This is a genomic window from Amycolatopsis sp. NPDC101161 (assembly GCF_044768185.1).
In the GTDB taxonomy this organism is placed as follows: Bacteria; Actinomycetota; Actinomycetes; order Mycobacteriales; family Pseudonocardiaceae; genus Amycolatopsis.
The window spans coordinates 257,781-315,451 of sequence record NZ_JBIWPI010000008.1 but is presented as its reverse complement, the minus strand read 5'-3'; the positions used below and the strand labels follow the sequence as shown (position 1 = coordinate 315,451).

49 protein-coding genes (2 of these 49 cut by a window edge) are annotated in these 57,671 nt (G+C 71.8%); 39 read left to right on the top strand and 10 right to left on the bottom strand.

Going from position 1 to position 57,671, the window contains the following annotated elements; translation table 11 throughout:
• Positions 1 to 669, bottom strand: partial view of a dienelactone hydrolase family protein gene (locus tag ACIRSS_RS48025; RefSeq protein ID WP_400908540.1) — the 5' portion only. 225 nt of this gene lie to the left of the window's left edge; only the first 669 of its 894 coding nucleotides appear in the window; it begins with the start codon at positions 667 to 669; its stop codon lies off the left edge, out of view.
• 311 nt (positions 670 to 980) lie between these two features.
• Here ACIRSS_RS48025 and ACIRSS_RS48020 point away from each other — a divergent pair, with 311 nt between their 5' ends.
• Both ACIRSS_RS48020 and ACIRSS_RS48015 read left to right on the top strand, forming a co-directional pair.
• On the top strand, positions 981 to 1,796 hold the full coding sequence (locus tag ACIRSS_RS48020; protein ID WP_400908537.1) for a hypothetical protein: 816 nt from the start codon (positions 981 to 983) through the stop codon (positions 1,794 to 1,796).
• A gap of 218 nt (positions 1,797 to 2,014) precedes the next feature.
• A complete protein-coding gene (locus ACIRSS_RS48015) occupies positions 2,015 to 2,983 on the top strand; it encodes an FUSC family protein (RefSeq protein ID WP_400908535.1) in 969 nt (322 codons plus the stop codon).
• Here ACIRSS_RS48015 and ACIRSS_RS48010 read toward each other — a convergent pair.
• Positions 2,980 to 5,253 (bottom strand): FdhF/YdeP family oxidoreductase, encoded by a 2,274-nt coding sequence (locus ACIRSS_RS48010; protein ID WP_400908532.1) that lies wholly within the window; start codon positions 5,251 to 5,253, stop codon positions 2,980 to 2,982. The genes ACIRSS_RS48015 and ACIRSS_RS48010 overlap by 4 nt on opposite strands.
• A 291-nt stretch (positions 5,254 to 5,544) precedes the next feature.
• Here ACIRSS_RS48010 and dnaK point away from each other — a divergent pair, with 291 nt between their 5' ends.
• The 10 genes from dnaK (at position 5,545) to ACIRSS_RS47960 (ending at position 15,868) form a co-directional block, all read left to right on the top strand.
• On the top strand, positions 5,545 to 7,422 hold the full coding sequence (gene dnaK, locus ACIRSS_RS48005; RefSeq protein WP_400908529.1) for a molecular chaperone DnaK: 1,878 nt from the start codon (positions 5,545 to 5,547) through the stop codon (positions 7,420 to 7,422).
• A 5-nt stretch (positions 7,423 to 7,427) separates the two neighbouring features.
• On the top strand, positions 7,428 to 7,934 hold the full coding sequence (locus ACIRSS_RS48000) for a nucleotide exchange factor GrpE (RefSeq protein ID WP_400908526.1): 507 nt from the start codon (positions 7,428 to 7,430) through the stop codon (positions 7,932 to 7,934).
• Positions 7,934 to 8,866, top strand: a complete 933-nt coding sequence (locus tag ACIRSS_RS47995) for a DnaJ C-terminal domain-containing protein (RefSeq protein WP_400908523.1) — start codon at positions 7,934 to 7,936, stop codon at positions 8,864 to 8,866. The genes ACIRSS_RS48000 and ACIRSS_RS47995 overlap by 1 nt, the downstream gene beginning before the upstream one ends.
• The gene (locus ACIRSS_RS47990; RefSeq protein WP_400908521.1) at positions 8,866 to 9,069 is read left to right on the top strand and encodes a hypothetical protein; all 204 of its coding nucleotides are present in this window, start codon (positions 8,866 to 8,868) and stop codon (positions 9,067 to 9,069) included. Before ACIRSS_RS47995 ends, ACIRSS_RS47990 begins: the two co-directional genes overlap by 1 nt.
• Before the next feature lie 2 nt (positions 9,070 to 9,071).
• Complete coding sequence (gene clpB, locus ACIRSS_RS47985; RefSeq protein WP_400908833.1) at positions 9,072 to 11,702, top strand: ATP-dependent chaperone ClpB; 2,631 nt, start codon at positions 9,072 to 9,074, stop codon at positions 11,700 to 11,702.
• Positions 11,703 to 11,814: 112 nt separating this feature from the next.
• Positions 11,815 to 13,038, top strand: coding sequence for a PucR family transcriptional regulator (locus ACIRSS_RS47980; RefSeq protein WP_400908518.1), 1,224 nt, complete (start codon positions 11,815 to 11,817; stop codon positions 13,036 to 13,038).
• A gap of 45 nt (positions 13,039 to 13,083) precedes the next feature.
• Positions 13,084 to 13,428, top strand: a complete 345-nt coding sequence (locus tag ACIRSS_RS47975; RefSeq protein ID WP_400908515.1) for a hypothetical protein — start codon at positions 13,084 to 13,086, stop codon at positions 13,426 to 13,428.
• Entirely contained in the window at positions 13,428 to 14,231 is an 804-nt protein-coding gene (locus tag ACIRSS_RS47970; protein WP_400908512.1) for a Dyp-type peroxidase, read from the top strand. Before ACIRSS_RS47975 ends, ACIRSS_RS47970 begins: the two co-directional genes overlap by 1 nt.
• Positions 14,232 to 14,236: 5 nt before the next feature.
• Entirely contained in the window at positions 14,237 to 15,637 is a 1,401-nt protein-coding gene (locus ACIRSS_RS47965) for a glucose-6-phosphate dehydrogenase (protein ID WP_400908509.1), read from the top strand.
• A 33-nt stretch (positions 15,638 to 15,670) separates the two neighbouring features.
• The gene (locus ACIRSS_RS47960; RefSeq protein ID WP_400908506.1) at positions 15,671 to 15,868 is read left to right on the top strand and encodes a hypothetical protein; all 198 of its coding nucleotides are present in this window, start codon (positions 15,671 to 15,673) and stop codon (positions 15,866 to 15,868) included.
• A gap of 13 nt (positions 15,869 to 15,881) precedes the next feature.
• Here ACIRSS_RS47960 and ACIRSS_RS47955 read toward each other — a convergent pair whose 3' ends face one another.
• Positions 15,882 to 16,700: a YhjD/YihY/BrkB family envelope integrity protein gene (locus tag ACIRSS_RS47955; protein WP_400908504.1), complete on the bottom strand. Its 819-nt coding sequence runs from the start codon at positions 16,698 to 16,700 to the stop codon at positions 15,882 to 15,884.
• Between the two features lie 197 nt (positions 16,701 to 16,897).
• Here ACIRSS_RS47955 and ACIRSS_RS47950 point away from each other — a divergent pair, with 197 nt between their 5' ends.
• Genes ACIRSS_RS47950 through ACIRSS_RS47940 form a run of 3 tightly spaced genes read left to right on the top strand, consistent with a single transcriptional unit; the run spans position 16,898 to position 19,361 of the window.
• Entirely contained in the window at positions 16,898 to 17,905 is a 1,008-nt protein-coding gene (locus ACIRSS_RS47950) for a Dyp-type peroxidase (RefSeq protein WP_400908502.1), read from the top strand.
• On the top strand, positions 17,902 to 18,714 hold the full coding sequence (locus ACIRSS_RS47945) for a family 1 encapsulin nanocompartment shell protein (RefSeq protein WP_400908499.1): 813 nt from the start codon (positions 17,902 to 17,904) through the stop codon (positions 18,712 to 18,714). The genes ACIRSS_RS47950 and ACIRSS_RS47945 overlap by 4 nt, the downstream gene beginning before the upstream one ends.
• Before the next feature lie 20 nt (positions 18,715 to 18,734).
• The gene (locus ACIRSS_RS47940) at positions 18,735 to 19,361 is read left to right on the top strand and encodes a DUF1345 domain-containing protein (RefSeq protein ID WP_400908497.1); all 627 of its coding nucleotides are present in this window, start codon (positions 18,735 to 18,737) and stop codon (positions 19,359 to 19,361) included.
• Between the two features lie 23 nt (positions 19,362 to 19,384).
• Here the strand turns inward: ACIRSS_RS47940 and ACIRSS_RS47935 are convergent, their stop codons facing one another.
• Entirely contained in the window at positions 19,385 to 20,062 is a 678-nt protein-coding gene (locus ACIRSS_RS47935; protein ID WP_400908494.1) for a class I SAM-dependent methyltransferase, read from the bottom strand.
• 46 nt (positions 20,063 to 20,108) lie between these two features.
• On the opposite strand from ACIRSS_RS47935, the gene ACIRSS_RS47930 reads away from it, so the two are divergent.
• Complete coding sequence (locus tag ACIRSS_RS47930; protein WP_400908491.1) at positions 20,109 to 20,528, top strand: MarR family winged helix-turn-helix transcriptional regulator; 420 nt, start codon at positions 20,109 to 20,111, stop codon at positions 20,526 to 20,528.
• A gap of 86 nt (positions 20,529 to 20,614) precedes the next feature.
• Complete coding sequence (locus ACIRSS_RS47925) at positions 20,615 to 24,301, top strand: S8 family serine peptidase (protein WP_400908488.1); 3,687 nt, start codon at positions 20,615 to 20,617, stop codon at positions 24,299 to 24,301.
• Here ACIRSS_RS47925 and ACIRSS_RS47920 read toward each other — a convergent pair.
• Positions 24,288 to 25,322 (bottom strand): helix-turn-helix domain-containing protein, encoded by a 1,035-nt coding sequence (locus ACIRSS_RS47920; protein ID WP_400908485.1) that lies wholly within the window; start codon positions 25,320 to 25,322, stop codon positions 24,288 to 24,290. The two genes, ACIRSS_RS47925 and ACIRSS_RS47920, sit on opposite strands and share 14 nt — an antisense overlap.
• Positions 25,323 to 25,541: 219 nt before the next feature.
• On the opposite strand from ACIRSS_RS47920, the gene ACIRSS_RS47915 reads away from it, so the two are divergent.
• Positions 25,542 to 27,989 (top strand): glycoside hydrolase family 3 N-terminal domain-containing protein, encoded by a 2,448-nt coding sequence (locus tag ACIRSS_RS47915; RefSeq protein WP_400908483.1) that lies wholly within the window; start codon positions 25,542 to 25,544, stop codon positions 27,987 to 27,989.
• Positions 27,990 to 28,051: 62 nt separating this feature from the next.
• Here the strand turns inward: ACIRSS_RS47915 and ACIRSS_RS47910 are convergent, their stop codons facing one another.
• A complete protein-coding gene (locus ACIRSS_RS47910; protein WP_400908480.1) occupies positions 28,052 to 28,894 on the bottom strand; it encodes a TIGR03620 family F420-dependent LLM class oxidoreductase in 843 nt (280 codons plus the stop codon).
• 99 nt (positions 28,895 to 28,993) lie between these two features.
• Between ACIRSS_RS47910 and ACIRSS_RS47905 the strand changes: the two genes are divergently transcribed.
• Entirely contained in the window at positions 28,994 to 29,857 is an 864-nt protein-coding gene (locus tag ACIRSS_RS47905; RefSeq protein WP_400908478.1) for a LysR family transcriptional regulator, read from the top strand.
• Between the two features lie 67 nt (positions 29,858 to 29,924).
• Here ACIRSS_RS47905 and ACIRSS_RS47900 read toward each other — a convergent pair whose 3' ends face one another.
• A complete protein-coding gene (locus ACIRSS_RS47900; protein WP_400908476.1) occupies positions 29,925 to 30,332 on the bottom strand; it encodes a winged helix-turn-helix transcriptional regulator in 408 nt (135 codons plus the stop codon).
• Positions 30,333 to 30,486: 154 nt separating this feature from the next.
• Here ACIRSS_RS47900 and ACIRSS_RS47895 point away from each other — a divergent pair, with 154 nt between their 5' ends.
• Positions 30,487 to 31,437 carry an NADP-dependent oxidoreductase gene (locus ACIRSS_RS47895; RefSeq protein WP_400908830.1) on the top strand — a complete coding sequence of 317 codons (951 nt, stop codon included), beginning with the start codon at positions 30,487 to 30,489 and terminating at the stop codon, positions 31,435 to 31,437.
• A 30-nt stretch (positions 31,438 to 31,467) separates the two neighbouring features.
• On the opposite strand, the gene ACIRSS_RS47890 is transcribed toward ACIRSS_RS47895, so the two are convergent.
• Positions 31,468 to 32,040, bottom strand: a complete 573-nt coding sequence (locus ACIRSS_RS47890) for a PadR family transcriptional regulator (RefSeq protein ID WP_400908473.1) — start codon at positions 32,038 to 32,040, stop codon at positions 31,468 to 31,470.
• A gap of 101 nt (positions 32,041 to 32,141) precedes the next feature.
• On the opposite strand from ACIRSS_RS47890, the gene ACIRSS_RS47885 reads away from it, so the two are divergent.
• Genes ACIRSS_RS47885 through ACIRSS_RS47860 form a run of 6 tightly spaced genes read left to right on the top strand, consistent with a single transcriptional unit; the run spans position 32,142 to position 40,412 of the window.
• Complete coding sequence (locus tag ACIRSS_RS47885) at positions 32,142 to 33,695, top strand: class I adenylate-forming enzyme family protein (protein WP_400908470.1); 1,554 nt, start codon at positions 32,142 to 32,144, stop codon at positions 33,693 to 33,695.
• Between the two features lie 5 nt (positions 33,696 to 33,700).
• Complete coding sequence (locus tag ACIRSS_RS47880) at positions 33,701 to 36,133, top strand: xanthine dehydrogenase family protein molybdopterin-binding subunit (RefSeq protein ID WP_400908467.1); 2,433 nt, start codon at positions 33,701 to 33,703, stop codon at positions 36,131 to 36,133.
• A gap of 2 nt (positions 36,134 to 36,135) precedes the next feature.
• Positions 36,136 to 36,915 (top strand): enoyl-CoA hydratase/isomerase family protein, encoded by a 780-nt coding sequence (locus tag ACIRSS_RS47875; protein WP_400908464.1) that lies wholly within the window; start codon positions 36,136 to 36,138, stop codon positions 36,913 to 36,915.
• Positions 36,916 to 36,924: 9 nt separating this feature from the next.
• Positions 36,925 to 37,830 carry an FAD binding domain-containing protein gene (locus tag ACIRSS_RS47870; protein ID WP_400908462.1) on the top strand — a complete coding sequence of 302 codons (906 nt, stop codon included), beginning with the start codon at positions 36,925 to 36,927 and terminating at the stop codon, positions 37,828 to 37,830.
• A complete protein-coding gene (locus ACIRSS_RS47865; protein WP_400908460.1) occupies positions 37,827 to 39,050 on the top strand; it encodes a 2Fe-2S iron-sulfur cluster-binding protein in 1,224 nt (407 codons plus the stop codon). Before ACIRSS_RS47870 ends, ACIRSS_RS47865 begins: the two co-directional genes overlap by 4 nt.
• Positions 39,051 to 39,080: 30 nt before the next feature.
• On the top strand, positions 39,081 to 40,412 hold the full coding sequence (locus tag ACIRSS_RS47860) for an MFS transporter (protein ID WP_400908457.1): 1,332 nt from the start codon (positions 39,081 to 39,083) through the stop codon (positions 40,410 to 40,412).
• Positions 40,413 to 40,753: 341 nt separating this feature from the next.
• On the opposite strand, the gene ACIRSS_RS47855 is transcribed toward ACIRSS_RS47860, so the two are convergent.
• Together ACIRSS_RS47855 and ACIRSS_RS47850 are read right to left on the bottom strand one after the other, a co-directional pair.
• Positions 40,754 to 41,746, bottom strand: a complete 993-nt coding sequence (locus ACIRSS_RS47855; protein ID WP_400908455.1) for a R2-like ligand-binding oxidase — start codon at positions 41,744 to 41,746, stop codon at positions 40,754 to 40,756.
• A 112-nt stretch (positions 41,747 to 41,858) separates the two neighbouring features.
• On the bottom strand, positions 41,859 to 43,124 hold the full coding sequence (locus tag ACIRSS_RS47850; protein ID WP_400908452.1) for a sensor histidine kinase: 1,266 nt from the start codon (positions 43,122 to 43,124) through the stop codon (positions 41,859 to 41,861).
• 74 nt (positions 43,125 to 43,198) lie between these two features.
• Between ACIRSS_RS47850 and ACIRSS_RS47845 the strand changes: the two genes are divergently transcribed.
• From ACIRSS_RS47845 to ACIRSS_RS47785, 13 genes are all read left to right on the top strand, one after another.
• Entirely contained in the window at positions 43,199 to 43,870 is a 672-nt protein-coding gene (locus ACIRSS_RS47845; RefSeq protein ID WP_400908451.1) for a response regulator, read from the top strand.
• Positions 43,871 to 44,080: 210 nt separating this feature from the next.
• Positions 44,081 to 44,512: a hypothetical protein gene (locus ACIRSS_RS47840; RefSeq protein ID WP_400908448.1), complete on the top strand. Its 432-nt coding sequence runs from the start codon at positions 44,081 to 44,083 to the stop codon at positions 44,510 to 44,512.
• On the top strand, positions 44,509 to 45,327 hold the full coding sequence (locus ACIRSS_RS47835) for an MlaE family ABC transporter permease (protein ID WP_400908445.1): 819 nt from the start codon (positions 44,509 to 44,511) through the stop codon (positions 45,325 to 45,327). The genes ACIRSS_RS47840 and ACIRSS_RS47835 overlap by 4 nt, the downstream gene beginning before the upstream one ends.
• Positions 45,328 to 45,337: 10 nt before the next feature.
• Positions 45,338 to 46,177 (top strand): ABC transporter permease, encoded by an 840-nt coding sequence (locus tag ACIRSS_RS47830; protein WP_230862874.1) that lies wholly within the window; start codon positions 45,338 to 45,340, stop codon positions 46,175 to 46,177.
• A gap of 16 nt (positions 46,178 to 46,193) precedes the next feature.
• Entirely contained in the window at positions 46,194 to 47,000 is an 807-nt protein-coding gene (locus ACIRSS_RS47825) for an ABC transporter ATP-binding protein (RefSeq protein WP_400908442.1), read from the top strand.
• Between the two features lie 4 nt (positions 47,001 to 47,004).
• On the top strand, positions 47,005 to 48,234 hold the full coding sequence (locus ACIRSS_RS47820; protein ID WP_400908439.1) for an MlaD family protein: 1,230 nt from the start codon (positions 47,005 to 47,007) through the stop codon (positions 48,232 to 48,234).
• Entirely contained in the window at positions 48,231 to 49,595 is a 1,365-nt protein-coding gene (locus tag ACIRSS_RS47815) for an MlaD family protein (RefSeq protein WP_400908436.1), read from the top strand. Before ACIRSS_RS47820 ends, ACIRSS_RS47815 begins: the two co-directional genes overlap by 4 nt.
• Positions 49,595 to 50,881, top strand: coding sequence for an MlaD family protein (locus ACIRSS_RS47810; protein WP_400908434.1), 1,287 nt, complete (start codon positions 49,595 to 49,597; stop codon positions 50,879 to 50,881). Before ACIRSS_RS47815 ends, ACIRSS_RS47810 begins: the two co-directional genes overlap by 1 nt.
• Positions 50,878 to 52,212: an MlaD family protein gene (locus tag ACIRSS_RS47805; protein ID WP_400908432.1), complete on the top strand. Its 1,335-nt coding sequence runs from the start codon at positions 50,878 to 50,880 to the stop codon at positions 52,210 to 52,212. Before ACIRSS_RS47810 ends, ACIRSS_RS47805 begins: the two co-directional genes overlap by 4 nt.
• Positions 52,209 to 53,471 (top strand): MlaD family protein, encoded by a 1,263-nt coding sequence (locus tag ACIRSS_RS47800; RefSeq protein WP_400908429.1) that lies wholly within the window; start codon positions 52,209 to 52,211, stop codon positions 53,469 to 53,471. Before ACIRSS_RS47805 ends, ACIRSS_RS47800 begins: the two co-directional genes overlap by 4 nt.
• A gap of 12 nt (positions 53,472 to 53,483) precedes the next feature.
• Positions 53,484 to 54,782 (top strand): MlaD family protein, encoded by a 1,299-nt coding sequence (locus ACIRSS_RS47795; protein ID WP_400908426.1) that lies wholly within the window; start codon positions 53,484 to 53,486, stop codon positions 54,780 to 54,782.
• The gene (locus ACIRSS_RS47790) at positions 54,779 to 57,040 is read left to right on the top strand and encodes an MMPL family transporter (RefSeq protein WP_400908423.1); all 2,262 of its coding nucleotides are present in this window, start codon (positions 54,779 to 54,781) and stop codon (positions 57,038 to 57,040) included. Before ACIRSS_RS47795 ends, ACIRSS_RS47790 begins: the two co-directional genes overlap by 4 nt.
• Positions 57,037 to 57,671: the 5' portion of a peptidyl-prolyl cis-trans isomerase gene (locus ACIRSS_RS47785; protein WP_400908421.1), read on the top strand. 598 nt of this gene lie beyond the right edge of the window; the window shows 635 of its 1,233 coding nt (coding positions 1–635); its start codon is at positions 57,037 to 57,039; its stop codon lies off the right edge, out of view. The genes ACIRSS_RS47790 and ACIRSS_RS47785 overlap by 4 nt, the downstream gene beginning before the upstream one ends.

Below are 57,671 nucleotides of genomic sequence, written 5' to 3'. Positions count from 1 at the left end.
GCGCGAGAACACCCCGTCCGGGGCGATCAGGTCGTTCTGGGCGCTCACGACGAAAGTCGGCACCTGGACGTCGGAAAACGTCGTGTTCGGGCTCCAGCCGGCGAGCGGGATCGCCGCCTTCAGCGTGGGCGCCTTCCGCGCGGCGATCAGCGTCCCGCCGCCGCCCATCGAGTGCCCCATCACGGCCAGCCGGTTGCGGTCCACGCGCCCCTTGGCCTGACTCGAATCGGTGACGTAGCGCAGCGCCGCGAGCAGCTCTTCCGAGCGGGCGTCCGGGTAGTCCCACACGCTGTTCGTGCCGATCGTGATGACGACGAAACCCTGCGAGGCGAGTCGTGGGCCGTACCAGGCGATCGCGGCTTCGGTTTCGAGGAAACCCGGCGCGACCGCGACGGCGCCGAACGTGCCCTGGCTGGTGTCGGTCGGGAAGTAGATCGTTCCGCCACCGAAGCCCGCGCCGGCGCCGACCTTTTCGGTGTCGACCGCGAAGGGGCCGTGCTCCGCTTCGACGGAGGCTTGGGTGGGGGCCGGTCCCCGCGCGAACGGGTTGTCGCCGGCGAGGTCCGGCGACGCCGCCGCCGCGCTCGCGCCGGTTGCGCCCGAAGTACCGAGCAGAACAGCGCCCAGCGCGCCGGCAACCCATGACTTCCATCGTGCTTTCCGCGACATTGCGAACGTCCTCTCGGCAATCCTGCCCGTCGACCACGGGAGGCCCAGGTATAGCGATCGGCCGGGCTGCCGCGCGTCGGAAGAATTACGTATTCGCGATCGGCCGGAGCGGAGGAACGGGGAACGCGGGCGGGGAACTGTGTGCCGGGTGATGAACGGATCCGCGATTTCAGTGACGAGCGTGCGAATCGCCGGCGACCTCGGCCGGGTAACAGCTGGTTTGCCCGGGCGGGCCCGGTGCGCCCTTCGGGTTAACTGGATCGTGACAGCTCGGCGCGTGCGGGGTAAGAGAGGACGCGGATGCTGGCCGCATGACCGAAGCCGAGGCACAGCCGAAGACCGTCAGGCGAGCGAGGACCTCGATGAGCCGTGAGCTGGTCGAGCTCGCGGCCCTGTTCATCGCGACCGGGGTCGCCGATCTGTTCGTCAGCACGTTGTCGCACAACCGCGTGGGGCCGGTCGTGCTGTTCGCGCTGGGCGGGCTCCTGATCGCCACCGCCGCGTGGCGCCGGTGGTGGACGCACCGCCCGCTACCGGCCCCGGCGCGCGGCACCACGGGCGAACACCCGCCGCGGACCGGGGTGGCGTGGCGGGTGCGCGCCACCGTGCGTGACGTGCCGGGAAGCTTGGCGGGGGTGACAGCCGCACTGGCGGCGCACCGCTACGACATCGTCTCGCTGCAGGTGCTGGCGGTACCGGACGGCGTGGTGGACGAGTTCCTCGTCCGCGCGCCGGCCGGCGCGACCGCGGCGGACATCGCCACGGTCACCGAGCTCGGCGGCGGCCGGGACGTGCACGTCGTACCCGCGGACGTGCACGAGTTCGTCGACCTGCCGACCCGCGTGCTGACGATGGCGGCCGCGCCGGAACCGGATCTGGACCAGCTGCTGCTGGCGGTACTGGGCGATTGCGAAATCGCGCCGAAGCCCGCGGGGCGCCGCGGAAAGGGGGCCGCTGAAGGCATCGACGGAACGAAGCTGCGGCTGGCCGGCCCCGGCGGTGGCCTGGTGGTGACCCGGGCGCTGCTGCCGTTCACCCCGGCGGAGTTCGCCAGGGCCAAGGCGGTCCTCGACCTCCACCGCCGCCTCGCCGGGTCGCCGGACCAAGTCCCGGCGTCCGACGCGTAGTGCGCGCCCGGCTGTCGAAACACAACGAAGATTGGCACATCCGACAATCTTCTGTTCGGACGCAAAGGTATTCCCTCTGGCAGAATCGTCGGCAGTTTCGAAACGACTTCTGATCCACGATCGGAGACCTTCCCGTGCGGGTAGCCCGGCCGTCGGCGCGTCGGCCGGCCGGGGGCCGCCTGGCGGGAAACGACTGGTTCCACGCGTGCCGCGTTGCCGTGGGCCTGCTGGTCCCGGGGCTGGCGCTGCTGTCGGCGGGGCGTCCCGAGCTGATCATCTTCGCGGCATTCGGTTCGTTCACCGGCATGTACGGACGGGCCGAAGCGCGCGGGCTCCGCCTCCGGCACCAACTGCAGGCGGGCGGGATCCTGCTGACCGGCGTCGCCGCCGGGGTTCTGCTGTCCGGCTGTCACGCCCGGCCGTGGGTTCTGGTGGCGGCCGAAGCCGGTTTCGCGTTCGCTGCGGCGCCGCTGACGAACCGGCTCGGCCTCACCCCGCGCGGGCCGTTCTTCGGGATTTTCGCGCTCGGCGCGATCGCGATGGTCCCGGCCGGGCAGGTGGCGCCCTGGGCGGGGTTGTCGGTCTGCGTGGTGACGATCGCGTTCTGCGTCGTCATCGGATTCGCCGGGGCGGCGCGAACCCCGGCCGCGGTCTTACCTCGGACCGCCTGCGGGTCGGGGCTGTGCGCTCGAGATCGGCGACGGTCTTGTGCCCTGGTCCACGCACTGCGCTACGCGCTGGCGATCTCGGCCGCCGGCTCGCTCGGTCTGCTGCTGGGCGTCGAGCACGCGAACTGGGCCATGGCCTCCGCCGCGGTGCCCCTGGCCGCCGACGCACGAAACCGGCTCCATCCGGCGATCCGCAGCGTCCTGCACCGCAGCCTGCACCGGGTGCTGGGCACGCTCGCCGGCCTCGGCGTCACGGCGGTGCTGCTCCTGCCGGACCTCGGCGAGACGCCGCTCGCGCTGGTGGTGATCGCGTTGCTGTTCCCGACGGAGCTGTTCATGTCCCGCCACTACGGACTGGCCCTCGGCTTCTTCACCCCGCTCATCATGGTGATGACCGAGTTCGCCGCGCCGGCCGAGCCGATGACGCTGCTCACCGACCGCGTGCTCGACACGGTGCTCGGTGTGTCCGCCGGCATAGCGGCGGCGATCATCGTGCGCGGCCCTTGCCGCGACGGCTAGGAGCCGTCCGAGGCTCGCACCGTGACCTTGAGGTGCTTCATGATCGGCTGGTCGCTTTGGGTGCTGTAGTCGCCGATGGCGCACAGGACGTTCATCTCGGGCATGTAGCCGGCCGCGCACCCGCGCGGGATGTCGTACGGAACCACCTTGTACCGGCGCAGGCAACGCGTGCTGCCGTCCTTGGCGGTGCTCGTGATGTCCACCTCGTCGAACTCGCCGAGGCCGCGGTCGCGCATGTCGGCGGCGTTCATGAAGATCAGCGTGCGCAGGTTCTTGATCCCGCGGTAGCGGTCGTTGTCCGAGTAGATCGTGGTGTTCCACTGGTCGTGGGAGCGCATCGTCCCCAGCGCGAGGGTGCCCTCGGCGGGAACGACGTCGGGCAGACCGGTCGCGGAGAACTCCGCACGACCCGAAGGCGTCTCGAAGACCAGTTCGCGGGCCGGCTGGCGGATGCGGAACCCCAGCGGCAGCCGGACCCGCCGGTTGAAGTCCTCGAAGCCGTCGAGAACCCGGGCCATGGTGTCGCGGATCCGGTCGTAGTCTTCGACGTAGCTTTCCCACGGCGTGGTGCTGTGCGGCAGGGCGGCGCGGGCCATCCCGGCGATGATCGCCGGTTCGGAGAGCAGGTGCGGGGAGGCGGGCGCCTTCATCCCGGTGGACAGGTGGACCATGCTCATCGCGTCCTCGACGGACGTCGACTGCACCCCGCCGGCCTGGTGGTCCTTCTCGGTCCGGCCGAGGCAGGGCAGGATCAGCGCCTGCCTGCCGTGGACGAGGTGGCTGCGGTTGAGCTTGGTGCTGACCTGCACGGTCAGTTCGCACTTCCGCAGACCGGCTGCGGTGTAAGGGGTGTCGGGCGCAGCGAGGGCGAAGTTGCCGCCCATGCCGACGAACACGGTCACCTCGCCGCGGTGCATGGCCTCGATCGTGCCGACGGTGTCGAGGCCGTCGGCCCGGGGCGGGGTGATGCCGCAGACCTCGCCGAGCCGGTCCAGGAAGGACGCCGAAGGGCGGTGGTCGATGCCGCAGGTCCGGTTGCCCTGGACGTTGCTGTGCCCGCGCACCGGCGACGGCCCGGCGCCCTCCCGGCCAAGATTTCCCCGCAGCAGCAACAGGTTGACGATCTCGCGGACCGTGTCGACGCCGTGCTCGTGCTGGGTGACGCCCAGGCACCAGCTGATGATGCTCCGGTCGGCCTCGCGGTAGACCCGGGCCGCGGCCCGCATGGCGGCCTCGTCGACGCCCGACTGGCGCTCGAGGTCCGCCCACGGCGTGGTTTCGCAGAGGGAGCGGTATTCGGCGAAGCCGGTGGTGTGGCGCTCGATGAACTCCGTGTCGAGGGCTTTCGGGTCGGTGCGCGCCAGCTCCAGGATCGCCTTGGCCATGCCCCGGAGCAGGGCCAGGTCACCGCCGATGCGCGGCTGCAGGTTCATGGTGCCGGTGCGGGTGGCGCGGAACGTGGCCATCTTCGCGAACTCGTGCGGGATGATCGTCCGGGTCGCGGCCGCTTCGACGAGCGGGTTGACGTGCACGATCTGCGCGCCGCGGCGGTAGGCCTCCGCCAGCGAGGTGAGCATGCGCGGCGCGTTGGACGCGGCGTTGACGCCCAGGATGAACAGCGCGTCGGTGAGCTCCCAGTCCTTGAGGTCGACGGTGCCCTTCCCGGTTCCCAACGCCGCTTGCAACGCCCGCCCGCTCGCTTCGTGGCACATGTTCGAGCAGTCGGGGAGGTTGTTCGTGCCCAGTTCCCGGGCCATCAACTGGTACAGGAACGTCGCTTCGTTGCCCAGGCGGCCCGAGGTGTAGAACGCCGCCCGGCCCGGATCGTCCAATTCCCGCAAGGTGCGGCCGATGAGGGCGAAGGCGTCGGGCCAGGGGATCGGGACGTAGCGGTCGCTGTCCGCGTCGTACCGCATGGGCTCGGTGAGCCTGCCCTGCCTTTCGAGGTCCGCGTCATTCCACCGCGCCAATTCGCTGACCGTGTGCGCGGCGAAGAATTCGCGGCCGACTCGTTTGCGCGTCATTTCCCAGGCGACGTGTTTGATGCCGTTTTCGCAAATGTCGAGGTGCAGGCCCTTGGTGTCGTCGGGCCACGCGCACCCCGGGCAGTCGAACCCGCCGTTTTCGTGGTTCATCCGCATGATCGCGCGCGGCCCGTCCACGAGTTCGCCCTCGCGGACCAGGAACTCCGTGACGCTCTTCGCCGCGCCCCACCCCGCGGCCGGGTGGTGGTACGGCTTGAACTCCGGTGCGTTGCCCTGCTCGTCCATCGCCTGCTCCCGCGCTGTCGCACCCTGGGGTGCGGTCCATCCGATCACGAATCCCGGCCGGTGTCGATGAAAACACACATTCGTGTGGCGCGGCCCCATCGGGAGCCGGGGTTTCGCGGTTTGCGTGCGCCGGCTGTGGGGCTCCACAAAGTTCTTTGTCGCCGTCAACAATGGCCCAGCACGCGTTTCGGTGCCGCCCGTTCCGCCTTGACACCACCAATGGCGTCCAGTAGACCGATCGGCGAATCGGATCTCTTCCGAAAACTCGCTGAATCGTCCGGAGGGACCGCCATGGCGAAAGCAGTGGGCATCGACCTGGGTACGACCAATTCGGTGATCGCGGTGATGGAGGGCGGCCAGCCGACGGTGGTCGCCAACGCCGACGGCGCGCGCACGACGCCGTCGGTGGTCGCCTACACCGACTCCGGCGAGCGGCTCGTCGGTCAGCTGGCCCGGCGCCAGGCGATCCTCAACCCGAAGGGCACGATCTCGTCCGCGAAGCGGTTCATCGGACGCAGGTACGACGAGGTCACGAGCGAACTGGACGCGGTGGCCTACGACGTCGTCGCCGGTCCGGACGACGCCGTGCGCTTCGACGTCCGCGGCAAGCTGTACGCCCCGGAAGAGGTCTCGGCGCTGGTGCTGCGCAAGCTCGTCGAGGACGCTTCGAAGTACCTCGGGGAGAAGGTGACCGAAGCGGTCATCACCGTCCCCGCGTACTTCAACGACGCCCAGCGCCAGGCCACCAAGGACGCCGGCCGGATCGCCGGCCTCGAGGTCCTGCGGATCATCAACGAGCCGACCGCCGCGGCGCTGGCCTACGGCCTGGACAAGAAGCAGAGCGAGACCGTGCTGGTCTTCGACCTGGGCGGCGGGACGTTCGACGTCAGCGTCCTCGACATCGGTGACGGGGTCGTCGAAGTCCGCTCCACCGCGGGCGACACCCACCTGGGCGGCGACGACTTCGACCGCCGCATCGTCGACCACCTCGCGGGCGAGTTCCTCGGGGAGACCGGGATCGACCTGCGCGCCGACCCCCAGGCGCTGCAGCGCCTGTTCGAAGCGGCGGCGAAGGCCAAGGAGGAGCTCTCGACGGTCACCCGGACCACGATCAACCTGCCGTTCATCACCGCCGACGCGACCGGCCCGAAGCACCTGAACACGACGCTCATGCGCTCGACGTTCGACCGGATCACCGCCGACCTCGTCGAGCGGTGCCAGGCGCCGGTGCGCCAGGCCATCGCCGACGCGAAGCTCACCCCGCACGACATCGACGAGGTCATCCTCGTCGGCGGCTCCACCCGCATCCCCGCCGTGCAGAACCTGGTCCGCCGGCTCGCCGGGGGCAAGGACCCGAACATGACCGTCAACCCGGACGAGGTGGTCGCGCTCGGCGCGGCAGTCCAGGCGGCGATCATCAAGGGCGAGGCCAAGGACGTCCTGCTGCTCGACGTCACGCCGCTGTCGCTGGGCATCGAAACCCTCGGCGGGCTGATGACCCGCGTCATCGAACGCAACACGACGATCCCGGCCCGGCGCAAGGAGACCTTCAGCACGGCGGAGGACAACCAGCCCGCGGTCGACGTGGTCGTCCTGCAGGGCGAGCGGGAGCAGGCCGCCGACAACCGCGTGCTGGGGCGCTTCCGGCTGGAGAACATCCGGCCCGCGCCGCGGGGCGTGCCCCAGATCGAGGTCGTCTACGACATCGACGCCAACGGCATCCTCGACGTTTCCGCCCAGGACAAGGAAACCGGCGCCGAGCAGCGCATCACGATCAGTGAGAGCTCCAACCTCGACGCCGCCGAGGTCGACCGGATGGTGCGGGACGCGGAACGGCACCGGAGCGAAGACGTCCGCCTGCGCGAGCTGGTCGACGCCCGCAACACCCTGGACACCGCCGCCTACCAGGTGGAACGGCGGCTGGCCGAGCTCGGCTCCGAAGCGGCGGTGCACGACAAAGCCCGGGCGGAGGCACTCATCGGTGACGCGCGGGCCCTGCTGAAGGACGACCGGGAGCCCGCCCTCGACCGGTTGCGTTCCCTGACCGGCGAACTGCAGCAGCTCTACCACGGGCTCGCCGCGGCCGGGGGCGACGCCGGGCCGCAGCCCGACGCCGGCCGGCCCGGTGACGACGGCGACGTCATCGACGCCGAGTTCACGACCTCCTGACCGCGATGACGACGCATCCAGCCGACCCGCCGGACGCCGGGGACGAAACCGGCGAGCGGGACGAGATCGACGCACTGCGGGCCCGCGTCGCGGACCTGGAGAACCGGTGGCGGAGCACGGCGGCGGACTTCGACAACTTCCGCAAGCGCACGGCACGGGACGCCGAGCAGGCCGGCGTGCTCGAGCGAGCCCGGGTCGCGGCCGCCTGGCTGCCCGTGCTCGACAACCTCGACATGGCGCTCGACCACGCGCGGGCCGACCCGGCGACGATCGTCGCCGGCGTCCGGGCGGTCCGGAACCAGGCCGACGACGTCATGGCGCGGCTGGGCTTCCCCCGCCGCGAGGACGAGGCCGGCACGCCGTTCGACCCGGCCGCCCACGAGGCCGTCGGCGCGGTCCCGGCAGCGGGTTTCGCGCCGGGGACGATCGTCGAAGTCGTGCGGTCGGGTTACGGCGGCGGGGAGCACCAGCTGCGTCCGGCCGCCGTCATGGTGGCCTCGAGGGCGGACTGATGGCCGAAGACTTCTACACCGTGCTCGGGGTGTCCCGGACCGCGGAACCGGCGGAAATCAAGCGCGCCTACCGGAAGCTGGCCGCGAAGTACCACCCCGACGTCAACAAGGACCCGGCGGCGGAGGACCGGTTCAAGGCCGTCTCCGAGGCCTACGACGTGCTGTCGGACCCGGAAACGCGGCAGCGCTACGACGCGTTCGGCGCCGGCTTCCGCCAGGTGCCCGACGGGATGGACCCGGCGACCTGGGCCCGGGCCCAGGCCTACCAGGCCGCGGGCGCGCCGTCGGGGGAGCAGGACGTGCGGTTCGCCTACGGCGGCATGGGCGACGACATCGACCTGGACGAGCTGCTGGGCGGCCTGTTCGGCGGCCGCGGCGGGCGGCGCCGGGGACCGGTGCCCGGCGCCGACCAGGAGGCCGCGCTGGAGCTCACGGTCGAGGAGGCCTACCGGGGCGGGCGGCACTCGCTGACGCTGCCCCGGCCCGGTGGCCCGCGCACGGTCCAGGTCGACGTCCCGGCCGGCGTCGCCGACGGCCAGCGGATCCGGCTGGCGGGACAGGGCGGCCAGGGCAGCGACGGGGCACCGCCGGGCGACCTCTACCTCGTCGTGCACCTCGCCCCGCACCCCCGGTACCGGGTCGACGGCCGCGACCTCTCCGTCGACCTCCCGCTGACGCCGTGGGAGGCCGCGCTGGGCACGGCCGTCACGCTCGACATCCCCGGCGGCGAAGCCAAGATCAAGGTGCCGGCCGGGACGTCGAGCGGACGACGGCTCCGGCTGCGGGACCGGGGCCTGCCCAACCGCCGCGGGAAGCCGGGCGACCTCTACGCCGAGGCCCGGATCGTCGTGCCGCCCGAGCTCACCGACGACGACCGGCGGCTGTTCGAGCAACTGGCCGCGACCTCCACCTACGACCCCAGGAGGCGGTGATGACCTACGCCCTCGTCCGCCGGCACCCCGGCGGCGTCCTCTGGTTCCCGCCGTCCCAGCTCGCCGCCGTGGCGCGGCTGCAGCGCCTGCGCACCGGCTTCTGCCTCAACTACGCCGCCCTCGGGCTGGTGGCCGACCTGCTCGACCGGATCGCCGACCTGGAGGCGGCGTCCCGGACGCACTCCCGACGCAGCGGAGGATGACGATGGATCCCCAGCGGCTCACGCAGAAGTGCCAGGAAGCGCTGCACGACGCGCAGACGAAGGCCCTGCGGCACGGGCACCCCGAGGTCGACGGCGAGCACCTGCTGCTGGCCCTGCTCGAGCAGCCCGACGGCCTGGTGCCCCGCCTGGTCACCCAGGCGGGCGCCGACCCCGGCCGGATCCGGGCCGCGCTCGAGGACGAGCTCGGCCGCCGCCCCCGCGTCGGCGGCCCGGGGGCGGCCCCCGGCCAGGCGTTCGTGACCCAGCGCGTGTCCCGGCTGCTGGACGCGGCGGACCAGGAGGCCGCCCGGCTCAAGGACGACTACGTCTCCGTCGAGCACCTGGTCGTGGCGCTCCTCGACGAAGGCAGCGAGAGCGCCGCCGGCCGGGTGCTGCGCGACGCGGGGCTGACCCGCGACGGGTTCCTCCACGCGCTGCGGGCGATCCGCGGCAACCAGCGGGTGACCTCGGCGATGCCGGAGGTCACCTACGAAGCCCTGGAAAAGTACGGCCGGGACCTGGTGGCCGACGCGCGGAACGGCCTGCTCGACCCGGTGATCGGCCGGGACGCCGAGATCCGGCGGGTGGTCCAGATCCTCTCGCGCAAGACGAAGAACAACCCGGTCCTCATCGGCGAACCCGGCGTCGGGAAGACGGCCATCGTCGAGGGGCTGGCCCAGCGCATCACCCGCGGCGACGTGCCGGAGGGGCTCAAGGACAAGACGGTCTTCGCCCTCGACATGGGCGCGCTGGTCGCCGGCGCGAAGTACCGGGGCGAGTTCGAGGAGCGGCTCAAGGCCGTCCTCAACGAGGTCAAGGCCGCCGCGGGCCGGATCCTGCTCTTCGTCGACGAACTGCACACCGTCGTCGGCGCCGGGGCCACCGAAGGCGCGATGGACGCCGGCAACATGCTGAAGCCGATGCTCGCCCGCGGCGAGCTGCACCTGATCGGCGCGACCACGCTCGACGAATACCGCAAGCACATCGAGAAGGACGCGGCGCTCGAACGGCGCTTCCAGCCCGTCGTGGTCGACGAGCCATCGGTCGAGGACGCGATCTCGATCCTGCGTGGGCTGCGGGAGCGCCTCGAGGTGTTCCACGGCGTGACGATCCAGGACGGCGCCCTGGTGTCGGCCGTGGTCCTCAGCCACCGCTACATCACCGACCGCTTCCTGCCGGACAAGGCCATCGACCTGGTGGACGAGGCCTGCGCGATGCTCCGCACGGAGATCGACTCGATGCCCGCGCAGCTGGACGAGCTCTCCCGCCGGCTGACCAGGACGGAGATCGAGGAAGCCGCGCTGGCCAAGGAGACCGACACCGCCAGCCGGGCGCGGCTGGCGGACCTGAGCCGGGAACTGGCGGACCTGCGGGCCGAGACCGGCGTCATGCGGACCCAGTGGGAGGCCGAGCGCGCCGTCCTCCACAAGGTCCAGGCCCTGCGCGGCGAGATCGAGCAGGTCCGCCGCGAAGCGGAGCAGGCCGAGCACGCCTACGACCTCGACCGCGCCGCGCAGCTGCGGCACGGGAAGCTCCCGGAGCTGCAGCGGCGGCTGGAGGGGGAGGAGGAGCGGCTCACGACCCGCCAGGGCGGCAACCGGCTCTTGCGCGAAGTCGTCACCGACGAGGAGATCGCCGCCATCGTCGCGCGGTGGACCGGCATCCCGGTCAGCAGGCTCCAGGAGGGCGAGCGCGCGAAGGTGCTGCGCCTGGACGAACTGCTGCACGACCGGGTGATCGGCCAGGACGAGGCCGTCCAGCTGGTGGCCGACGCGATCGTCCGGGCCCGCTCGGGGATCAAGGACCCACGCCGCCCCATCGGGTCGTTCCTCTTCCTCGGCCCCACCGGCGTGGGCAAGACCGAGCTGGCGAAGGCGCTGGCGGCGAGCCTGTTCGACAGCGAGGACAACATCGTCCGGATCGACATGAGCGAGTACCAGGAGCGGCACACGGTCTCGCGCCTCGTCGGCGCGCCGCCGGGCTACGTCGGCTACGACGAAGGCGGCCAGCTGACCGAGGCGGTGCGCCGAAAGCCGTACTCGGTGGTGCTGTTCGACGAGATCGAGAAGGCGCACGCCGATGTGTTCAACACGCTGCTGCAGGTGCTCGACGACGGCCGGATGACCGACGCGCAGGGCCGCACGGTCGACTTCCGCAACACCGTGATCATCATGACCTCCAACATCGGCGCCCCGTACCTCGTGGACGGGGTGACCGCCGACGGGGAGATCAAGGCCGACGCGCGCGAAGCGGTGCTGGCGGAGCTGCGCCGGCACTTCCGGCCGGAGTTCCTCAACCGGATCGACGACATCGTCCTGTTCAAACCGCTCACCGAACCGGAGATCGAGCGGATCGTCGACCTGATGCTCGAGGGCCTGCGGGCCCGGCTCGCCGAGCAGCGGATCACCCTGGAGGTCACCGGCGACGCCCGCCGGTACCTCGCCGAACAGGGCTACGACCCGGTCTACGGCGCCCGCCCGCTCCGGCGCTTCATCGCCCGCGAGGTGGAGACCCGCATCGGCCGGGCGCTGCTGGCGGGGGAGGCCCGGGACGACGCGGTGGTCCTGGTCGGGCTCGACGCGGGCCGGCTCGCCGTCACCTACGAGAACCCGGGTTCCGAGGAGGCCGCATGAGGACGCCGGGCGAAACCTGCGCTGTTCCCGCGGTCGCGCGTAGCATGCCGGTCGTGTCTGGCGTGGACGAACTCCACCGCCCCGGCCGTCCGGTGACGGGGCAGGAGGGCGGGTGAAGAACGCCGCCCTCGCCGAACTCGTCGCCTGGATCGAGCCGCGCCTGTCCCGGCTGATCGACGACGTCTACGCGGCCACCTGCGACCGCATCGAGCTCTACCGGGACGAGAAGATCGTGCCGCGCGACGACCTGCACCGCTCCATCGCGGTCAACCTGCGCTTCATGGTCAGCGCGCTCGCCGGCACCGTCACCGCCGCCGACGCGACCGGTCCGCACGAGACCGGTCACCGGCGCGCCTTGCAGGGCGCGCCGCTCCCGGAGGTCCTCCAGGTCTACCGGATCGGCTGCGCGATGCTCTGGGAGCTGCTGGTGGACCACGCCCGCACCCAGGCCCGGCCCGGCGCCATGGACGCGCTGGTCGATGTGGCCGGCCTGCTCTGGCAGGTCACCGACGACCACGCGTCGAGGCTCACCGAGGCCTACCGGTCCGCGAGCGCGGAACTGCTGGTCGCGCAGCAACGGCGCCGCTCGGCGCTGGCCGAGGCGCTGTTCACCGGCCAGCGCGTCTTCGACGCCGGTCCGTGGGAGGCCGGCAAGCTGCTCGGCCTGTCCCTCGACGGGAAGCTGGCCGTGGTCGCGGCCGAGACCCGCGGCCTGGCCGAAGAGAGCCTGGTCGGCATCGAGCGGCGGCTGGCCGAAGTCGGGATCGTCTCGGCGTGGCGGCTCACCCCGACCTTGCAGGCGGGCGTGGTGTCCCTGCGCGACGAGCAGCGCGACCCGATGCTGGCCGTCCTGCGCGACGTGGCGGTCGCCCGCGCCGGGGTGAGCCCCCTGTACCGGTCGCTCGTCGACACCCCCCGCGCCCTGCACCTGGCGCGTACGGCGCTCGCCGGTCTCCCGCCCGGCAAGCCGGAGGTCCACGCGTTCAGTTCCAGCCCGCTGACGGCGTTCCTCGCCTACGACCCCGACGAGGGTCAGCGGCTGGCCGAGGAAGTCCTCGGCGCCGTCCTCGACCAGCCCGCCGAGGAACGCGACATCCTGCTGGAGACCCTGCACGCCTACCTCACGCACGGCGGGTCGTCCGATCGCGCCGCGCAGGTCCTGCACTGCCACGCCAACACCGTCCGGTACCGGCTGCGCCGGGTCCGTGAGCTGACCGGCCGCTCGCTGAGCGACCCGCGCGCGATCGCCGAACTCGTGACCGCCGCCCAGGCCCTGCACCTGAACCCCGGGCGTCGCCACCCGGGATCGGGGCCCGCCTCCACCACGGCCGACTGACCGACCCGGCCCGGGGAAACCCGGCACCTTCCTTTGGGGACCACTGTGGACGAACAGCGCACCATCACGGCCAAGACCCTCGGCAACCCGGACGGCGGGCAGTTCGCCAACCCGTGGGCGCCCGACCACCCCGCGGTCGGCGAGCGCGTCGCCATCTTCGCGTTCGAAGTGACCGAAGTGGACCAAGACGTCGAAGACGTGCGGACCTACCACCTCGCTCCCGCCGAGTCCGCGCGCGAGGGCGTGGTCGGCCCCGACGACGTCCGGCCGCAGGGCATCACCGTCCGCTGGGTCGGCTGCGGCACCGGGACGGTCGTGCGTGCGGCGGCGAAGGGCTTTCAGGTCGATCCCACGTGCGAAGTCCTGCCGGACGACCCGCGGCTCGTCTGATGGTGCACGCGGTCCCGGACCCGCCCGCACGATCGGGAACGCCGGAGCCCCAGGACATCCTCGGTCCGCGCACCGACAGCGCGTTGTTCGTGACCCTCGCGATCCGGCGTCCGGGCGGTGCGGCCGTGGTGCGCGAAGCGTTGCCGCACCTCGCCGGAATCATCCGCCCGGCCGGGCCCGGCGCGTCGGCGGGCGTGCTGGGCATCGGGTCCGCGGCCTGGGACCGGCTGCTGCCCGGCCCGCGGCCCGCGCGCCTGCGTCCCTTCCGGGAGAGCGCCGGCGTGACGGCGGCTCAAGGCGACCTGTTCCTGCACCTTCGCGCGCAGTTGCCGTTCAGCTGCTTCGAGCTGGCGCGACTGGTGTCCGAAGTGCTCGGTGACGCGGTCGCCGTCGTCGACCGGGTGAACGGCTTCCGCTATGGCTGCCCACGGAACCCGCAACCGGCGGACGCGGCTCTCGTCGGCCCCGCCGACGATCCCCGGTTCGCCGGCGGCTCGTACCTGCACGTGCGCAAACACGTCCACGACCCCGACCGGTGGCGTGCGCTGCCGGCCGCCGAGCGGGACCGGCTGGCCGGCGGCCGGACGCTCGATTCCGTCGCGTCCGAGCCCGAACCCGGAGTCGTCCGGGACCGGATGCCGTTCGCGTCGATCACCGACGGCGAGTACGGCGCCTTGGTGGTCACCTACGCCGCGGACCCGGCGGCGACCGGGCTGGCCGACCGGCCGCTCGAAGTGTCCACAGTGGTCACCGGCGCGCTCTACTTCGTGCCGCCCATGGCTTTTCTCACCGGGAAGGGGTGAACGACGTGCCGGGACCGGACTGGGCCGCGACCGACCTGGTGATCTTCGGGATCACCGGCGACCTCGCGCAGAAGATGACCTGGCCCGCGCTCTACCGGCTGGAACGGCGGGGCGCGCTGAACTGCCCGGTCACCGGCATCGCCTCCGGTGCCCTGACCACCGAAGACCTCGTCGACCAGGCCCGCCGGGCGATCGAGAAGTCCGGCGACCCCCTCGACGAAGCGGTGTTCGCCCGCCTGGCCCGGCGGCTGACCTACCTCGGCGGCGACGCGACGGTTCCGCACCTGTACGAGTCGCTGGCCGCGAAGCTGGCCGGGCCGCGACGGCGTCCGCTGTACTACCTGGCCACCCCACCCGCGCTGTTCGCGCCGATCGCCGAGCGGCTCGGGGCGGCGGGCCTGCTGGTGGACGCCCACGTCGCGCTCGAGAAGCCGTTCGGCTCCGACCTGGCGAGCGCCGGGGAGCTGCGCGATCGGCTGCGGCAGCTCCTCGACGATCGGCAGCTCCTGCTCGTGGACCACTTCCTGGGCAAGGAGCCGGTCATCGAAATCGAGTACCTGCGGTTCGCGAACTTCGCGATGGCCGAGCTGTGGCACCGCAACAGCGTCGAGCTCATCCAGATCACCATGGCGGAGAAGCACAGCGTCGCCGGGCGCGGCCGGTTCTACGACGCGGTCGGCGCGCTGCGCGACGTCGTGCAGAACCACCTGCTGCAGGTCCTGGCGCTGGTGGCGATGGACGCCCCCGTCGGGTCCTCGGCCGGCGAACTGCGGGCCAAGAAGCTCGAGGTGCTCAAGGCCATCCCGCCCGTGGACGTGCGGGAGTGCGTGCGGGGCCAGTACGACGGCTACCGGTCGGTGCCCGACGCGGCCCCGGGATCGGACACGGAGACCTTCGTAGCGCTCCGCCTGGCGATCGACAGCTGGCGCTGGGCCGGCGTGCCCGTGTTCATCCGGGCGGGCAAGCACCTGCCGGTCAACGCCACCGAGGTGCGCCTGATCCTGCGCCACACCCCGCGGCTGCGGTTCCTGCCCGACGCGGCGCGGGTGGCCGCCAACCAGATCATCCTGCGCATCTCCCCGGACCCGGGCCTGCGGCTGCAGCTGTCCGGGCTGGGGCGCGACGACACGTGGCGCCCGGTCCGGCTCGACACGACCTTCGAACGCGACCTGGGTGTCTCCCCAGGGCCCTACGAACGCCTCCTGCGCGACGCTCTCGCCGGCGACGACCGCCTGTTCGCGTGGCAGGCGGCCGTCGAAGAGAGCTGGCGGATCCTCCAGCCGCTGGTGGCCTACCCGCCACCGGTGCACGGGTACCCGCCCGGCTCGTGGGGACCGCCCGAGTCCGGCACGCTGCTGGCCGGCCACCCCGGCTGGCAGCCGCCCTGGCTGCCCGACGGCTCCTGAACGAGCCGGCCCGAGAAGAAACGAGGAATCCCGATGACCCGCGACCCCGAGCCGGATCCCGGCTGGTACTACAACACCCGGACCCACGAGGTCGAGCACGGCGACCTGTCGCGGTCGGTCGACCGGCTCGGTCCCTACCCCGACGAGGCGACGGCGCGCCGGGCCCTGGAGATCGCCCGCGGCCGCACCGAGGCGGCCGACCGGGCCGACCGCGACTGGGACGGCGGCTGACCCCGCGCCCGCGTCAGGGGCGCGGCGACGGGCCGGCCGAGGTCGCCGTCCACGCGGTGGCGAACAGCAGCAGCCGGGCGGTCAGGTTCGTGAACACGAGCAAGCCGAGCACCGGGCCGAACACCGCGCCGGACGGCGAATGGCCGGTCCTGGCGAGCAGCAGGCCGGCCAGCTGCTTCAGCACTTCGAACCCGGCCGCCGCGAGCAGCGCTCCGGGCCACGCGGCCCGCACGCTCACGCGGCGCCGGGGCAGCCGGGCGATCACCCACAGGAACAGCACCGCGTTCACGACGAGGGCGAGCAGCGCGCTGACCACGGCCGGCAGCACGTCGCCCGCGATGGTCCCGGCCGCGGTGACGGCGAACGAGACCGCGAGGGCGGCGCCGAGACCGAGCAACGCGAGCAGGTCACCTACGAGGGTCGCCAGCAGCGGCGTCGCCTGCCTCTCCAGCCGCCACTGCTCGGTCAGCGCCGAACGCAGGTGCCGCATCCAGCCCACGCCGGAGCAGAGCGCGATGACCAGCCCGATCGTGCCGACGGTGGCGCGAGCGTCGACGGCGTCGCGGACGAGCTTGTCGATGGGCGCGGCGAGCGCGTCCGGGGCCTGCGCGCCGATCGCGGCCGTGAGCCGGTCCAGCAAGGCGTGGTCGCCGGCGAGCACGAACCCCGCGACCGCGAACGCCACCATCGCGACCGGCACCAGGGACAGCAGGCTGAAGTACGTGATCGCGGCCGCGTAGTAGGAGCCGTAGTGCTCGCCGAACGAACGGGCGGCGCGGGAGAGGTGCTCGACCCACGGCCGGACGCGGTCCCGGCTTCCGGTGCTGTCCACTCGGGTCCGGTCAGTGTGCGGAGCCGGCCACGTTCATGCCGCTAGGCTAGCCTCGGGCCCGGATCGGCGGGCGGTCCTTGTCGGACCCGTCAACCGATGTTGTCGCCCCGCACAACGCTCCGCCGCGCGGGTGCGGCCGGCGATCACGTGTGCCACGCTGACGCCGGGAACGGCCCGGACGGGAGGAGCGAGCTGACGTGACGGCACCGCCCGGACGGCCGCAGGACGTGCTGATGCCCCCTGCCCGCGCAGCGATCTTCCTCGTCGTCACGGTGCGCGAGGGTGCCGAAAGCGTCGTCCGGGACTTTCTGCCCGACGTGGCCGGGATCGTCCGCGCGGTGGGCTTCCGGGCGCCGGAGGACGGCACCGCCTGCGTGGTCGGGATCGGGGCCGCGCTGTGGGACCGGCTCTTCGGCTTGCCCCGGCCGGTCGGCCTGCACCCGTTCCGCGAACTGGCCGGCGCGACCCACCGTGCCGTGTCCACCCCGGGCGACCTGCTGTTCCACGTGCGGGCGCGGCGTCCGGACCTGTGCTTCGAGCTGGCCCGCCGGCTGATGGACCGGCTCGCCGGGTACGCCGACGTCGCCGACGAGGTCCACGGCTTCCGGTACTTCGACGAACGGGACCTGCTCGGTTTCGTCGACGGCACCGAGAACCCCACCGGGGCGGTCGCGGCCGCCGCCGTGTTCGTCGGGGACGAGGACCCCGCGTACGCCGGCGGCAGCTACGTCGTGGTCCAGAAGTACCTGCACGACCTCGGCAGCTGGGACGCGTTGCCGGTCGAGGAGCAGGAGCGGGCGATCGGCCGCCGGAAGCTGAGCGACATCGAGATCCCCGACGAGGCCAAGGCGCCGAACTCCCACGTCGCGCTGAACACGATCGTCGACGCCGACGGGACGGAACGGCAGATCGTCCGGGAAAACATGCCGTTCGGCACGATCGGGACCGGGGAGTTCGGGACCTACTTCATCGGGTACGCCGCCAGCCCCGACGTGGTCGAACGGATGCTGCGGAACATGTTCATCGGCGACCCACCCGGCAACCACGACCGGATCCTGGACTTCTCCACGGCGGTCACCGGCGGGCTGTTCTTCGTGCCCAGCGCGGACTTCCTCGACGACCCGGTCCCCGCGACCACGGCCGCGGAGCCGCCGCCGGACGGTTCCCTGGGCATCGGCGACCTGAAAAGGAGCGGCACACCATGAACAACCTGCACCGCGAACTCGCCCCCATCCCGGCCGCCGCCTGGGCCGAAATCGAGGCCGAGGCCCGCCGCACGGCCACCCGCACCCTCGCGGGCCGCCGGGTCGTGGACGTCGCCGGCCCGGCCGGCCCGGAACTGTCGGCGGTGGGCACCGGGCACCTGCGCGCCCTCGAAGCACCGGCCGAGGGCGTGGTCGTCCGCCGGCGCGAAGTCCAGCCGGTGATCGAACTGCGCGTGCCGTTCACCGTGACCAGGCAGGCCGTCGACGACGTCGAGCGCGGCGCGAAGGACTCCGACTGGCAGCCGGTGAAGGACGCTGCCCAGCGCATCGCCCTCGCCGAGGACCAGGCGATCTTCCGCGGTTTCCCCGCGGCCGGGATCGCCGGCATCGCGCCCGGCAGCTCCAACCCGTCGGTCCGGCTGCCCGCGGACGTGCGCGAAGTCCCCCGAGCGGCCGCCGAAGCGCTCAGCCGGCTGCGGCTGGCCGGCGTCGACGGGCCCTACCGCCTGCTGCTCTCGGCCGCGGCGTACACCGAGGTCGCCGAGACGACCGACCACGGCTACCCGATTCTCGACCACCTGGCCCGGCTGCTGCACGACGAGCCGATCTGGGCACCCGCCCTCGACGGCGCGCTCCTGCTTTCGGCCCGCGGCGGTGACTACGAGCTGCACCTGGGCCAGGACCTGTCCATCGGTTACCAGTCCCACGACGACGACCACATCGAGCTCTACCTCCAGGAGTCGTTCACCTTCCTCGCGTACACGGCGGAAGCCAGCGTCGTGCTGAACGCCGACTCAAGTCAGTCCTGACGACCAGTCCCAGCCCGGCTGTGAACCCGACGTCCGCGGTCGCCCGGCTCGTCACCGCCGCCGTCATCGGGTTGCTGATCGGCGCGGCGATCGGTGTCTTCGTCGACGCGGCCCTGGGCATTCTCGCCGGTATCGCCACAACAGCGGGAATATTCGTCGTAGCGGGCTGGATCGCCCTCTGGCCAATGGACGCCGCCGCGACTCGCGGCAACGCCCAGCGTGAGGATTTCCGCCCGGCGACCGACGAGGTCGCGGTGGTCGCGGCCGCGCTCGGCGGATTGGTCGGCATCGTGGTGCTGCTGGTCGTCGGCAACTCCGGAGCGGCCCCCGTGGCCGCGGCGATCGCCTTGGGCGGGGTGTTCCTGTCGTGGGCGGGTTTGCACCTGATGTACGCCACCCGCTACGCGTACCTGTACTACGAAACATCCGACGGCGGGATCGATTTCAATTCGGATGACCCCCCGTCGTATCGGGATTTCTTCTACTTCAGCTACAACCTCGGCATGACCTACCAGGTGTCCGACACCGGCGTCTCCAGTTCGGTGATCCGCGCGGTGGTGCTGCGCCACACGCTGTTGTCGTACGTCTTCGGAACGGTGATCCTGGCGGCCACCATCAACCTGGTCGCGGGGATCATCAGCAGCTGAACCGCGGCGGCATCAGGTCCCGGTCAGGCCAAGTGCGCCGACAGCAGCCACGCGGGAGTCGACTTGCGGCCGTTCCCCTCGTCCCGGACGTCGCTGCCCGCGAAGTCCTCGAAGTCCGGGAAGTTTTCGGGGACGTTGGCGTGGATGCGGGCCGGCCGGATCTCGTCGATCGTCCAGTACGCGCCCACCACCTCGCGCAGTTCCTCCGCGGAGACCGGGTTGACCCGGTCCGAAGGCACGGTGGCGCTGTCGAACACCAGCACGTAATAGGACGCGCCCGGCGATGCGGCGCGCACGATGGATTCCTGGTAGGGCCGGCGCAGCTCGACCGGCATCGAGTGGAACAACGTGCTGTCGACGATGGTGCCGAACCGGCCGTCGTAGCCGGTGAACGTGCTGATGTCGGCGACCGCGAAGGTGGCGTCGGCCAAGCCGCGCCGGGCGGCTTCCGCGCGCGCCAGCTCGATCGCGGTCCGCGACTGGTCCAGGCCGACGGTCGTGAAGCCCCGCTCGGCGAGGTGGAGCGACGTCGCGCCCTCGCCGCAGCCGGCGTCGAGGACCTCGCCGTGGAACGCGCCCGCGTCGATGAGCGCGGCGATCTCGGGTTGCGGTTCGCCGAGGCTCCAAGGCGGACGCAGGCCCGGCCCCATCTCGGGAGCCTGACCGCGGTATGCGGAATCGAACAATGATGGATTCGTCATGCACCTCAGAGTGTCAACTGGGTTGATATATGTCAACATGGTTGACATGGAAAGCCCTCGCGACGAGCCGCTCGGCTACCTGCTGCACCGGGTCACCGCGGCCTTGCGCGCCGAGGTGGCCGCCACCGTGCTCGAGCCGGCGGAGCTGGCGGCGCCCGAGTACCTCTGCCTGCGGATGCTGGCTCAGTCGCCGAAGTCCAACGCCGAATTGGCCCGCGAGGCGCAGGTGTCGCCGCAAGCGATGAACAAGGTGGTTCGCGAGCTGCAGGAGCGCGGCCTGGTGACGCGACCCGCCACGGTGCCGTCCGGGAGGTCGTTGCCCGCCACGCTGACGCGCGAGGGCATGACCTTGCTCGCGCGCATCGATCCCGAAGTGGCCGAGGCCGAGGACCGGGTCCTGGCCGGGCTCGACGACCACGGCCGGCGCGAGCTCCGGCGGCTCCTCGTCGCGGCGTTCCGCCGGTAGCCGGCCGCTGACGAAGATGCGACGTGTCGTGATTCGGACGCGTCCGCCCTAGTGACGGATGCCGGCGGCGGCGCGAGCCTGGTGCGATGCACTGGAGATCATCTGTTCTGGTCGTGGCCTGCGTCGGCACCCTCGCCGCGGGCACCGCCGGAGTCGCGAACGCGGCGCCCGGCCCGCAGGCGGCACCGTCACCCGCGGGCGTCGAACGCCACTCGGTCACCCTGCTCACCGGGGACGTCGTCCAGGTCGAACGGCAGCCCGGCGGCAAGCAGGCCGCCACCGTCCAGCCCGCGCCGGGCCGGGAGAAGATCCGGTTCCACCAGCAGGAGGTCGACGGCCACCTCAGCGTCTTCCCCGAAGACGTCACCCCGCGGCTGGCCGCGAAGCAGGTCGACCGGATCCTCTTCGACGTCACCGAGCTGATCGCCGAGGGGTACGCCGACGAGCAGTCGGCGACCCTGCCGCTGATCCTCGCCTACCGCAAGGGCACGGACCTCCGGAAAACCACGGCGGCAGCCGACCTCGGCGCGACGCTGACCAGCGTCAACGGCCGGTCCGCACGGGCCGCCAAGGCGAACGCCACCGCGTTCTGGGCCTCGTCGGGAAACATCGAGCGGATCTCCCTGGACCGCAAGGTCCGCGTCTCCCTCGATCGCAGCGTCCCGCAGATCGGCGCCCCCGAGGCGTGGGCCGCGGGCTACGACGGCACCGGCACCACGGTCGCCGTGCTCGACACCGGCTACGACCCGACCCACCCCGACCTGGCCGGCCGCGTGAGCGAGGCGGTCAACTTCACGACCAGCCCCGACACGACCGACCACTTCGGCCACGGCACGCACGTCGCCTCGACGATCGCGGGCTCCGGCGCCGCCTCGGGCGGCCGGCTCAAGGGCGCCGCGCCGGGCGCGAAACTGCTCGTCGGCAAGGTGCTCGACGACGACGGCTTCGGTTACGAGTCCTGGGTCCTCGCCGGGATGGAGTGGGCGGCGCACTCCGGCGCCAAGGCGGTCAACATGAGCCTCGGCGGCGGCCCGACCGACGGCACCGACGCGCTCAGCGTCGGCCTCGACGCGCTCAGCGAACAGACCGGCACGCTCTTCGTGGTGGCCGCCGGCAACGACGGCGAACAAGGTGCCTACACCGTCGGCTCGCCGGGCACCGCCGAAGCCGCGCTGACCGTCGGCGCCGTCGGCCGTGACGAGAAACTGGCGTCGTTCTCCAGCCGCGGACCGCGGCTGGGCGACAACGCCGTCAAGCCCGACATCACCGCACCCGGCGTCGGCATCGTCGCCGCCCGTGCCGCGGGGACCGCCATGGGCGACGTCGTCGACGACCACTACACCGCCGCTTCCGGCACCTCGATGGCCACGCCGCACGTCGCCGGCGCGGTGGCGATCCTCGCCCAGCAGCACCCCGACTGGACGGGCAGTCAGCTCAAGGACGCGCTGGCCAGCACGTCCCTGACCGCCCCCGGACGTTCGGTGTTCGAGCAGGGCGGCGGCCGGGTCGACGTGGCCCGCGCGGTGAAGCAGAAGGTCTTCGCCACCGGCACGCTCGACCTCGGCGCGGTCGAGGACGGCAAGGCACCGGTGTCCAAGCAGGTCACTTACACCAACGCCGGCACCACGCCGGTCTCGCTGAAGCTCGCCCTCGACGCCAAGTCCCTGGCCGGCGTCCCCGCCGCCGACGGGATCCGGCTCGGCAAGTCCACTGTGGACGTTCCGGCCGGCGGAAGCACGACGGTGACGATCACCGGCGACCCGGCGAAACTCGCGCCGGGCACCTACAGCGGACGGCTCACCGCGACCGCGGACGGCGTGGTCGTCCACACCTCGCTCGGCGCGGACAAGACCGCGCCCAAGCACAAGGTCACCCTCACCGCCCTCGACCTGCAGGGCAAGCCGACGGTCGCGCCGTGGCTGCTGATGTACGGCGAGGACTACCGCTTCGACGTCAACACCTGGCTGGGCGGCGGAAGCCTGACGGTCGAGGTCGGCGACGGCGTGTACTACCTGACCGCCGAGGTCGACGGGACCCGGGACGGCCTCACCGTGTCCCAGGTCGTCCTGCCGGAGCTGCGGATCACCGGCGACACGACCGTCGTGCTGGACGCCCGCAAGGCGGTGAAGGTGGACATCCGGACCCCGCAACCGTCCGAACAGGCCGGGATCTGGAGCTACTACACCTACCGGGAGCTCGGCCCTCGCAAGATCGCGAACTACGCCATGCAGTTCGACTACACCCGCGAGCTCCGGGTCACCCCGACGCCGAAGGTGACGACCGGGGCCTTCGAGTTCGGCTCCCGCTGGTCGAGGATCGCGCCGCCGTTGACGGTGAACGTCCTGGGCGGCCGCGACCCGCTCACGAACCGCTACCTCGCCGGGTCGCCCAAGCTGGACGGGTGGCGGCTGCTGCAGGCCGTCTCCGCCGGACGGGGAAAGCCGGCGGACTTCGAGAACGCGCGGGGCAAGGCCGCGATCGTCGACCCGGACCCGGCCGACTACAACCGCGACGAGGTCTCCCGGGCCGCCGCGGAAGCCGGGGCGGCGATCGTCTTCATCGTCGTGCCCGACGGCTGGGGCACCGCCTCGGTGCCCTCGATCAGCGCGGCGCCGTTCCTGACGATCCCGACCGTCCAGCTCGACCGGGACGAGGGCTTGGCACTCCTCGCCAAGATCAAGCGCCTCCCCACTTTCCTGAGCCTGCAGGGGATCGCGGTCAGCCCGTACCTCTACGACGTCGTGCAGACCGAGCACGACCGGATCCCGGAAAAGATCGTCCACCAGGTCACCGCCGCGAACACCGCGACCGTCACCACCCACTACCGCCAGACCGGCAGCGGCGGTGAGGCCAAGGAACAGCGGTTCGCGTGGAAGCCGTGGCAGGACTTCGCCGTCAACGAATACCAGCGGTACGTGACGACGCCGTCGACGCGGGTGGAGTACGTCAGCTCCGGGGACGTCCTGTGGCAGCACCGGGTCAAGCACGGCCTGATCTGGGACGAGATGTCCCCGCTCCAGGGCGGCATGACCGCGGCGCCGCGCACCTACACGGGGAAGGAGAACATCACCGAGGACTGGTTCGCGCCGGTCGTCCGGCCCGCCATCCCGCGGGGCGTGCCGGGCCTGGAGTCGACCCGCGAAGGCGACAAGCTGCAGATCCGGATCCCGGAGTTCGTCGACAGCCAGGCCGGGCACTACGGCTTCAACGAAGGCGACGACCAGGCCGGGCCCGCCGTCACGTCGGCGAAACTGTTCCGCGACGGGAAGCTCGTGTCGGAACAGCCCTACGCGTACGGCACCTTCCCCGCCGGCGCGGACCCGGCGACCTACCGGCTCGAGGAGTCGGTGCGGCGTGATTCGCCGGAGTGGCTGTTCGGCACCAGCACGCAGACGTCGTGGACGTTCCGCTCGGCCCGGGCAGCGGCCCCCGCGCTGCTTCCGTTGCTGCAGCTGGACTACGCGGTCGACGCGGACGCCGGCAACCGGCTCCCGGCCGGTCGCCGGGCCAGGATCGGCCTGACCGCGCGGTTCCAGGACGGGATGGCCGCGCCGGACGTGCGGTCGATGAAGGCCTGGGCGTCCTACGACGACGGCAAGACCTGGCGCACGGTCGACGTCAAGCGCGCCGGGAAGGCCTATGAGGCCACGATCGACCACCCGGCGCTCGGGGCCACGAACTCCTACGTCGCGTTGCGGGTGCAGGCCACCGACAACGCGGGCAACGCCGTCGACCAGACGGTGCTCCGGGCGTACGGGCTCAGCTCGAAATAGCGTCGTCCACCGGCTCCGGGTGCCTTCCGCCGTCGCGCGGCAGGAGGTACCCGGGGCTCGGCTCGTCCAGCCAGCCGAGCTTGCTGGCCTGCCAGGCCAGCTGCATCCGGGTGCGGGCGTCGACCCGGCGCATGAGGTCCTGCAGGCGCCGCTGGACGGTCCGGTAGCTGACGTTGAGCTGGGTCGCGATCGACTTGTCGCTGACCCCGCCGATGAGCAGGGACAGCAGCCGCCGCTCGTCGGGGTCGAGGTGGGGGGTGGGCGCGGTGTCGCCGATCCGCAGCGGCGACGCGCGTTCCCAGTAGACCTCGAACAACGCGACCAGTGCGGACAGCAGGCTGCTCTCCCGGACGAGCGCGGCGGTGGGTTCGCCCGTGCTGTCGCGGGTGACCAGCGGGCACAGCGCCACCCGGCGGTCGGAGATGGCCAGGCGCACCGGTAGTTTCGAGATCGAGCGGGCGATCTCGCCGCCTTCGATCCCCTCCAGGACGTTGACGATCCGGCCGGGTTCCTCGAGCAGGCCGGTCTCGTAGATCACGCGGTACTGCACGCCGCGGGCCTGCGCCAGCGCCTCCTCGACGTTCTCCGACGCCGCCATCGCGACGTTGCCCTCCAGGCAGAACCACAGGGACTCTTCGCGGGCGCCGCGCTGGATGGCCAGCGCCTGCCGGCGGATCGCGTCGACCCCGGTGATGACCTCGACGAGCTGCGCGGAGTCGCGCCGCCGCGCGCTGCCGCGGTACTCCTCGGCGAGCTGGGACACCGCGGCCCGGGCGGCCTCCAGCTTCTCCTGGCCGTGCACCAGCAGCGGGCCGAGGGAGACGTCCGGTGGCGCGGACACGTAGTGCCCCTCGGTCCTGCTGACGAGGCCCTTCGCCAGCAGGGCCTCCAGGATCGGCTCCAGCTCGTCGCGGCCCACGCCGATCCGGCCCGCGATCTCGTCGGGCGTGGTCCGGTACCCGCCGACGATCACGCGGTAGACCCGCTCTTCCCCGGGAGTCATGCCCAGCGCTTCCAGCACACTGCCTCCTAGCCACGCGGCCAACTGCTTCCCATCGGCGTCGACGGCTCTTGGCCAACGTACAACGGGGCTCGCCGACCCGGGTCACCTCTTACTTCAAGGTGTGGACGAACGGGCGTGCGGCCGCCGTTCGGCGCTTTACAGCCCAGGCGGAAGGTGCCTAGGGTGCGCTCGCCCCAATGCGGCCGGTCCGTACCGACCACGGCTGAAGGAGGTCAAGTGTTCCGCAACCACAGACGCAGTACCCGCGCCACCGTCACGGTGTTCGCGGCGGCGGCGCTACTCGCGGTTCCCGCGTTCACCGCCAGTAGCAGTGCCGCCATCGACCTGGGCGCCGCGCCCTGGCTGGACACCCATCGCCCGGTGCCGGCGCGGGTGGAGGCGCTGCTGCACGCGATGACGCTGCCCGAGAAGGTCGGCCAGATGGACCAGCAGCTGGTCGGCACGCTGACCGACGCGAACAGCGCGACGTGCGGCAACAACGGTTTCAACCTGCCCAATCCCGAGTGCATGCGGAAAATCCTGGTCGACGCCCACGTCGGCTCGATCCTCGCGGGCGGTACCGACAACCCGGTCGACACCACGGGCAAGGGCGGCGTGGGCAACACCGGCTACGACTGGGCGAACGAGTACAACATCATCCAGCAGTTCGCGATCAAGAACTCGCGCCTGCACCTGCCGGTGGTGTTCGGCGTCGACGCGGTGCACGGCTTCGGCCACCCGTGGCAGGCGCCGCTGTACCCGCAGTCCATCGGCATGGGCGCCACCTGGGACCCCGCGCTCGCGCAGGCCGGTGGCAAGGCGACCGCGGACGCCCTGCGCGCCACCGGCTGGAACTGGGACTTCGCGCCGGTCCAGGACATCGCGCGCGACAACCGGTGGGGCCGCACCTACGAGACGTGGGCCGAGCAGCCGGTCCTGGCGGCCGCGATGGGCGCCGCGAACATCAAGGGCATGCAGACGCCCGGCAAGCGCGGTGAGCTGAACGTCAGCGCGACGGTCAAGCACTTCGCCGGCTACTCGCAGTCGATCAACGGCCACGACCGGGCCGAGGCGCTGCTGCCCATGAACTACCTCCAGACGACGATCCTGCCGTCGTACGCGGCCGGGATCGACGCGGGCGCCGGGACCGTGATGGTCAACTCCGGTTCGATCAACGGCGTTCCCGCCACCTCGTCGCACTACCTGCTGACCGACGTCCTGCGCGGCCAGCTGCGCTTCCAGGGGGTCGTGATCAGCGACTACCAGGACGTCACCGCGTTGCAGACCGCCTACCACATCGCGCCGGACCTTTCGGGTGCCATCGCCGCCGCCGTGAACGCGGGCGTCGACATGAGCATGCAGGTCTCCGACCCGGCGGGGTGGCAGACCGCGATCCTGCAGGCCGTCGACACGGGCAAGATCTCGCACGCGCGGATCGACCAGGCCGTGCGCCGCATCCTCACGCTGAAGTTCCAGCTCGGCCTGTTCGACCAGCCGTGCGTGGCCGACCCGGCGAAACCGTGCGTCGACGCGAACGCCGCCGACGCCGCCGTCACCGCGGGCCGCGATCAGACGGCGAAGGCCGCGCGGGAGTCGATCACCCTGCTGCGCAACGAGAACAACGCGCTGCCCTTGCCGGCCGGCGCGAAGGTCGTGGTGACCGGTCCGAGCGCGGACTCGATGACCAACCAGCTCGGCGGCTGGAGCGTGAGCTGGCAGGGCGTGGCGGGTGCCGGGCACGTGTGCTGCATGGGCCCCGACAACCAGATCCCGCCGGGCACCACCGTGCTGGGCGGCATCCGGGCCGCGGACCCGGGCGCGGTCTACGCGCCGGACCAGGCCAGCGCCGTCGCGGCCGCGGCGGGCACCAGCGCCTACGTGGCGGTGGTGGGGGAGAAGGCCTACGCGGAAGGGCTGGGCGACAACCCGGCACCGGCCCTGGCGCCCGACCAGCAGGCCCTCATCTCGGCCCTGGAGGCGACCGGCAAACCGGTGATCGTCGTGGTCGTCGCCGGCCGGCCGGTCGGGCTGGGCCCGGCGGAGAAGGCGAACGCGGTGCTGATGGCCTACCAGGGAAGCACGGAAGCCGGCACGGCGGTGGCGGATGTGCTGTTCGGCAAGACGAACCCGGCGGGCAAGCTGCCGATCAGCTGGCCGTCCGACGCGCCGGCCGTCGGCCCCGACTTCGCCGGCACGGCCCCGTCCCCGCTGGGGGACCAGCCGAAGTTCTTCGACCAGCTGCCCAGCACCGCGTCCGGTCCGGGCAACGCGTACAACCCGCAGTTCCCGTTCGGGTACGGCCTGTCGTACACGACGTTCACCCACACGAACCTGGCGGTGACGCCGAAGGCCGCGCGCGACGGCACGGCCACCGCGACGTTCACGGTCACCAACACCGGAACCCGCGCCGGCACCGACATCGTGCCGGTGTACGTGGCCCAGCCGGTGAGCCCGGTGGTCGTCCCGCCGCAGCGGCTGGTCGGCTTCGCGCGGGTGACGCTCGACCCGGGCCGGTCCCAGGTGGTGCGCGTCTCCTTCCCGGCGGCCACGCTGGCCGAAAGCGCGCCGGACATCAACGCGTCCGGCCCGCCCGCCGTGGTGCCGGGCGGTTATGTGCTGCAGCTGGACAAGAACGGTACGACGCCGTACGCGGTCGACGTGTCGGCGCCCTTCGTGATCCAGTAGCACGGTGCGGGGCGACGCCGGCGCGTCGCCCCGCACTACCGTTCCGGGCAGTGGCCGAATCGCTACGCCCGCAACGCTTCCAGGTCACGCGCTGCCGTCTCGATCGCGCGCAGGTCTTCGATCGGATCCGCGCCCATCGCGTGCAGGCCCACGTGGTTCGCCCCCGCGTCGATTTCCGCGCGGATGCCGGCCACGATGGCCGTCGCGTCGCCGTGGAGCACGAGCGCGTCGATCAACCGGTCGCTGAACGGTTCGATCAGGTCCTGGTCGGTGTAGCCGATTCGCCGGAGGTTGTTGGCGTAGTTGGCGATCCCGAGCATGGGGCGCAGCCCGGCCCGGCTGGTCTCCCGGGCCCGGGAGACGTCGGTGTCCAGCAGCACGCCGTGGCCGGGCACCACAAGCTTGGCCGGTCCCAGGGCCTCCCGGGCGCGGCGGGTGTGTTCGGGCGTCACCTGGAGCGTGAGCGTGCCCGCAGCGCGCTCGGCGGCCAGCCGGAGCATCTTCGGGCCGAGTGCGGCCAGCAGAACGTGCTCGGCGGGGACGCCGGCGGCGGCCAGGGTGTCCAGGTAGCCGGCGATCTTCGCCACCGGCGACGTGTACCCGGTGTCGACTTCCCGGTGGCCGGCGCCGATGCCGATGAGCAGGCGATCGGGGTGCTTGCCGGCGATCCGGTGGTAGGAGTCCGCGACGGTTCCCGCGTCGGCCTGCCACACGTTGAGCACGCTGGTGCCCACCACGATCCGGCTGGTGGCGTCGAGCAGGCGCTCCGCCGCGAGGAGATCGGCGGCCGGCGACGCCGCCAGCCAGATCGCGCCGTAGCCGGCTTCTTCCAGCGCTACGGCGTCCGTCGCGGTCGCCCCGGCAGCGGTCAGGTAGGCGCCGAGCGGCCCGAGTTCGATGGTCATGATCACGACTACAACACCGGACGGCGGCGCGAACCAGCGTCAACCACTACGTGCTGCGATAAGCTGATCTTATCGTCGATCCGGACTGGGGCGGGAAGCATGGAGCTGCGGGCGCTGCGCTATTTCGTCGCCGTCGCCGACGAGCTGCACTTCGGGCGGGCCGCCGAGCGGCTGCACGTCGCCCAGCCCGCGGTCAGCCAGCAGATCGCCCGGCTGGAGCGGGAGCTCGGGGTCCGGCTGCTCGACCGGTCGCCCCGCCGGGTCCGGCTCACCGCGGCCGGGCAGCGCGTGCTCGACGCGGCGCGCGGCACGCTCGCCGCGGCCGGCCAGGTGCAGCTGGCGGCGAAGCAGGTCCCGACGACGGTCCGCATCGGCACCGCCGCCGGCCTGACCGCCCGCCTGGAACGCGGTATCGACGCCCTGCGCGAGCGGGCGCCGGAGTTCGACGTGGTGCTGGTCGACCTGCCGGTCGAGGCCCGGCTCAACGCTCTCCGGCAGGGTGACCTCGACTTGGCGCTGACGCGCGGCGTGGGCACCGTACCCGGGCTCACGGTGCTGCCGGCCTGGGAGGAGAACTTGCTGGCGGTGGTGTCCAAGCACCACCCGGCCGCCGACGGCGGTGCCGTCGGCCTGACCGAGCTGGCCGGCGACACGCTGCGCTTGCCCGCCCGGGAGCACGACCCGGCGTTGTACGACGCGGTGGTCCTGGCGCTGCGCGACACCGGCCTGTGCCCGCCGGCGGGCCGCCCGACCGGAACGCTCCAGGACACGATCGTCGAAGTCGGCTCGGACTCCCGAAGCTGGACGGTGCTGCCCGCCGACCAGGTCGCCGAGATCCACTCGACCCGCGTCCGGGCGATCCCGCTCGAACCGGCGATCACGATCGCCGGCGGCGTCGTTGTGGCCGAAGACGCGGGCAGCGCGGCCGAATGCGCGGTGGCGGCCTTCCGGGACCGTCCATAAGGGACAATCCCGTGCCACCCGGACCCGGCGTGGAGTCCACAGTGGACTCGTCCGGGCCGTGGCGCGTTCAGGCTTGCGCGGTGTTCTCGCCGACGCAGGATGCCGCGGACGCGCCGGCGCGGGCGGCGTTGTCGATGTTGTCTTCGACCCAGCTGCGCAGCATGCCCAGGGGTACGGCCGCGCTGCGTCCGAGCTCGGTGAGCGAGTATTCGACGTGGGGTGGCACGGCGGGGTAGACGGTGCGATCGACCAGGCCGGACTCCTCCAGGCGCCGCAAAGTCTGGGTCAGCACTTTCGGGCTGACTCCCTGCAGGTGCCGCTGGAGCCGGCCGAACCGCTGCGGACCGTCTTCGAGCGCGCCGATGGCCAACGCGGACCACTTGTTCGCCAGCAGGTCCAGCATCGCCCGGCACGGGCACTGAGCCGCGTAGACGTCGTGGTCGGAATGCTGTCCCGTCAGGCAGACGGTGGTCATGGCAAGCCTCTCACCTCGATACTTCCCGTTGGGAAGTTGTATCCCTTGCGGGTAACTATATCCCCGGACCTACGTTGTCCGGGTCCAGGGAAAGATCACCTCGTGCTCTTTCCCCGTAGCTGATCCGAGGAGAGAACCAGTGTCCGACACATCGATGCGCGCCGTCGTCCAGCACGCCCTCGGCGGTCCCGACGTGCTTTCGGTGCAGGAAGTAGCCCGCCCGGAACCGTTGCCCACCGAAGTCCGGGTGAAGGTGCACGCGGCCGGCGTCAACCCGGTGGACTGGAAGACGCGGGCCGGGGCCGGAATGGCCGGCGTGCTCGGTGCGCCTCCGTTCATCCTGGGCTGGGACGTCTCGGGTGTGGTGGAGAAGGTCGGCTTCGGTGTCACGACCCTGCGGGAAGGGGACGAGGTCTACGGCATGCCCTGGTTCCCGCGCGCGGCCGGCGGCTACGCCGAATACGTCACCGCACCGGCGCGGCAGTTCGCCCGCAAGCCCTCGAGCGTCAGCCACGAGCAGGCCGCGGCGGTGCCGCTCGCCGCGCTCACCGCGTGGCAGGCCTTGGTGGACACCGCGCACGTACAGCCGGGGCAGCGCGTGCTGGTGCACGCGGCCGCCGGCGGGGTCGGGCACCTGGCGGTCCAGTTCGCCAAGCACCTCGGCGCCCACGTGCTCGGCACCGCGCGGGCCGGCGGCCACGACTGGCTCACCAAGCTCGGCGCGGACGAGCTGATCGACTACACCGCCGTCCGGTTCGAGGACGCGGTCTCCGACGTCGACGTCGTGCTCGACCTGGTCGGCGACCACCACGACAACACCAGTACGCGGTCGCTGGAGGTGCTGCGCCCGGGTGGGCTGCTGGTCGCCGTCCCGGCCGGGGTGTCGCCCGAGCTGGCCGCCGCGGCCGAGGCGAAGGGCGTGCGGGTGTCCCCGTTCCTGGTCGAGCCGGACGGCCCCGCGCTCACCACCATCGGAGCGCTGATCGACTCCGGCGAGGTCGTGGTGGAGGTCGAAGAGGTGTTCCCGCTCGAGCGGGTCGCCGAGGTGCACACCCGCGGCGAGTCCAACCGCACCCGCGGCAAGCTCGTCCTGCGCGTCGCGTAAAGCGGGACTTCGAGCCGCGGGCAGGGCACCTTATTCCTGGAGCGAGTGCTTTCCGATCTCGAAGTCGCCGCGGGCGGCGCGGTCGCACACGCCGCGCCAGAACTCGAGGGCCGCGTACTCCATGCCCAGCCCGAGTTCCAGCGTGATCATCCGGCCGGCCACCTCTTCGATGTGACCGAAGCGGCGCTGCATCTCCTCGTACTCGGCGATCCGGCGCTCGTGCTGCTCGACCTGCCCCTTCGCGAGCCGTGCGACGTCGTCCGGGCCGGCCAGCTCGCTGAAGAAGAGCTTGATCTCCGCCACGTCGCGCAGCTCGAAGTGCTCGTTCACCGGCTCGGCCACCCAGTCGCGCAGCACCTTGCGGCCGGCTTCGGTGATCGAGAACGTCTTGCGCCGGCGTCCGGAGTCCTCCTCGTCGAGCTCCAGGAGGCCGGCCTCCTCGAGCCGCTTGGGCTCCGAGTACAGCTGCGCGTGCGGGAAGTTCCAGAAGTACCCCACCGACCGGCCGATCGCGCGCTTGAGGTCGTAGGACGTGGACGGCCCGCGCAGGGCGATCATCCCGAGCACCACGTACGACGTCGTCGACAACCGAACCGTTGACATGCTCCGAACCATATCGTAGGTTCGCAACAATCCGAAACAGATGGTCTGTATCGTACTGTTAGGTGCAGGCGGTCGACCACTGTCGCGATGGAGGGACGGTCATGGATCTGGGCACGGTTCTGCGCTGGACGGCGGAGCGTTATCCCCGGCGTCGCGCGGTGGGTGGCGGACGTCCCATGACCTACGCCGAGTGGGACGCGCACACCGATCGCCTGGCCCGGGCCCTGGCCGAGCTCGGCGTCCGGCCCCGCGACCGGGTGGTGCTCTCGCTGGCCGGCGGGGAACCGCTGGCCAGCCTGCACCTGGCCGCGCAGAAGCTCGGTGCCGTCTCGGTGCCGCTGTCGTACCGGTTCGCGCCCCCCGAGCTCGCCTACTGCGTCGCCGACGCCTTGCCCGCCCTGGTGATCACCGACGCTTCGACCGAGGCTCTCGCGGACGAAGCGCTGGCCGGCCTGCCCCCGGTGCCCCGGATCGCCTCCGGGCCGCCGGACGAGGACACCATCGAGCGCCTGGCGCTGCGGCAGCCGAGCGGCGCCCCGGACGTCCGGGTGGCCGACACGGACATCAGCGTGATGCTCTACACCTCGGGCACCACCGGGAAACCGAAGGGCGTGCCGCGCACGCACTCCGCCGAGCACCACGCGGCGATCGCGCACCTGATCCAAAGTGGACAGTCCCGCTTCGACGCCACCCTCGGCGTGATGCCGCTGTTCCACACCATGGGGCTGCGCACCCTGCTGGCCACCCTGGTCGGCGCGGGAACCTGGGTGCCGCAGGTGAAGTTCGACGCGGACGAGGCACTGGAACTGATCACCGCGGAGGGGATCGGCTCGCTGTACCTGGTGCCGACGATCTACTGGTCGCTGGTGCGCACCGGCCGGCTCGCCGAGGCGCGGACCGTGCGCCGGCTGGCCTACGCGGGCTCGTCGATGACCCCGGCGCTGGCCGAGCAGCTCGCCGGCGCGCTGGACCCGGAGTCCTTCGTCAACCACTTCGGCAGCACCGAGATCTACACCTTCACCATCGGCCCGGACGTGCTCGCGAAGCCGGGGTCGGCCGGCCGCGCCGGGATCTTCTCCCGGGTCCGGCTGGTGGACCCGGACCCCGCCGCGCCGCCGGACGCCGAGGTGCGGCCGGGGGAGCAGGGCCAGATCGCCATCTCGATGGCCAGCCCCGAGGCGTTCGCCGGGTACTGGCACCGGGCGGACGCCAACGCCAAGTCCATCCGCGACGGCTGGTACTTCCCCGGCGACCTGGCGAGCGCCGACGAGGACGGGGACCTCTGGGTCGCCGGCCGCGTCGACGACATGATCAACTCCGGCGGCGAGAACATCTACCCCGACGAGATCGAGGACGCGCTGATCCGCTGCGCGGCGGTGCGCGAGGTGGTCGTGGTCGGCATGGCCGACGACCGGTGGGGCCAGGCCGCGACCGCGTTCTTCGTCCCCGCCGAAGGCATGACCCCCGAGCACGCGACGGAGGTGCTGGAGGCCTTCGTCCGCGAGCAGTCCGGGCTGCCGTCGTTGAAGCGCCCCAAGCGGTTCGTCGCCGTCGACACCATCCCCAAGTCCGGCGTGGGCAAGATCCTGCGCCGCGAACTGAGCTCCGGTAACTACCGCGCGCTGTCCGACAGCGCCGCAGAAGCAGGCAGGTGAGCCGCATGACCGCAGTCGCCGACAAACCGGCCCGGAGGACCGCGCGGATCGAAGACCCCGCGCTGCTCACCGGCCGCGGCCGGTTCCTCGACGACCTGGACCCGTTGCCCGGCACGCTGACCGCGGCCGTGGTGCGCAGCCCGCACCCGCACGCCCGGATCCGGAGCGTCGACCTCGAGCGGGCCCGCCGGCACCCCGGCGTCGCCGCGGTGATCGGCCCCGACGAGGTCAAGGCGACCCTGCGCCCGTTCCCCTTGGCGCTCAAGGCACCCATGCCGTACTACCCGACGGCGACGGACAAGGTGCGCTTCGTCGGCGAACCGGTCGCGGTGGTCGTCGCCAACGACCGGTACCTGGCCGAGGACGCCGCGGAGCTCGTCGAAATCGACTACGAGCCGCTGCCGCCGGTGGTCGACGTGGAGAAGGCCCTCCTGCCGGACGCGCCGCGGCTGCACGAGGACGCGGACGGCAACGTCGCCACCGACCGGACCTTCAGCTTCGGTGACGTGGACGGCGTGTTCGCGCGGGCGGACCACGTGGTGAAGGGCAAGTACGACTTCCCGCGCTACTCGTCCACGCCGATGGAGTGCTACTCGGTCGTCGCCGAGTGGCAGGACGAAGGAGACGGCCCGGCCATCCAGGCGTGGGCGAACTTCCACGGCCCGTTCTCCATGGTCGCGGTGCTGGCCGGCGCGTTCGGCCTGCCGACGTCGCGGATCCGGCTGATGATCCCGGCCGACAACGGCGGCAGCTTCGGCATCAAGGCGGGCATCTACCCCTACGTCGCGCTGATGGCGCTGGCCAGCAAGCACGCGGGCCGGCCGGTGCGCTGGACCGAGGACCGCATCGAGCACCTGCTGGCCAGCTCGGCCGGCTCGGACCGGGCGATGTGGTTCGAGGCCGCCGTCTCGGCCGACGGCACGGTGCAGGCGCTGCGCGCCGACCTGGTGGACAACGTGGGTGCCTACCTGCGGCCGCCGGAACCCAGCACGCTCTACCGCTGCTTCGGCAACATCACCGGCGCCTACAAGATCGACGCCGTCGAAATCCGCTCGCGCGCGGTGGTCACGAACAAGACGCCCACCGGGCTCAACCGCGGCTTCGGTGGCCAGCAGCTGTACTTCGGCCTGGAACGGCTGATGGACAAGGTCGCCGAGACCTGCGGCCTGGACCCCGTCGAGCTGCGCAAGCGGAACTTCGTGCGCCACGAAGACTTCCCGTACGCCACCCCGACCGGCGGCATCTACGACTCCGGCGACTACGACCGCGCGCTGGACCTGGTCGTGAAGAACGCGAACTACCAGGCCCTGCGCGAAAAGCAGCGGGAAGCGCGGGCCCGGGGTGAGTACTTCGGCCTGGGCGTGGCCACCATCGTGGACCCGTCCGCGACCAACATCGGCTACGTCGGCCTGGCCACCCCGGCCGAGCAGCGGGCGTCCGGGCGCGGCAAGTCCGGCTCCACCGAGCACGTCCGGATCAGCGTCGACCCCAACGGGCTGGTCTCGGTGCTGCTGGGGACCGTGCCGCAGGGCCAGGGCCACGCCACCGTCGCCCAGCAGGTGGTCGCCGACCAGCTCGGCCTGCCGCTGGACCAGGTGCGCCCGCTCGTCGAGATGGACACCGCCACCACGCCGTGGACGATCAGCTCGGGCAGCTACTCCTCGCGGTTCGCGCCGCTGCTGACCAGCGCGCTGGTGGAAGCCGCGGAAAAGCTCGCGGAGACGATCAAGATCGCCGGTGCCACCTTGCTCGGTGTCGCCGCCGATGAGGTGGAGCTGGCCGAGGGCCGGATCCGGCAGCGCGCCGAGCCGGGCCGGGCGGTCTCGTTCAAGCACGCGGCCGGGCTGGTGCACTGGGACCCCGGCGCGCTGCCGGACGGCACCTCCGCCCGCCTGTACGAGGAGGCCGCGTTCACCCCGCCGCAGTCGAAGGCGGCCAGCCGCTCGGACCAGATCAACTCGAGCCTGTGCTACGGCTTCGTCGCCGAACTCGCCGTCGTCCGGATCGACCCGGAGACCCGGGAGGTGAAGCTCGAGCAGGTGGTCACCGTGCACGACGCCGGCACGATCCTCAACCCGACCCTGCTCGAAGGCCAGGTGCACGGCGCGCTCGCGCACGCACTGGGCGGGGCGCTGTTCGAGGAGATGCGCTACACCGACGCCGGGCAGCCCACCGCCACCTTCATGGACTACCTGTGCCCGACCACCGCCGAAACCACGTTCGAGCTGAACAGCGACCACCTGGAAACGCCGTCGCCGCTGACCCGGCTCGGCGCGAAGGGCTGTGGCGAAGGCAGCTGCATGAGCCTGCCGGTCGCGATCGCCAACGCGGTCGCGGACGCGCTCGCCCCGGCCGGCGTCGACATCACGAGCCTGCCCCTGCACGGAAACGTGCTCCACGAGCTGCTGAGCGGCAGCACCACGGAAAGGAACCACTGACGATGGCACTCACCGGAGGCGAGATCAGGCTCGACCGCGGCCACGACGGCCAGGTCGCCTACCTGACCCTCGATCACGGCAAGTACAACATCATCACCTGGGAGACCCGCCAGGTGATGGCCGACCGGTTCGCCGAGATCGACGCCGACGACGAGATCAAGGTCGTCGTCGTCCAGGCCGAGGGGGAGCACTTCTCCTCCGGCGGCGACATCGCCGGGTTCATGGAGGTCGACCCGATCGACTTCACCGACCTGGGCCAGAACGTCACCGCCGCGGCGCGCAGCCCCAAGCCGGTGATCACCGCGGTCGACGGCTACTGCTTCGGTGTCGGGCTCGAACTCGCGCTGTCCACCGACATCCGGGTGGCGACCAAGCGCGCCGAGTTCGCGCTGCCGGAGATGCGGCTGGGCATGATCCCCGGCTCCGGCGGCACGCAGCGCCTCGCCCGGCTGATCGGCCTTTCCCGCGCGAAGTACCACGTGATGACCGCGTCGCGGATCAACGCGCAGCAGGCCGGCGACTGGGGCCTGGTGGCGAACGTGGTCGAGGACCGCGCCGCGCTGGACGCCGAGGTGGAGCGGATCGTGGGCGTGCTGCTCGGGTTCTCCCCGCTGGCCGCCCGCACCGCCAAGGAGGTGCTCGACAAGGGCGTCGACGCGCCGCTGTACTCCGGGATCGAGCTGGAGCGCAAGGCGTACTCGATGCTGCGCTCCAGCAAGGACTTCGCCGAGGGCGTCGCCGCGTTCGCCGACAAGCGCGCGCCGAAGTTCCAGGGGCGGTGAGGTGAAACCATGAAGGCCGCACCGTTCGCTTACGTCCGGCCGTCGAGTCTGCCCGACGCGATCGCCGAACTGGCGGGCGCGGGCGGCGGCGGCAAGGTCATCGCCGGTGGGCAGTCGCTGGTGCCGGTACTGGCCATGCGGCTCGCCCGCCCGGAAACCCTGGTGGACATCAACTCCGTCGCGGAGCTCGACCGGATCGCCACCGCGGGCGGGTACCTGGAGATCGGCGCCACGGTGCGCCAGCGCCGGGTCGAGCGGGACCCGGTCGCCGCCGTGGTTCCCTTGCTGGGTATGGCTTTGCCGTGGGTCGGGCACCGGGAACTGCGCAGCCGCGGCACCGTGTGCGGGAGCCTCGCGCACGCCGACCCGGCCGCCGAGCTGCCGGCCGTGGCGTGCTGCCTGAACGCCGAACTGACCGTGACCGGACCCGGCGGCGCCCGCCGGGTGCCGGCGCGGGAGTTCTTCTCCGGCGCGATGACGACCGCGCTCGGGGCCGACGACATCCTGACCGCGGTGCGGTTCCCGGTCGCGGGGACGGGCGAGGGTTTCGGGTTCGCCGAGATCGCGCGCCGGCACGGCGACTTCGCGCTCGCCGGCGTCGTCGCCCGGGTCCGGGTGCGCGGCGCGGAGACGGACGCGGAGCTGACCGGGTTCGGCGTGTCCGACCGGCCGGTCACCCGCTCGGTCCGGGGCGAGCTCACCGCCGCGCTGAGTGAGAGCGGCGGCGACGTGAGCCGTCTGGCGAGCGCGCTGGCCGACCCGCTCACCGCGGTGGCGGAGGAGCTGGTCGACACCGAAGGCGACGCCCACGCGTCGCGCGACTACCGCCGCCGGCTGTTCCGCACGCTGGCGGTCCGGGAACTGGGCAAGGCATACGAGCGCGCTCGCCGGAGCGCCGGTGAGGTGGACTCGTGACGACCGAAGTGGTGGCACAGAACGGAAAACCCCGGGCCGTCAAGGCCGCGGCGGACGACCTCGTCGAGGTCAGGATGACGGTCAACGGCACGCCCGCCGTGCTCAGCCTGCCCGCGCGGGTCACGCTCGCCGACGCGCTGCGGGACCACCTCGGGCTCACCGGCACGCACGTGGGCTGCGAGCACGGCGTGTGCGGGATGTGCACGGTGCTCGTGGACGGCGAGGCGGCCCGGGCCTGCCTGCTGTTCGCGGTCCAGCTCGACGGGACGGACATCGTCACCGTCGAGGGCCTCGGCCGGCCGGACGACCTGCACCCGCTGCAGGAGGCCTTCGGCCGCAACCACGCGCTGCAGTGCGGTTTCTGCACGCCGGGCTTCCTGATGAGCTCCTACGACCTGCTCAGCAACAAGCCCGAGGTGACCTCGGAAGAACTGCCCGAAGAACTGTCCGGGGTCATCTGCCGCTGCACCGGCTACCGCAACATCCTCACCGCCGTCAAGGAAACGCACGATGCGTACCCCGACGGCCTTCCCGCCCCGGGCAACTGCGCGCACCGCGCGCTCGTCGGCCGGGCCACCGGTCAGGCGGGCGGCAGCACCGACGGCCGCGAGGCCGCCGAGCACACCGAGGACACCCGCCGGATCGACATCGTGCTGCCGGACGGGGAGCCGACGATCGCCGTCGACATCACGACCGAGATCGGCGTGCCGGTGGACGCGGTGTGGCGCGTGTTCGACGACGTCTCGCTGCTCGCCCGCTGCCTGCCCGGCGCGGAGCTCACCGAAGACCTGGGCGAGGACCACTACGCCGGCCGCGCGCGCGTGTCGGTCGGCCCGATCAAGCTCGCCTTCAAGGGCGTCGCGCACGTCGTCGAGCACGACCGCGCCGGTCAGCGCCTGCGCGTCCTCGCGCAAGGGCAGGACACCGGTGGCGCGCAGACCCAGGCCGACATCGTGCTGCGCACCGAAGCCACGGCCACCGGCACCGCGATGCGAGCCGAAGCGAAGGTGTACCTCACCGGCCGCATCGCGCAGTTCGGCCGGGCGCTGGCCGGGGACGTCAGCCGGCGCATGTTCGAGCAGTTCGCGGACGCGCTGCGCGAAGCCGCGACGTCCGGGCAGGCACCCAGCGGCCCGGTCAAGGCGCCGAGCGCGCTGAAACTCCTGTTCGCCCCGCTGATCGACCGGCTCCGGGCCGTCCTGCGCCGCAAGTCCCGCTGATCCCGGTCCTTATCCCGTAAGGGGAAAACCTTGGCACCCGATATCGCACCACGGCCGAAGTCGCCTCGTGCCGCGGTATTCGCTTCCGTCGCCGGCTGGTCCTTCGACCTGTTCGACCTGTTCCTGCTGCTGTACGTGGCCGGACCGATCAGCAAGAACATCTTCCCCAGCACCAGCCCCACCCTGGGCATCGCCGCGGTGTTCGGTTCGTTCGCGGTCACCGTCGTGATGCGCCCGGCGGGCGCCGCGATCTTCGGCGAGCTGGCGGACCGCAAGGGACGCAAGGGAACCATGGTGCTCGTGATGGGCGGCGTCGGCGTCACCACGGCCGCGATGGGGCTGGTCCCGTCCCACGCCGCGGTGGGCGTGCTCGCGCCGATCCTGTTCCTGGCGCTGCGCGTCGCGCAGGGGCTGTTCGTCGGCGGCGTCACCGCGACCACGCACACGCTCGGCACGGAGAGCATCGGCGCGCGCTGGCGCGGCCTGATGAGTGGGCTGATCGGGGCCGGCGGAGCGGGTCTCGGTGCGGCGCTGGCCAGCGTGGCGTACATCGTGGTCACGGCGATCTTCCCCGGCCCGGCGTTCGACCAGTGGGGCTGGCGGGTGCTGTTCTTCTGCGGCTTGCTCAGCGCGTTGCTGAGCCTGTTCGTGCTGCGCAAGGTCGAGGAGTCCCCGGAGTTCCAAGCGAAACGGCGCGCGCCGGTGGCGTTCCGGGAGCTGGTCCGCGGCCGGGGCAAGAAGATCCTCGCCCGCAACATCGCGGTGGCCGCCGGTGGTGGTGCGCAGTACTACCTGACGTCGGGGTACCTGCCCACGCTGCTCAGCGAGGTGGTCGGGGTCCCGGCCGGCCGGCGCGGCACCATCCTGCTGGTCAGCAGCGTCCTGGTGATCGGGGCCGCGATCGCCGCGGGCCACCTGAGCGAACGGCTCGGCCGCCGCCGGACCATGCTCGGGTTCGGCGTGGGCAACCTCATCGCGTTGCCGTTGCTCACCTGGGGAATCGCCGCCGCCGGGAGTGGCCGCGGCGCGGTCGTGGCGCTGTTGTGCGTGGTCATGGTGATGCTGTCGAACGCCGCGTACGCGCCGCTGATGATCTTCCTCAACGAGCAGTACCCGACCGAGCTGCGCGCCCGGGGCACGGCGGTGAGCTGGAACCTCGGCTTCATGCTGGGCGGCTTGATGCCGACGCTGGTCAGCCTGCTCAGCCCGCAGCTGTCGGACGTTCCTTCACGGCTGGCGATCTTCTTGGTGGGAGCGGCTTTGGTGTTCGTCATCGCGCTGCTGTCCGGCCCGGAAACCCGAGGCGCGCTGGACCGCGACCGCAGCGTTCGGACTGTCGCCGACGACGCCACCCGCACCTGACGGCGGCTTCGGCTGCGAGACCGGCAGACTGCTGCACAGCACCGCCGAGGGCAGCTCGGGCACATCCCCGTGCCCGAGCTGCCCTGCGTTTGTGCCGCAGCGGAAACCCGCGGCAATCCCGAAGCCATCGCCTCGACCGGGGCCGTCGCGGCGCAGCTCGACGTGAGCGACTCCGGCTGCGCGAAGTGCCGGGTGATCGCCGACCTGGCGCGGATCGTGCTCAGCGGGCCGATCGCCCGGGGCACCCCCGCCCGCTCGCCGCCCCCAACCTGCTGGCTGGTGCACAGCTCGCTGCCCGACGAGGTGGGCCTCGTCGGGCAGCATGACGGTCGCCCAGCGGGTCACACCGGGCGCTTGAACGCCACGACGGCCCGATGGCCGTCCGAGTGGCTCCCTTCCCGCTCTATCTCGCGCTCCAGGCGCATCGGCGTGGGGTCGCGGTCGATCTCCTCCACGCGGCGACCGCGGGCCTGCGAGACCGCGTCCAGGCGGCGGCCGACGTCGCTCAGCGCCGAACCCATCAACCCTTGCACGCTGATCCCGAACGGCGCTCCCGGTCCGAACGGCGCCAGCAGTTCGCCGATCATCTCGGTGACGAGCGGCAGCAGCTCCTGCGTGCGTTGCAGGACGATCGCCCAGTTCGCGTCGTCGGCCGCGACGTGCCGGCGGCACGTGAACGTGCCCCACGCGGTGTGGCGGCGTTCGTCGGCGGCGATGTTCTCGACGATGCGGACGAGGCCGGGGAAGATGGCGCGGCTGCGGCAGATGCGCGCCGCGGCGGTGTAGCACGTCAAGGCGAGGCAGCCTTCGACGATGTGGTTGTGGGTCACCGCGGCCCGGATCTGCGCGGCCGGCGAGTGGTCGTCGGTGAGGGCGTACAGCGCCCAGGACAGCTCTTCCAGGAAGGCCCGGCGGCGGACGTCCCCGGTCTCGGTGAACCACGGCAGGGAGTCGCTCATCCCGACCGCGTCGAACCACGAGCGCAGCGCCAGGGTGTGCTTCGCCTCTTCGAACACGAGCTGCGTCAGGTACGTCTCGTCGTGCCGCCGGTTCTCGGTGGCCATCGCCGTCACGAGCGGCTGCAGGTCCTGGGGCGCCGACTCGCCGATCGAGATGAGGTTCGCCACGAACAGGCAGGTCAGCCGCCGCTCGCGGGGGGACAGCGTGGCGAAATCGGCTGCGTCGTCGGTGAGGTCGATGTCGTCGGGGTTCCAGAACGTCGCGTTGCCGTCGCGGAACAGCTGCCGGGGGACTGGGTCTGGCCGCCGCCCGGTGCGGGCTTCGCCGCCGAACCCGGGGTGGCGGCTGGGCTCGATGGCGCGGATGAGGGACATGGCCACTCCAGGTGTCCGGGTGCTCTGGCCGCCAGGATCACCCGGCGGGCGCGGTGGGGGAATGGTCCGCGCGCGCCACGGCTGGCCCGCGCGGGCCAAACTTCCGGCCCGCTCAGTCGGCCGGGATCTCGACCTCGGCGACGAGCCCACCGCCCGGGCGGTTCCGGAAGCCGACCCGGCCACCGAGCGCCTGCACGATCTGTTCGACGATCCACAGGCCGAGGCCGGCCGTGCCGCGGTTCGACCCGGCCGCGGTGAACTTGCCGGTCAGCTTCGCGAGGTTGCCGGCGTCCACCCCGGAGCCGCGGTCGAGCACCCGCAGCCGCAGCCGGCCGGCTGCGACTTCGGCCTCGACGTCGACGGGCTTGCCTTCACCGTGGCGGGCCGCGTTCTCGAGCAGGTTCGTGAGCACGCGGCGGAACCGCTGGGGGTCGGTTTTGACGGTCAGGGCGTCGTCGAAGTGCCACCGCAGCCGCGGTGGCTGGAGGCCGGCCGCGTCCGCGGAGGCCAGCACCAGGGCCCGCAGCTGCACCGGCCGGGGCCGGCCGGTGCCGAACGCCGGACGGCGGCTCGCCGCCACGTCGCCCAGGGCGTCGAGCATGTCGGAGAGGTGGTTCGCGTGCTCGGCGATCAGCCGGTTGCCCGTTTCGCGGTCGGCCGGGGTGAGCGCGCCGTCCTCGGCGAGCCCCCGGGCCAGCGCGCGCAGCGACGTCACGGGGGTGCGGAACTCGTGCAGCACGACAGCGAGGCCGTCCTGCTGGGACTGGTAGGACTCGAGGAGCCGCCGCCGCAGGTCGCGTTCCTCCTCGGCCGCGGCGTGCTCGGCCATCGCCTCGACCCGGGCGGCGATCCCGGCCTCCCGCTCGCGGTCGACCAGCCGGGACAGGCTCGCGCCGAGCAGGCCGGTGAGCAGCAGGTAGCCCGTCCACCAGAGGCCTTCGAGCCAGCGTTCCCGCCACGACGTGAACTCCGGGTCGACGAAGAGCACCACGGCCAGGTAGGCGACGCCGAGCCCGAGGGCCAGCGCCATCGTCGGGCCGAGGGGCAGCCGGATGGCCGCGGCGGTGACGACGAGCACGAGGATCGCGACCGCCGGGCTGGTCGCCGCGCCGGTCATGGCGATCGTGAGCAGGGTGAAGGTCGCGTCGAGGACGGTGAGCAGCCAGGCGGCCGGCCGGGTGTACAGCTCCCAGCGCGGGTTCGCCGCGACGACGGCGGCGTAGCCGGACGCGACGGCCAGCGTCACGATGACCCACGGGAGGTGCCGCCGGACGTCGTCGCCGCCGGTGACCAGCAGCAGGACCATCGACAGCGCGACCGCGAGCCGCACGGTGACCATCACCCGGGCGACCGGCAGCGCACCCGGCACGGTCGGCACGTCGGCCCTCCTCATGACTCGCTGTGATCGCCGCGGCCGGTTTGGTGGCGGAACGTACCTGCCATACTAAGCCCGTGAATGATCGGCGCCTGGTGGTCGTGGTCGTGGACGACCACGAGCTGTTCGCCCGGGGGCTGGCGCTGCTGCTGACGACCAACGCCGGTGACCGCTTCGAGGTGGGCGGCACCACCACGCACGTCGAAGAGGCGCCCGCGCTGGTCGAATCCTGCGCCGCCGATCTCGCGCTCGTCGACCTGGCCATGCCACCGCTGGGCGGAGCGGCCGCGATCCGCCAGATCAAGCGGCGCCACCCGGCCACCCGCGTGCTCGCGCTGTCCGGATCGGACGATCTGGAGCTCGCCGAGCAAGCCCTGCGCGCGGGGGCGGACGGCTACCTCACCAAGTCGGCGGACCCGGAGGTCCTCGTCGCGCCGTTGCTGACCGTGGCCGCCGGGTTCCGGGTCCTCGAAGGCGAGCTGCTCGACGTCCTGCTGACCACGACCCGCAAGCCGCCGGAAGCGCTGCTGGACACCCTCGACTCCCAGGACCTGCGGCTGTGGGCGCTGCTCGCCCGCGGCCTGGAGACCCAGGACATCGCGAACCGGATGCTGGTGTCCGAGCGCACGGCCAAGCGCATGGTCGCCTCGTTGCTGAACCGGATCGGCGCCGCCAACCGGGTCGAAGCCGCCGGGCTGGCCGGGGCCTACGGCCTGCTCGACCACGACCCCGCGGACCGTCCACAGTAGAGAGTCCGGCTTGGACGGCGCCGGCACGCCGACAACGTTGACAGGCCGTTGTGGACGGCGGGGCGCCGCTACCCCAACGAGTCATCCTTTTGCCGCCGGGTGGTGATGCGCGCGCCGTTCCGCGCGCCGCATCATTACCGACCATCGCAGTTCCGCGATGCGGCTTGACCGGAAGCACGGTCACGCCCGGAGAAGGAGTTGGGTGGAATGGTGAGCCGATCAGGAGCCGGGCCGGTCGCCCGGGCCGGCACCCGCGTGACGATGTCCCGGGGAATCGACACCAAGGCGTGCGGGCGGGGTATTTGGCGTGGCTTCGCCGTTTTGGTGATCGGCGCCTTGCTGCAGCCGGTCGCCGCGGCGGTCGCCCCTCCGGTCGGTGCGGTCTTCCTGCTGATCACCGCCGTCGCGGCCTTCGGCTTCGCCGGTTTCCGCACGGGTGACACGCACCGCCCGATCCTCCAGGGGGCCGTGACCGCGGTCGGGAGCTACGTTTTGGTGCTGCCCTTGAGTTTCCTCACCTCGGCGTCGGCCGGACCGCAGCAGGTGCTGGCCACCGCGGCGGTCGCCGTCGCCGTCGGTGGGCTGGCCGGCTTCACCGGCCACGTCGTCCGCGCTCGCGGTAAGCGAGGCGAAAAGGCGTGACCGCAACGAAACCCGCTCCCTCGCACCGGTGGAGCACCGGTGCGCAGCGGCCGCTGGTCGAAGCCGGGGAGATCGTCCACCTGCTCGGTCGCGTGCTCTGGCTCGCGATCCGCCACCCGTTCGGGTACTGGGGCGAAGTCCGCGACCTGATGTTCGAGACGCTGCGCCGCTGCTGGCTGCCGGTCATCATTTCCACGACCGCGCTCGGGTTCGCCGGCCCGGGAATGCAGGGCGGCAGCCTCTACAGCGTGCTCGGCATTCCCGACCGCCTCGGCTCCTTCCTGTTGATGGCCAGTGTCCGCGAATTCGCGCCGTGGATCGACGCGATGATCGTCGCCGGGGTGATGGGCACGGCCATCACCGCCGACCTCGGCGCGCGGCGGATCCGCGAGGAGATCGACGCCATGGAGGTCCTCGGCGTCGATCCCGTCCGGACCCTGGTGCTGCCGCGGATCATCGCGGTCACGCTGATGACCGGCCTGCTCGAAGTGTTCGCGTTGGTTTGCGGCGTGATCGGCGGCTACATCGCGGCGGTGCCGATCTTCGGGGCGACCGGTGCGGCCTTCATCGGGAACTTCTGGTCCAACGCGACCACCACGGACATGTGGGGCAGCATCGTGAAGACCCTCGCGTTCGGACTGATCCTCTCGGTCGTCTGCTGCTACAAGGGGTTGAACGCCCAAGGCGGCCCGATCGGCGTCGGCCGCGCGGTCAACCAGGCCGTGGTCATCTCCTTCGCGTCGATCTGGATCTTCAACTACGTCTACACGTCCGCGCTGCTCGGGCTGAACCCCGACATGCAGGTCTTCAAGTGAGGGAAGCGGAATGACCACACCGACGGGCCGTACGAAGACACCGGACGTCGTCATCACCTTCGGCGGGATGGCGGGGAAACTGCGGGACGCCGTCGCGGCCGGTGGCGACATCATGAAGTTCGCCGGCCGCACGGTGCGCAGCCTGCCGGACCTGCGCCACCACGTCACGGAAGTGTTCGCCCAGGCCGGAATCCTGATCCTGTCGAGCGGGATCATCGTCTGGCTGATGCAGTTCGTCGTCGGCACGATGTGCGCCACCGAAGCCAGTTACACGCTCAAGCAGGTCGGTGCCCCGATCTATTCGGCGGTGTTCAACGACGTCTGCGGCCTGCGGGAGATGTCGGTCTACATGTGGGCCTACATCTTCGCGGCGAAAGTCGGTTGCGGGCTCGTCGCGGAAATCGGGTCGATGCGCATCGCCGAGGAGATCGACGCGCTCGAAGTGCTGGGCATCAAATCCCGCAGCTACCTCGTCGGCACCCGGATCGCCGCCGCCTGGCTCTGCATGCCCTTCCTGTACATCGTCGGGCTCGGCCTGATGTTCATTTCGATGCACCTGGTCACGGTCTACCAATTGGGCACGGTCTCCAGCGGTGGCTATTCCTTCGTCTTCTGGCTGTTCCAGAACCCCTACGACCTGATGGCCGCCATCTCGAAGATGATCGCGATGGGCACGATCATCATCTTCGTCGGTTGCTACTACGGGTACAACGCGTCCGGCGGGCCGGTTGGCGTCGGGAGGAACACGGCGAAATCGATGATGCTCAACATGGTCCTCATCCACGTCGTCGGGTTGCTCGGCACGTGGTTCTTCTGGGGCTCCTACCCGAACATGCCGATCGGCAACTGACCGACAAGGAGAACTCATGGTCACCGGGGTGAACGGGCCGGGCGTCGAGACGATCGGCTCACCGGAGCGCGTGCACACCATGGAGGTGCGCGACGTCCACAAGTCCTTCGGCAGCTTCGACGTGCTGAAGGGGCTCAACCTGGAGTTCGCCGACAACGCGATCACCACCATTCTCGGCCCGTCCGGTACGGGCAAGAGCGTGCTGATCAAGCACCTCGTCGGCCTGCTCGAGCCGGACCAGGGCGAGGTGCGGATCTTCGGCCGCGACATCTGGAAGATCGGCGAACGAGAGCGCTACGAACTGCGCAAGCGGTTCGGCGTCCTCTTCCAGGACGGCGCGCTGTTCGGGTCGATGAACATCTTCGACAACACGGCGTTCCCCCTGCGCAAGCACACCGACATGGGCGAGGACGAGATCGAGGCGATCGTCAACCAGCGGCTCAAGGAAGTCGGTCTCGAACGGTCGTCCTACAAGTACCCCAACGAGGTCTCCGGCGGCATGCGCAAGCGGGCCGGCTTCGCGCGGGCGCTGGTGATGAACCCCGACATCGTGCTGTTCGACGAGCCCGACTCGGGCCTCGACCCGGTCCGCACCAGCCTGCTCAACGACCTGATCCTCGACATGCACCAGGAGTACCGCGGGACCTACCTGCTGGTGACGCACGACATCCGCACCGCGCGCAAGGTCAGCGACTACGTCGGGGTCATCTGGAAGGGCCAGGTCGTCCACTACGGACCGACCGAGGAAGCCTTCAACTCCCCGGATCCGTTCGTCCGCCAGTTCCTCTCCGGCGACTCCGCCGGACCGCTGGGAATGGACTGAACCCATGCGCAGAATTCCCCTCCTCGTGCTGGGGGTGGCCGCGGTGGCCGCCGCCGCGCTGCTGATCGCCCCGGGCGACGACGACTACCCGGCGAACGTGGTGCTGCCGTCGGCGACCGGCCTGATCGCCGGCAGCAAGGTCCTCGTGAACGGTTTCGACGCCGGGCAGGTCGACGACGTGTCCATCAAGGACGGACGCGCGCAGGTCACCATGAGGCTGACCAAGGACTTCGCGCCACTGCACTCCGGCGCCTCGGCGGGCATCGTGTGGAAGGCCGTGCTCGGTGAGCGGCAGCTCGACGTCCGGGACGGCCCGAAGGCCAATCCGGTCATCCCGCCGGGCGGCACCCTGGACGGCAAGGTGTCCGACCCGGTCGAGATGGACAAGGTCCTGGCCGCGCTCGACCCCGCCACCCGCGCCCACCTCAGCTCCCTGGTCCAGGGACTCGACCAAACCGTGCAGGGCAACCAGACCGACCTCCGGCAGACCCTCCAGAAGGCGGGCCCGACGGTGGAAGCGCTCGGCGGGGTGCTGCGCGCCGTCGGCTCGGACGGGCCGGCGATCAAACAGCTGGCCGGCCAGCTGAACGGCATGGTCACCACGCTGGTGAACCGGGATCAGCAGGTGCGCGCCATCGTTTCCGGGCTGTCCGGCGCGACCGAAGCGGCCGCGCAGCAGCGCGACCAGCTGCGCGCGGCGCTGCGGAAGCTGCCCGGCACCCTCGGGACCGCGGACCGGACGCTGGCCGACGTGCCCGGCACGGTCGACAAAGCGGTACCGCTGCTCAACGACCTCCGCCCGGCGACCGACCGCCTGCCCGCCGTGGCCCGGACCCTGCGCCCGGTGCTCGCGGACCTCCGCCCGACCGTGGCGCAGCTGCGGCCCACCCTGGGTTCGCTCGGCACGCTGCTGCAGTTCACCCCGGGCCTGCTCGACAGCGCCCACGGTGCCCTGCCCGGCTCGGATTCGGCGGTGAACTCGCTGACGCCCGCGCTGAGCTTCTTGCGGCCCTACACACCCGAAGTGGTCGGGTGGTTGTCGAACTGGGGCTCCTCGGCCGCCAACTACGACAGCAACGGCCACTACATGCGCGTCAACATCCCGGCCGGCCTCACGAGTTTCGACAACAACCCGGGGGTCATGCCGCCCGGGATGGCCAGCGACCCGTTCCCGGCCCCCGGCGCGATCGCCGGGCAGCCGTGGACCGACGCGTTCGGGAGTGGAGTCCGATGAGGACACGGCGGAAGATCCAGGCCGTGCTGGCCACCACCGCGGTGGCGGCGGCCGTGGCGGGCGCCGCGGTCACGAACACCGGCTCCGGCGAGCAGCCGGACAAGCTGACCATCGCCGCGGAGTTCGCCGACGCGAGCCCGCTGGTCGTCGGCAACGACGTCAAGGTCAACGGCGTCACCGTCGGCGAGGTGGCCGGCATGAGCGTGCACGACGCCAAAGCGATCGTCACCCTCAAAGTCGACGGCACGGCGCTGCCGCTGCACAAGGACGCCAGGGCGACCGTGAAGCCGGTCAGCCTGCTGGGTGAGCGTTTCGTCGACCTCGATCGCGGCACGGCCTCCGCGCCGCTGCTGCACGACGGCGACGTGCTGCCGATCAAGCAGACCGGCCAGGCGACCGACCTCGACCAGGTGCTCAACACGATCGACGACCCGACCGGGCAGTCGCTCGCCGCGCTGGTCACGATGCTGGGCCAAGGCATGCAGGGCAACGGCGCCAACGCGCAGGCCTCGATCAAGGCGCTGGCATCGTCCATGCAGGACACCGACGGGCTGGTGAAGCTGCTCGGCCAGCAGAACCAGCTGCTGACCGACCTCGTCGACCACGTGCAGCCGGTCGCGGGCGCACTGGCCGCCGACAACGGCAAGACCCTGGGCGACCTGGTCGACTCCTCCCGGCAGGTGCTCGACGTGACGGCCAAGAACCAGCAGGGCCTCGACGCCTCGCTCGCCGAACTGCCGGGAACCCTCTCCGCCGCGCGCGACACCCTCGCCGAGCTCACCGGCACGGCCAAGGCCACCACGCCCGTGCTCGAGGGCATGCGGCCGACGACCGACAACCTCACCGCCGTCAGCGACGAACTGCGCAAGTTCAGTGAGTCGGCGGACCCGGCGCTGACGAGCGCGAAGCCCGTCCTCGAGCGCGCCGAGAAGCTGATGGACGCGGCGCGCCCGGTCGTCGAGGAGCTCCGGAAGGCGGGCCCGGGCCTGCGCGGCACCGTCGCCGCGGCGAACCCGCTCACCGCGCAGCTGACCGGCAACCTCGAAAACGTCCTGAACTTCTTCCGGTTCTGGGCGATGTCGACCAACGGCTGGGACGGGCTTTCGCACTACTTCCGCGGCCAGGCGATCATCCACCCCGAGGAGATCACCGGGTTGCTGCCGTCGCTGACCGGAACCCCGCCGCCGCCCACGCTCCCGGGCAAGCAGGCCACTCCGTCGCCGATTCCCGGGCTCCCCGGCGCGCTCGGCTCGTCGGGCCTGCTCGACACGAAGTCCCTCGTCGCGCCGGACGGCGGCGTGACCGGGCTCAACGAGCGCCAGGAGAGCGGCGTTCTCCAGTTCCTGCTCGGAGGTTCCTGATGGCCAAGCGCCGGTCGCGCAAGTTCCGCTCGGTGTCCACGGGCGCCGTGGTGCTGGTGGTGTTCGCTCTCGCGCTGCAGCTCGCGCTCACGGCGGACAAAGGGCTGCCCGGGGCGACGTACACCCTGGTCGACGCCGACGTCTCGGACGTCGGTGCGCTCCGCCCCGGTGACGACGTCCGCGTCGCCAGCGTCCGGGTCGGCCGCGTCAAGGACATCCGGCTGGTCGACGGGGCCCCGCGGGTGACGCTGCAGCTCGACGGCACGCGGGAGGTCTACCGGAACGCGGCCGCGGAGGCCAAGGCCGTCACGGTGGCCTCGCGGTCCGCGCTGGGGCAGAAGTACATCGCGCTGACGCCGGGCACGCCCGAGGCGGGGAAGCTCGGCCCGGCGGAGGTGATCCCACCCAAGCGGACCGCCGGCTCCCAGGAGCTGAGCGACCTGCTGGACGTGCTCGACGCGCCCACCCGGGAGGCACTCGGCTCGACCGTCCGGGAAGTGGGCGGCGGCGCCGGCGGGCACGCGCAGGACCTGCAGGACGCGCTCAAGGCCGCGCCGCGGATGCTGCCCGACCTCGCGACCGTCTCGAAGGCCCTGTCCGCGAACGACGGCGCCGACCTGACCGCGTTGCTGACCACGGCCGACCGGCTGTCGGCCCGGTTCGCCGGGCGCCAGGACCAGCTGTCGGAGCTGCTCGGCCGGCTGGACACCACGATGCGAGCCGTCGCGGTGGACGACGGGAAGCCGCTCGACGACGTCGTGCAGCGCGCCCCCGGCACGCTGCGGGCCGCGCGAGCCGGCCTGCAGTCGCTGCAGGCCCCGCTCAAGGACCTGCACGCCGGCATGGCGCAGCTCGTGCCCGGAGCGCGTGCGCTCGGCCAGGCGACGCCCGACCTCCGGGGCGTGCTGCGGGAAGCCGTGCCGCCGCTGGGGAAGGTCCCGGACGTCGGCCGGCAGGCCGAGCCCGCGCTGACCGACTTGACGCAGACCGTCGACGACGCGCGGCCGCTGGCGCCGCGGCTGACGCAGACGTTCGCGAGCGCCGACCAGTTCCTGCGGGTGCTCGCGCCGTACGCGCCGGAAGTCAGCGGGTGGTTCACGAACTGGGCCGCCGCGCTCTCGCACGGCGACGCCAACGGCCACTTCCTGCGGCTCTACCTGCTGTTCAGCGAGGAGTCCGTGCTCGGGCAAGGCGGTCTGCGGGATCCGCTGGTCGCCAGGAACCCCTATCCCGCACCGGGTGAGGCGGCCCACGACGCCCGGAAGATCCCAGGAGGCAACCGGTGAAGGCGCTTCGTTCCCGCACCCGGCACCGGCAGCCGGTGTCGGCGTTCAAGCTCGGCGTCGTCATCCTCGTCGTGACCTTGCTGGCCGGCTTCGCGCTGCTCGAGAAGGACCGGGTCGCGACGGCGTTGCGGCCCGGCGACATCGTCCGCGTCCAGTTCGCGCAGGACTACCACCTCCAGCCGTTCGTCTCCCAGGTGAAGGTCGCCGGGGTGCCGGTGGGCGTGGTGTCCTCAGTGGACCGATCCGCCGACGGCTCGGCCCTGGTCGAGCTGAAGGTGGACGACGGCATCACCGGCAAGCTCGGCGCCGCGCCGAGTGCCGCCCTGCGCCCGACCACGATCCTCGGCGGCAAGTACTACGTGGAGCTCGTCCCGGGCGGCGGGCGGACCACCTTCGCCGGCACCATCCCGGTCGAGCGGACCAAGACCCCGGTGGAGCTGCAGCAGCTCGCGGACGCCCTGCAACCGGACGCGGTGAAAGGCATCCGCTCGGCGACGCAGAACTTCGACGACACCCTGCGCGCCGGCGGCAAGTCGGCGATCGAGGACCTGCTCGCCGACGCGCCGGACACGCTCGACGCGACGACGCCGGTCCTGCAGGGCCTGCAGGGGCAGGACCCGCGTACCGACCTGCCGAACCTGGTGCACGGGTTCGAGTCGACCGCGCGCGTGCTGACCGAGGAGCCGGGGCAGCTCGACTCGATCGTGCAGAACCTGCAGCAGGTCACCTCGACGCTCGACAACCGGCGCGCCGACATCGCCACCGCGATCGCCGACCTGCCCCGGACCCTGGACAACGCGGACGACGGGCTGACCCACCTCGGCGTCACGCTCGGCAAGCTGCGGGACACCGCGGATCCCGCGCGGCCGGTCGCGCGTCAGCTCGACGCGTTCCTGGCGCACGCCGATCCGGTGCTCACCAAGACCCGGCCGCTGCTGACCGACGTGCGCGGCCTGCTCACCGACGCACAGCCCCTGGTCGAACAGCTCGTCCCGGCCGCGCAAGGCACCACGAAGGTCTTCGACGACGTCCGCGGGCCGGTGCTGGACCGCGTCAACGGCCCGATCCTGAACATGGTGCTCTCGCCCTTCAAGGGCACCGGCATCTACGCCGGGGGCGGCTCGGACCAGCCGTTCTACAAAGAGGTCGGCTACATGTTCGCGACCATGGACCGCGCGTCCTCGCTCACCGACCCGAACGGCGTGGCCGTGGGCCTTCAGCCGGGCCTCGGCGGCGGCAGCATCGCCGGCACCCCGATCAACTTCGAGCAGCTGATGAACACGCTCGCCCACCTGCAGGGCGCCACCCCGGAGAACAGGAGCGGACGATGAACGCGCACCCGGGCCGGGTCCGGCGGACCTGGCAGCGGATCTCCAGCGAACCGCGGCTCAAGCGCAACGTCCTCGCCGTGGCCGCGCTCGTGACCGCGGGGCTGGTGGCCGGTGGCTACATCCTGACGATGCAGCAGGTCCGCGTGCCGTGGGACGGCAAGACCCACTTCTCGGTCACCTTCGAGTCCGCGCCGGCGATCAACCCGTCGAGCCGGCAGGAGGTGCGGATCGCGGGCGTGGCCGTCGGCGACATCCGAGCGGCGAGTGTCGACGACCGCGGGCACGCGCGGCTCGAGCTGGCGATCGACAACGGGCACCAGGTCTACGACAACGCCCGGGTCCTGCTGCGCCCGAAGAGCCCGCTGAACGAGATGTACGTCGAGCTGAACCCCGGCGGCCCGCCGGGGAAGCCGCTGCCCGAGGACGGGGTCCTGTCCGTCACCAACTCGGTGCGGCCGGTGCAGGTCGACGAAGCGCTCGGGCACCTGGACGCCAACACCCGGGAAGCGCTGACCACGCTGCTGTCCGAATCGGACGTCGCGCTGGCCGGAGCGCCGGCCAACCTGCCGAAGGGACTCGAGGCGACCGACCAGGTGGTGCGGGACCTGCGTCCCGTGGCGACCGCCTTGCAGACCCGCAAGGAGACGCTGCAGAAGCTCGTCACCGCGCTGGGGCAGATCGCGTCGGCGACCGGCGACGACGATCAACGACTCGGCGCGCTGGCCGACTCCCTCCAGAAGACCCTCGCGACGGTGGGGCAGCGCAACGGCGACTTCGACGCCGCGCTCGCGCAGCTGCCGGACTTCACCCACCAGCTCGAACAGGCCACCGGCAGCATCGGCGCGCTGAGCGCCCAGCTCGACCCGGTCCTCGACAAGCTACGCGAGGCGAGCGGGACCCTGCCCGGCTCGCTGGAGAAGTTCACCGGCACGGTCGACAAGCTCGGGGAGACCGTCGACACCGCCCGGCCGGTGGTCGACAAGGCCGGTCCCGTGGTGCACGACCTGCGTCCGTTCGTCGGCGACCTGAACGCCTCACTCGGCGACCTGCACGACGTGACCGGACGGCTGGGCCCGATCACCACCGCGGTGCTGCCGTACCTGAACGACCTGGCCGCGTTCGTCACGAACTCGCGGTCGATCACGAGCCTGCGCGACGGAACCGGTGGGGCGTACCGCGCCATCGCCCAGCTCTCGCCGGAAAGCGTCACGGGCCTGCTGCCGCTGCTGCCCGCCCTGCAAGCCGCCGCCGCGCGGTAGAGGGAGTGTCCAATGAGGATTCCCAGTGGGCTCGTCCCGCACATCCGGACCCTGGTGCTGGCCGTGTTCATCGCCGCCTGCGCCGGCCTGTTCGGGTACCTGTGGCTGAACTCCGGCGGCCGGCTGCCCGGGATCTCCCAGGCGGGTTACACCGCCGAGGTGCGGTTCCACACCGCGTCGAACCTGGTCTACGACTCGGACATCACCATCGCCGGCGTCAAGGTCGGCAAGGTCGAAGCGCTGCGCACCGAAGGCGACCTCGCGCACGTCACGATGCGGCTCGACCGGAACGCGCCGCTGCACGAGGGCGCGACCGTCCAGGTCCGGAACAAGACCCTGATCGAGGAGACCTACCTCGAGATCACCGACGGCCACGGCCCGGCGCTGCCCAGCGGCACCGTGCTGCCGCCGTCGGCGGGCAAGGAGGCCGTCGAACTCGACGACGTGCTCACGAGCCTCGACCGGCCGACCAAGGAGTCGCTGGGCACGCTGGTCCGCTCGCTCGGCGCCGGGACGAAAGACACCAAGCAGGGTGTTTCCCAAGCTCTGCAAGGACTCGGCGACCTCGGCCGGGAGGGGCACGGCGCGCTGGCGGCCCTCTCGGCCCAGTCCGGGGACCTGCAGCAGCTGACCGGCAACACCGCGAAACTGCTGGCGGCGCTCGACACCCGGCAGGGTCAGATCGCCGACCTGGTGACCGACGCCGACAAGCTCACCCAGGCGACCGCGGGCAGCGACACCGAGCTGCGGGAGGTCCTGCGGCGGCTGCCCGGCCTGATGGACACCGCCAAGAACGCCAGTGGCGGGCTGAGCCGGCTTTCGCCCGCGCTGGGCCCGGTCGCGGGCGGGCTGAACGCGGCCGCGCCCGACCTCGATGCGGCGTTGCAGGAGCTGCCGGCCACGTCGGCCGATCTGCGTGGCCTGCTGCCGTCGTTGAACGGCGTGCTCGACGCGGCGCCCGGCACGCTGCAGCGGGTGCCCGCGGTGTCCGCGGACGCGTCGAAGTTCCTGCCGACGCTGAACGTGGCACTGGGCGACGTGAACCCCATGCTGTCCTACCTGGTGCCCTACGGCCGCGACGTCGCCGCGTTCTTCACCAACATCGGGCAGGTGACGGCGCGCGGTGACGCCAACGGCAACGCGATCCGGCTGTTCATGGTCTTCAACGAGCAGAGCGTGAAGGGCTTGCCCCTCAACATCGACGTCGGCCCGCTGAAGAAGAACAACCCCTATCCGGCGCCGGGGCAGTCGGCGAACCCGGGGCCGTTCAGCGGGTCCTACCCGCGGGTCGTCCAGGACCCGCCGAAGTGAGGGGCATCAAGCGGCCGTCCCCGAAGGTCCTGGCGATGACGGCGGTCCTCGTCGTCCTCGCCGGGTTCGTCGGCACCGGTATCGCCAGGACGCGCATCGAGACCGGCGTCAGCTCGTTCCTGCCGGGCGACGATCCCGCGGTGGCGCGGTTCGACGAGCTGAGCCGGTCGTTCGGCGGTGACCCCGTCGTCGTGCTGCTCGAATCGGCGCACCCGGGGCTGTTGCTCGACCAGCCGCACCTGCCGTCGCTGGTGAAGCTGGAGGGCGAGTTCGCGAAGCTGCCCGACGTCGCCGCCGTGTACGGGCCGGGGACCGTGCTGAACCAGGCCGCCGGCCGGGCGCAGGACCTGATGGCCGAGCTCTCCGGCCGCCGCGACCGCCTGCGCTCGCAGGCCCAGGCCGAAGCCAAGCAGCGTGGCGCGTCCGACCGGGCGGCCGGTCACGCCGCCGACGCCGCGGTGGCCGCGTTCGACCAGCGGTACGGCAAGCTGCTCGTCCAGGCCCTGCCTGCGGGCCTGCCGACGCTGAAGAACCAGGCGTTCGTCAACGCGGTCGTCTTCGGTGCGGACGGAAGTCCCCGGCCGCAGTGGCACTTCGTCGTGCCGTCGGCGAACGCGGTCGCGATCCTGGTCCGGCCGCGGCAGAACCTCGACCAGTCCGCGACCGAGCGGCTCGTCCGGGGCGTGCGGGACGCGGTCGGCGCGGCCGCCGTCGATGGGGCGAAGGTGACCGTGTCCGGCGTCCCCGCGATCGCGGGTGCCCTCGCCGACGAGGTTCGCGCCGAACTTCCCCTGCTCGGCGGCGCCGCGTTGCTCGCGGTGGCCCTGTGCTTCCTGCTGGTGCCGTGGCACCGCCGCCGGCACCGGCTGCTGCCGCTGGCCGGTTCGCTGGTGGCCACCGCGGTGACGGTCGGCCTGTTCGGCTGGCTCGGCCGGCCGCTGTCGCTCGGGGTGGTGGCCTTCCTGCCGGTGCTGCTCGGCGTCGGCAGCGACTTCCCGACCTACCTGGCGCGCCGGGCGGACCGGCGGGTCGTGTTCGCGGTCGCCGCCGCGACCGCGGCCGCGTTCGGCGCGTTGGCGTTCGCGCCGTTGCCGTTCGTGCGGGACCTCGGGATCGCGCTCGGGATCGGGGTGCTGGTCGCCTTCGCCGTCGGCCTGCTGTTCCGGCCGGCCGTGGCGGAGCCCGCGCCCGTGAAGGTCTACAGTGGACACAAGGCGAGCCTGCCCGTGCGGCTGGGTGTCGGACTGGCCGTGGCGGCGCTGGCGGCCGGTGGCTGGGCGACGTTGCCGGGGCTTCCCCTGCAGAGCGACATCGAGAGCTTCGTGCACGGCCTGCCCGCGTTCGACGACGCGAAGCACGTCGAGCAGGTCATCGGCTCCTCCGGCGAGGTCGACGTCGTCCTGCACGGCCCGGACGTCACGTCTCCGCAGGCGCTGGCGTGGTCGCGGCAAGCCCAGGACGTCACCGTCTCCCGGCACGGTGACCGGCTCCGCCCGGTCGTGTCGCTCCCGACACTGCTGAACTTCCTCGGCTCCACGCCCACGAAGGACGAGATCACCGCGGCCGTACGCCTGTTGCCGCCCTACCTGACCGGGTCGGTCCTACGCGCCGACGGGCAGGAGTCCGTGCTCTCGTTCGGGGTGCGGCTGGACGACGTCGAGAGCTTGGTCGGCCTGCGCGACGACCTGCTGAACCAGCTTCCGCCGGCGCCGCCGGGCTACCGCGCCGAGCTGACCGGGCTGCCGATCGTCGCGGCCCGCGGGTACGAACTGGTCTCGGGCAACCGGTTCTGGACCAACGGCGTCGGCATCGCCGTGGCCGGGCTCGTGCTCGCCGTCGTGCTCGCCCGGCGGAAGGACGCGCTCCGCGCGGTCGCCACCGCCCTCGTCGCGACCGGGACGGGCCTGCTCGCCGTCTGGCTGGCCGGGATTTCGCTGACGCCGATCACCATGGCGCTCGGGTCCCTCATCGCCGCCGTCGGCTGCGAGTTCGCGGTGCTGCTGGCGGAAGCCGGACGCCGTCGCGATCACGCGTTGCGCAGATCCGTGCTGCTGGTCGGCGCGGTGTCGACCGTCGGCTACCTCGCACTGGCCCTTTCGCGGCTCGACGCCATCCGGCAGTTCGGCCTGCTGCTCGCCGCGGCCGTCGTCCTGTCGATGGCCGCCGCCCGGCTCGTCGTCTGGCTCGCGCCGGGCCACCCCGCCCCCGCTCCGGAACCCAGCCCGGCGCCCGAAGCACTCGTAGGAGTTCCCTCATGAAGATCACCGCATGGCCCGGAAAAGTCCGGCTGCCCCGCAGCCGCCGTGGGCGGATCGTCACCTTGCTCGTCCTCGTCGTGCTGCTCGGCGGGACCGGACTGGCGTGGTGGTCGGCGCGTGCCGACGACCTGCCCGGCGACGCGGTGTTCGCCTACGGCGGCCAGACCGAGACCGTCACGCAGCTGCAGGAGCGCATCCAGACGTTGAAGGCGCTCTACGGCGTGCAGCCACCGGACCAGCAGGACACCGCCAAGTCCGACGCGTTCCGCCGGGACACCGCGAAGGCGGTCGCCGTCGGGATGGTGCTCGACCAGGCGGCGCGCGACCGCGACATCGTCATCGCCGACAAGGCGGCCCGCGATGTGCTGACCCGGTTCATCTCGCAGCAGATCGGCGAAGGGCCGGACGCCCGGAGCAAGTTCGTCCAGGCGCTCGGCACAACCGGGACGTCCGAAGACGCGGTGCTGGACGAGATCAAGCGCCAGCTCGCGGTCTCGCAGCTGTTCGACTCGGTCACCGCGGGAAGCGCGGTCGGCGACGCCGAGGTCGCGGACGCGTTCGCGAAGCGGAAGGCGCAGCTGGACACGCCGGAACGGCGGCAGCTCACCAACATCGTCGTCAAGACCAAGGA

Excerpts from the sequence above, each read along its gene's own strand:
- ACIRSS_RS47820 (WP_400908439.1), top strand. The coding sequence starts at position 47,005 with ATGCGCAGAATTCCCCTCCTCGTGCTGGGGGTGGCCGCGGTGGCCGCC.
- ACIRSS_RS48020 (WP_400908537.1), top strand. The coding sequence starts at position 981 with ATGACCGAAGCCGAGGCACAGCCGAAGACCGTCAGGCGAGCGAGGACC.
- ACIRSS_RS47870 (WP_400908462.1), top strand. The coding sequence starts at position 36,925 with ATGAAGGCCGCACCGTTCGCTTACGTCCGGCCGTCGAGTCTGCCCGAC.
- ACIRSS_RS47905 (WP_400908478.1), top strand. The coding sequence starts at position 28,994 with ATGGAGCTGCGGGCGCTGCGCTATTTCGTCGCCGTCGCCGACGAGCTG.
- ACIRSS_RS47810 (WP_400908434.1), top strand. The coding sequence starts at position 49,595 with ATGGCCAAGCGCCGGTCGCGCAAGTTCCGCTCGGTGTCCACGGGCGCC.
- ACIRSS_RS47960 (WP_400908506.1), top strand. The coding sequence starts at position 15,671 with ATGACCCGCGACCCCGAGCCGGATCCCGGCTGGTACTACAACACCCGG.
- ACIRSS_RS47875 (WP_400908464.1), top strand. The coding sequence starts at position 36,136 with ATGGCACTCACCGGAGGCGAGATCAGGCTCGACCGCGGCCACGACGGC.
- dnaK (WP_400908529.1), top strand. The coding sequence starts at position 5,545 with ATGGCGAAAGCAGTGGGCATCGACCTGGGTACGACCAATTCGGTGATC.
- ACIRSS_RS47930 (WP_400908491.1), top strand. The coding sequence starts at position 20,109 with ATGGAAAGCCCTCGCGACGAGCCGCTCGGCTACCTGCTGCACCGGGTC.
- ACIRSS_RS47925 (WP_400908488.1), top strand. The coding sequence starts at position 20,615 with ATGCACTGGAGATCATCTGTTCTGGTCGTGGCCTGCGTCGGCACCCTC.
- ACIRSS_RS47815 (WP_400908436.1), top strand. The coding sequence starts at position 48,231 with ATGAGGACACGGCGGAAGATCCAGGCCGTGCTGGCCACCACCGCGGTG.
- ACIRSS_RS48010 (WP_400908532.1), bottom strand. The coding sequence starts at position 5,253 with ATGGACGAGCAGGGCAACGCACCGGAGTTCAAGCCGTACCACCACCCG.
- ACIRSS_RS47995 (WP_400908523.1), top strand. The coding sequence starts at position 7,934 with ATGGCCGAAGACTTCTACACCGTGCTCGGGGTGTCCCGGACCGCGGAA.
- ACIRSS_RS47935 (WP_400908494.1), bottom strand. The coding sequence starts at position 20,062 with ATGACGAATCCATCATTGTTCGATTCCGCATACCGCGGTCAGGCTCCC.
- ACIRSS_RS47800 (WP_400908429.1), top strand. The coding sequence starts at position 52,209 with ATGAACGCGCACCCGGGCCGGGTCCGGCGGACCTGGCAGCGGATCTCC.
- clpB (WP_400908833.1), top strand. The coding sequence starts at position 9,072 with ATGGATCCCCAGCGGCTCACGCAGAAGTGCCAGGAAGCGCTGCACGAC.
- ACIRSS_RS47795 (WP_400908426.1), top strand. The coding sequence starts at position 53,484 with ATGAGGATTCCCAGTGGGCTCGTCCCGCACATCCGGACCCTGGTGCTG.
- ACIRSS_RS47895 (WP_400908830.1), top strand. The coding sequence starts at position 30,487 with ATGCGCGCCGTCGTCCAGCACGCCCTCGGCGGTCCCGACGTGCTTTCG.
- ACIRSS_RS47885 (WP_400908470.1), top strand. The coding sequence starts at position 32,142 with ATGGATCTGGGCACGGTTCTGCGCTGGACGGCGGAGCGTTATCCCCGG.
- ACIRSS_RS47990 (WP_400908521.1), top strand. The coding sequence starts at position 8,866 with ATGACCTACGCCCTCGTCCGCCGGCACCCCGGCGGCGTCCTCTGGTTC.
- ACIRSS_RS47970 (WP_400908512.1), top strand. The coding sequence starts at position 13,428 with ATGGTGCACGCGGTCCCGGACCCGCCCGCACGATCGGGAACGCCGGAG.
- ACIRSS_RS47855 (WP_400908455.1), bottom strand. The coding sequence starts at position 41,746 with ATGTCCCTCATCCGCGCCATCGAGCCCAGCCGCCACCCCGGGTTCGGC.
- ACIRSS_RS47910 (WP_400908480.1), bottom strand. The coding sequence starts at position 28,894 with ATGACCATCGAACTCGGGCCGCTCGGCGCCTACCTGACCGCTGCCGGG.
- ACIRSS_RS48000 (WP_400908526.1), top strand. The coding sequence starts at position 7,428 with ATGACGACGCATCCAGCCGACCCGCCGGACGCCGGGGACGAAACCGGC.
- ACIRSS_RS47880 (WP_400908467.1), top strand. The coding sequence starts at position 33,701 with ATGACCGCAGTCGCCGACAAACCGGCCCGGAGGACCGCGCGGATCGAA.
- ACIRSS_RS47890 (WP_400908473.1), bottom strand. The coding sequence starts at position 32,040 with ATGTCAACGGTTCGGTTGTCGACGACGTCGTACGTGGTGCTCGGGATG.
- ACIRSS_RS47945 (WP_400908499.1), top strand. The coding sequence starts at position 17,902 with ATGAACAACCTGCACCGCGAACTCGCCCCCATCCCGGCCGCCGCCTGG.
- ACIRSS_RS47830 (WP_230862874.1), top strand. The coding sequence starts at position 45,338 with ATGACCACACCGACGGGCCGTACGAAGACACCGGACGTCGTCATCACC.
- ACIRSS_RS47900 (WP_400908476.1), bottom strand. The coding sequence starts at position 30,332 with ATGACCACCGTCTGCCTGACGGGACAGCATTCCGACCACGACGTCTAC.
- ACIRSS_RS47825 (WP_400908442.1), top strand. The coding sequence starts at position 46,194 with ATGGTCACCGGGGTGAACGGGCCGGGCGTCGAGACGATCGGCTCACCG.